The organism is Streptomyces sp. NPDC110618 (assembly GCF_055657065.1).
Genome location: NZ_JBVKBN010000001.1, coordinates 632,599 through 690,269 on the forward strand (window position 1 = coordinate 632,599; position 57,671 = coordinate 690,269).

At 73.0% G+C, this 57,671-nt stretch carries 38 protein-coding genes (1 of these 38 running past the window's edge); 22 read left to right on the forward strand and 16 right to left on the reverse strand.

What is annotated here, in order from left to right; genetic code table 11:
- Positions 1-502 carry the beginning of a beta-glucuronidase AbsR1 gene (gene absR1 / locus ACZ7L7_RS02795; protein ID WP_453609213.1) on the reverse strand. Its footprint begins 584 nt before the window's first position, so the window shows 502 of its 1,086 coding nt (coding positions 1-502); its start codon is at positions 500-502; its stop codon lies off the left edge, out of view.
- 94 nt (positions 503-596) lie between these two features.
- Between absR1 and ACZ7L7_RS02800 the strand changes: the two genes are divergently transcribed.
- Complete coding sequence (locus tag ACZ7L7_RS02800; protein WP_453609210.1) at positions 597-2,345, forward strand: LuxR family transcriptional regulator AbsR2; 1,749 nt, start codon at positions 597-599, stop codon at positions 2,343-2,345.
- A gap of 257 nt (positions 2,346-2,602) precedes the next feature.
- Here ACZ7L7_RS02800 and ACZ7L7_RS02805 read toward each other — a convergent pair whose 3' ends face one another.
- On the reverse strand, positions 2,603-5,209 hold the full coding sequence (locus ACZ7L7_RS02805) for a CHAT domain-containing protein (RefSeq protein WP_285515148.1): 2,607 nt from the start codon (positions 5,207-5,209) through the stop codon (positions 2,603-2,605).
- A 109-nt stretch (positions 5,210-5,318) separates the two neighbouring features.
- On the opposite strand from ACZ7L7_RS02805, the gene ACZ7L7_RS02810 reads away from it, so the two are divergent.
- From ACZ7L7_RS02810 to ACZ7L7_RS02820, 3 genes are read left to right on the forward strand one after another with little or no spacing between them, the layout of a single operon-like run.
- Entirely contained in the window at positions 5,319-6,758 is a 1,440-nt protein-coding gene (locus ACZ7L7_RS02810) for a S8/S53 family peptidase (protein WP_453601781.1), read from the forward strand.
- The gene (locus tag ACZ7L7_RS02815) at positions 6,755-7,393 is read left to right on the forward strand and encodes an RNA polymerase sigma factor (protein ID WP_285515150.1); all 639 of its coding nucleotides are present in this window, start codon (positions 6,755-6,757) and stop codon (positions 7,391-7,393) included. Before ACZ7L7_RS02810 ends, ACZ7L7_RS02815 begins: the two co-directional genes overlap by 4 nt.
- Positions 7,390-7,848 carry a hypothetical protein gene (locus ACZ7L7_RS02820; protein WP_285515151.1) on the forward strand — a complete coding sequence of 153 codons (459 nt, stop codon included), beginning with the start codon at positions 7,390-7,392 and terminating at the stop codon, positions 7,846-7,848. Before ACZ7L7_RS02815 ends, ACZ7L7_RS02820 begins: the two co-directional genes overlap by 4 nt.
- Here ACZ7L7_RS02820 and ACZ7L7_RS02825 read toward each other — a convergent pair.
- The 6 genes from ACZ7L7_RS02825 to ACZ7L7_RS02850 form a co-directional block, all read right to left on the reverse strand.
- Positions 7,826-9,070, reverse strand: coding sequence for a cytochrome P450 (locus ACZ7L7_RS02825; protein WP_453601786.1), 1,245 nt, complete (start codon positions 9,068-9,070; stop codon positions 7,826-7,828). The genes ACZ7L7_RS02820 and ACZ7L7_RS02825 overlap by 23 nt on opposite strands.
- Before the next feature lie 58 nt (positions 9,071-9,128).
- Positions 9,129-9,911, reverse strand: coding sequence for an N-formylglutamate amidohydrolase (locus ACZ7L7_RS02830; RefSeq protein WP_453601789.1), 783 nt, complete (start codon positions 9,909-9,911; stop codon positions 9,129-9,131).
- A gap of 14 nt (positions 9,912-9,925) precedes the next feature.
- Positions 9,926-10,486: a DinB family protein gene (locus ACZ7L7_RS02835; RefSeq protein ID WP_453601792.1), complete on the reverse strand. Its 561-nt coding sequence runs from the start codon at positions 10,484-10,486 to the stop codon at positions 9,926-9,928.
- Positions 10,487-10,526: 40 nt separating this feature from the next.
- Complete coding sequence (locus ACZ7L7_RS02840) at positions 10,527-11,636, reverse strand: hypothetical protein (RefSeq protein WP_472074501.1); 1,110 nt, start codon at positions 11,634-11,636, stop codon at positions 10,527-10,529.
- 41 nt (positions 11,637-11,677) lie between these two features.
- Positions 11,678-12,040: a twin-arginine translocation signal domain-containing protein gene (locus tag ACZ7L7_RS02845; RefSeq protein ID WP_472074503.1), complete on the reverse strand. Its 363-nt coding sequence runs from the start codon at positions 12,038-12,040 to the stop codon at positions 11,678-11,680.
- 178 nt (positions 12,041-12,218) lie between these two features.
- The gene (locus ACZ7L7_RS02850; RefSeq protein WP_285515157.1) at positions 12,219-14,438 is read right to left on the reverse strand and encodes an NADP-dependent isocitrate dehydrogenase; all 2,220 of its coding nucleotides are present in this window, start codon (positions 14,436-14,438) and stop codon (positions 12,219-12,221) included.
- 277 nt (positions 14,439-14,715) lie between these two features.
- Here ACZ7L7_RS02850 and ACZ7L7_RS02855 point away from each other — a divergent pair, with 277 nt between their 5' ends.
- Positions 14,716-16,254 carry a M1 family metallopeptidase gene (locus tag ACZ7L7_RS02855; RefSeq protein WP_472074505.1) on the forward strand — a complete coding sequence of 513 codons (1,539 nt, stop codon included), beginning with the start codon at positions 14,716-14,718 and terminating at the stop codon, positions 16,252-16,254.
- A 10-nt stretch (positions 16,255-16,264) separates the two neighbouring features.
- On the opposite strand, the gene ACZ7L7_RS02860 is transcribed toward ACZ7L7_RS02855, so the two are convergent.
- Positions 16,265-17,365, reverse strand: coding sequence for a mechanosensitive ion channel family protein (locus tag ACZ7L7_RS02860; RefSeq protein ID WP_472074507.1), 1,101 nt, complete (start codon positions 17,363-17,365; stop codon positions 16,265-16,267).
- Positions 17,366-17,673: 308 nt separating this feature from the next.
- On the opposite strand from ACZ7L7_RS02860, the gene ACZ7L7_RS02865 reads away from it, so the two are divergent.
- Positions 17,674-18,150 (forward strand): hypothetical protein, encoded by a 477-nt coding sequence (locus ACZ7L7_RS02865; RefSeq protein WP_285515160.1) that lies wholly within the window; start codon positions 17,674-17,676, stop codon positions 18,148-18,150.
- Between the two features lie 50 nt (positions 18,151-18,200).
- The gene (locus ACZ7L7_RS02870; protein WP_472074509.1) at positions 18,201-22,775 is read left to right on the forward strand and encodes an aKG-HExxH-type peptide beta-hydroxylase; all 4,575 of its coding nucleotides are present in this window, start codon (positions 18,201-18,203) and stop codon (positions 22,773-22,775) included.
- A gap of 50 nt (positions 22,776-22,825) precedes the next feature.
- Here ACZ7L7_RS02870 and ACZ7L7_RS02875 read toward each other — a convergent pair whose 3' ends face one another.
- Positions 22,826-23,587, reverse strand: a complete 762-nt coding sequence (locus ACZ7L7_RS02875; RefSeq protein ID WP_471592528.1) for a crotonase/enoyl-CoA hydratase family protein — start codon at positions 23,585-23,587, stop codon at positions 22,826-22,828.
- A gap of 39 nt (positions 23,588-23,626) precedes the next feature.
- Positions 23,627-24,526, reverse strand: coding sequence for a lysylphosphatidylglycerol synthase transmembrane domain-containing protein (locus tag ACZ7L7_RS02880; RefSeq protein ID WP_472074564.1), 900 nt, complete (start codon positions 24,524-24,526; stop codon positions 23,627-23,629).
- A gap of 105 nt (positions 24,527-24,631) precedes the next feature.
- Between ACZ7L7_RS02880 and ACZ7L7_RS02885 the strand changes: the two genes are divergently transcribed.
- Both ACZ7L7_RS02885 and ACZ7L7_RS02890 read left to right on the forward strand, forming a co-directional pair.
- The gene (locus tag ACZ7L7_RS02885; RefSeq protein ID WP_453601809.1) at positions 24,632-26,539 is read left to right on the forward strand and encodes an ABC transporter ATP-binding protein; all 1,908 of its coding nucleotides are present in this window, start codon (positions 24,632-24,634) and stop codon (positions 26,537-26,539) included.
- A gap of 74 nt (positions 26,540-26,613) precedes the next feature.
- Positions 26,614-30,447, forward strand: a complete 3,834-nt coding sequence (locus ACZ7L7_RS02890) for a glycoside hydrolase family 2 TIM barrel-domain containing protein (protein WP_472074511.1) — start codon at positions 26,614-26,616, stop codon at positions 30,445-30,447.
- Here the strand turns inward: ACZ7L7_RS02890 and ACZ7L7_RS02895 are convergent, their stop codons facing one another.
- On the reverse strand, positions 30,448-31,785 hold the full coding sequence (locus ACZ7L7_RS02895; protein ID WP_453601815.1) for a diacylglycerol/lipid kinase family protein: 1,338 nt from the start codon (positions 31,783-31,785) through the stop codon (positions 30,448-30,450).
- Positions 31,786-31,857: 72 nt separating this feature from the next.
- Entirely contained in the window at positions 31,858-34,311 is a 2,454-nt protein-coding gene (locus ACZ7L7_RS02900; protein ID WP_472074513.1) for a sigma-70 family RNA polymerase sigma factor, read from the reverse strand.
- A gap of 134 nt (positions 34,312-34,445) precedes the next feature.
- Here ACZ7L7_RS02900 and ACZ7L7_RS02905 point away from each other — a divergent pair, with 134 nt between their 5' ends.
- Together ACZ7L7_RS02905 and ACZ7L7_RS02910 are read left to right on the forward strand one after the other, a co-directional pair.
- Positions 34,446-37,448 carry a hypothetical protein gene (locus tag ACZ7L7_RS02905; RefSeq protein ID WP_472074515.1) on the forward strand — a complete coding sequence of 1,001 codons (3,003 nt, stop codon included), beginning with the start codon at positions 34,446-34,448 and terminating at the stop codon, positions 37,446-37,448.
- A gap of 130 nt (positions 37,449-37,578) precedes the next feature.
- Entirely contained in the window at positions 37,579-42,270 is a 4,692-nt protein-coding gene (locus tag ACZ7L7_RS02910; protein ID WP_472074517.1) for a DEAD/DEAH box helicase, read from the forward strand.
- Here the strand turns inward: ACZ7L7_RS02910 and ACZ7L7_RS02915 are convergent.
- Both ACZ7L7_RS02915 and ACZ7L7_RS02920 read right to left on the reverse strand, forming a co-directional pair.
- On the reverse strand, positions 42,225-44,192 hold the full coding sequence (locus ACZ7L7_RS02915; protein ID WP_472074519.1) for an FAD/NAD(P)-binding protein: 1,968 nt from the start codon (positions 44,190-44,192) through the stop codon (positions 42,225-42,227). The two genes, ACZ7L7_RS02910 and ACZ7L7_RS02915, sit on opposite strands and share 46 nt — an antisense overlap.
- A complete protein-coding gene (locus tag ACZ7L7_RS02920; RefSeq protein ID WP_472074521.1) occupies positions 44,189-45,184 on the reverse strand; it encodes an amino acid ABC transporter permease in 996 nt (331 codons plus the stop codon). Before ACZ7L7_RS02920 ends, ACZ7L7_RS02915 begins: the two co-directional genes overlap by 4 nt.
- A gap of 649 nt (positions 45,185-45,833) precedes the next feature.
- Here ACZ7L7_RS02920 and ACZ7L7_RS02925 point away from each other — a divergent pair.
- Genes ACZ7L7_RS02925 through ACZ7L7_RS02940 form a run of 4 tightly spaced genes read left to right on the forward strand, consistent with a single transcriptional unit; the run spans position 45,834 to position 50,611 of the window.
- Complete coding sequence (locus ACZ7L7_RS02925; protein WP_285515172.1) at positions 45,834-46,790, forward strand: ABC transporter substrate-binding protein; 957 nt, start codon at positions 45,834-45,836, stop codon at positions 46,788-46,790.
- Positions 46,791-46,832: 42 nt separating this feature from the next.
- Complete coding sequence (locus ACZ7L7_RS02930) at positions 46,833-48,032, forward strand: LLM class flavin-dependent oxidoreductase (protein ID WP_285515173.1); 1,200 nt, start codon at positions 46,833-46,835, stop codon at positions 48,030-48,032.
- Positions 48,033-48,051: 19 nt separating this feature from the next.
- Entirely contained in the window at positions 48,052-49,470 is a 1,419-nt protein-coding gene (locus ACZ7L7_RS02935; protein ID WP_453601837.1) for an NtaA/DmoA family FMN-dependent monooxygenase, read from the forward strand.
- Positions 49,424-50,611: an ROK family transcriptional regulator gene (locus ACZ7L7_RS02940; RefSeq protein WP_453601840.1), complete on the forward strand. Its 1,188-nt coding sequence runs from the start codon at positions 49,424-49,426 to the stop codon at positions 50,609-50,611. The genes ACZ7L7_RS02935 and ACZ7L7_RS02940 overlap by 47 nt, the downstream gene beginning before the upstream one ends.
- A 294-nt stretch (positions 50,612-50,905) precedes the next feature.
- On the opposite strand, the gene ACZ7L7_RS02945 is transcribed toward ACZ7L7_RS02940, so the two are convergent.
- On the reverse strand, positions 50,906-51,031 hold the full coding sequence (locus tag ACZ7L7_RS02945; protein WP_472074524.1) for a hypothetical protein: 126 nt from the start codon (positions 51,029-51,031) through the stop codon (positions 50,906-50,908).
- Between the two features lie 21 nt (positions 51,032-51,052).
- Here ACZ7L7_RS02945 and ACZ7L7_RS02950 point away from each other — a divergent pair, with 21 nt between their 5' ends.
- The 7 genes from ACZ7L7_RS02950 to ACZ7L7_RS02980 all read left to right on the forward strand — a co-directional run bounded on the left by ACZ7L7_RS02950 (position 51,053) and on the right by ACZ7L7_RS02980 (position 57,660).
- Positions 51,053-52,006 (forward strand): TauD/TfdA dioxygenase family protein, encoded by a 954-nt coding sequence (locus ACZ7L7_RS02950; RefSeq protein ID WP_285515176.1) that lies wholly within the window; start codon positions 51,053-51,055, stop codon positions 52,004-52,006.
- 89 nt (positions 52,007-52,095) lie between these two features.
- Positions 52,096-53,124 (forward strand): ABC transporter substrate-binding protein, encoded by a 1,029-nt coding sequence (locus ACZ7L7_RS02955; RefSeq protein ID WP_352230230.1) that lies wholly within the window; start codon positions 52,096-52,098, stop codon positions 53,122-53,124.
- Position 53,125: 1 nt separating this feature from the next.
- A complete protein-coding gene (locus ACZ7L7_RS02960) occupies positions 53,126-54,208 on the forward strand; it encodes an LLM class flavin-dependent oxidoreductase (RefSeq protein ID WP_285515178.1) in 1,083 nt (360 codons plus the stop codon).
- Complete coding sequence (locus tag ACZ7L7_RS02965; protein ID WP_285515179.1) at positions 54,205-54,708, forward strand: flavin reductase family protein; 504 nt, start codon at positions 54,205-54,207, stop codon at positions 54,706-54,708. The genes ACZ7L7_RS02960 and ACZ7L7_RS02965 overlap by 4 nt, the downstream gene beginning before the upstream one ends.
- Entirely contained in the window at positions 54,705-55,577 is an 873-nt protein-coding gene (locus ACZ7L7_RS02970) for an ABC transporter permease (RefSeq protein ID WP_471592539.1), read from the forward strand. The genes ACZ7L7_RS02965 and ACZ7L7_RS02970 overlap by 4 nt, the downstream gene beginning before the upstream one ends.
- Positions 55,553-56,311 (forward strand): ABC transporter ATP-binding protein, encoded by a 759-nt coding sequence (locus ACZ7L7_RS02975; RefSeq protein ID WP_453601849.1) that lies wholly within the window; start codon positions 55,553-55,555, stop codon positions 56,309-56,311. The genes ACZ7L7_RS02970 and ACZ7L7_RS02975 overlap by 25 nt, the downstream gene beginning before the upstream one ends.
- A complete protein-coding gene (locus ACZ7L7_RS02980; protein WP_285515182.1) occupies positions 56,308-57,660 on the forward strand; it encodes an LLM class flavin-dependent oxidoreductase in 1,353 nt (450 codons plus the stop codon). The genes ACZ7L7_RS02975 and ACZ7L7_RS02980 overlap by 4 nt, the downstream gene beginning before the upstream one ends.
- Positions 57,661-57,671 lie beyond the last annotated feature (11 nt).

A 57,671-nucleotide genomic window follows, 5' to 3' on the forward strand; every position in this document is an offset into this window, starting at 1 on the left:
CGGCGAACGGGCTCTGGTGCTCGTGCAGCATGCCGAGCGCGTGCCCGATCTCGTGCAGGGCGGTGGCCCGCTCCCCGGGCACGGTCAGGTCCCAGCCGAAGTTCATGGTGCGTTCGTTCAGGCCGACCAGGAGCGCGTCCTTGCCCACGGTCGACCACGAACCGTCACCCAGCTGGAACCCGATCCGCAACTCCGCTTCCGAGCGGTCGGAGACCTCCGCGAACGACACCCCGATACCGAGGTCCCGCCACTCCTGGAAGCACTCGCGCACCACGTCCCGCTGCTCCTTCGAGCCGACCCACGACACCCGTCGGGACCCCCCGGTTCCCGGTACGGGAATCACGGACGCGTCGTTGTCGCCGTCGAAGAAGTAGTAGTGCAGGACCGTGTTGTTGACCCACATACGGCGTCCGCCGATGAGCGCGCGCTGCCGCTCGGCGGTCAGCCCCGGTGCCAGAGGAGGGGCCGACTGCTGCGCGAGGGAGCAGTAGCGAGCGGTCATGCGGCAAGGTTGCCGTCGTGGGCGGCCGGGCGCCTGAGTCGGGGGCTACTCAAGTCACCCTGTATCAGGACTGAGTAGCCCGCCTCTATTGGGTGTGACGACATACGAACGGGATGCGAAGACCCTGGAGCTGCCCTGGCCGTTCACCGGACGGGACAGCGAAGTCGAGCTGATCCGCCGGTCACTGGCCGCGGGCAGGCACGGCATCGTGGTGACCGGGGCCGCGGGCAGCGGCAAGACCCGGCTCGCCGCCGAGGCCACCCGCGGCGGCGACTGCGCGCTGGTGGCCGGGACGCCCGAGGCCCGCGCCATCCCCTTCGCCGCCTTCGCGCACCTGCTGCCCGAGGGCGTCACCCTGCACCGGGCGGTCCAACTGCTGTCGTCGGTACGGCAACTGATCGTCGACGACGCCCACCTCCTGGACGACGCCTCCGCCGCCCTGGTCCACCAGCTCGCCGTACAGGGACGCACCCGCCTGCTGGTCGTGGCGACCGACGGCGCGACCACGCCCGGAGCGATCTCCCGGCTCTGGACGGGGGAGCTGCTGCCCCGTCTCGCCCTGGACCCGCTGCCCCCGGAGGAGACGGAGCCGCTGATCGCGGACGGCGGCCTGGAACCGCTCACCGTGAACCGGCTGCACCGCCTGTCCCAGGGCGATCTGCGGCTGCTGCGCGACCTGGTGGGCGCGGTACGCGCGCGCGGACTGCTCACCCGGGTACCGGACTCGGACGCCTGGGCCTGGCGGGGGCCGCTGCCGCTGACGCCGACCGTGCGCGAGCGCACCGCACACGTACTGGACCGGGTCCACCCGGAGGAGCGCGAGACCCTCGAACGCCTCGCCTTCTGCGAACCGTTGGCCGCGCACATGGACGAGTTCGACCTGTGGACCCTGGAACGCCTGGAGGCCGACGGCCTGATCCACATCGACGACGAGGGCGACGTACGCCTCGTCCACCCCCTGCACGGCCCGGCACTGCGGGCGGCGGCGGGGCGGCTGCGGGCCCGCCGCCTGGCCCGTACCCCCGACGACTGCGCGCGGGCCCTCGCGGCTGAGACGGCCGTACTGCGCCGCAGCGTCCAACGGGCCGACGTACGGGCCGTGTCGGCGCCCGTGGGGGAGTGGCTGGTGGACGAGGGCGCGCCGGTACCGGCCGAGTACGCGGCCGTACGCGCGCGGTTCGCCCGCTTCGGGGGACGGCTGCGGGAGGCCGAGGCCTGGGCCAGGGAAGGGCTGCGCACCACGCCCCAGGACGAGGGCTGCCGCCGTGAACTGACCCTGGCGGTGGCGGACGCGGGCGACGGGGAGTGGCCAGCCGTGGCGCGCGGCGACCTGGACGCGGCGCTCGCCGAGGTGGAGCCGTACGACGCGGTCCGCCTCGGCGCCCCGGAGCGGGCCGTGGGACGGCTCGACGGGGTCTTCGCCCAGCACGCCGACGCCCTCGCCCGCGGCGACGGGCCCGCGCTCGACCGCGCCGCCGAGGCGCTGCGGGAACGCGGGCTGCTGCTGTACGCGGCCGAGGCGCACGCCCAGGCGGTCCGGGCCCACCGCGACCCCCGCGCCGCCCGCACCTCACGTACCCGCGCGGTCGCCCTCGCCCGCCGCTGCCAGGGCGCCCGCACACCGGCCCTGTCCGGCCTCGTCCTCGGTGAACTCACCGCCCGGCAACGCCAGATCGTCACCCTCGCCGCGGCGGGCCTGAGCAACCGCGAGATCGCCGAGCGCCTCACCCTGTCCGTACGGACCGTCGGCAACCACCTCTACAGCGCGTACGCCCGCCTCGGCGCGAGCGACCGGGGGGCGCTGTCGTGGATGGTCGAACTGCCGGACGCGCAGCCCGCGTGACGCGGGCGGGGCGGCTACGGGCGGTGTGAGGCCACCCGCGGCGCCGCGCAGCCCACGGGACGCGAGCGACCGGGGGGCGCTGTCGTGGATGGTCGAACTGCCGGACGCGCAGCCCGCGTGACACGAGCGGGGCGGCTACGGGCGGTGTGAGGCCACCCGCGGCGCCGCGCAGCCCGCGTGACGCGAGCGGGGCAGCGCCGTCCCGAAGATGAGCGTCGTCCACGGCGCACAGCCCGCCCGACGCGGGCAGGACACGCTCAGGCCGCGCCGAACGCCGTGAACGCCCACCCCGTCGCCTGGTGGAGGGCGTCCTGCGGCAGGGCCGCCCGGGCGTCGCGCAGGGACTCGGCCAAGGACAGGCCCGCGGACAGGGATGCGTGGAGGGCGAGCATCAGGGGGACCACCGCGGCGTCGTTCACCGGCGCCGTACACGCCACCACGCCCGCCGTGCCCAGCGGCAGAAGGGCCGTGACCAGGCCCAGGAGTTCATCGGCGCCCACCGAGGCGAAGCGGGCCGTGTCGCAGCAGGACAGGATGATGCGGTACGGGCTGCGGTCCAGGTGCTCGAAGTCGTGGACGATCAACGGGCCGTCGGCCATGCGGAGGGAGGAGAACAGCGGACTGTCCGCCCGGAAGGTGCCGTGCGCCGCGATGTGGGCCAGGGCGGCTCCGTCCAGCTCCTTCAGCACGCGCGGGACGCTCGCGTCGTCGCCCTCCAGGAGGGTCGGTGTGCCGTAGCGGTCCGCGAGCCGCGGCACCTCCGCGCCGCCCGTCGCCAGGCCCGGGCCGCGCACCAGCACCTGGCGGCCGCCCGGCGGCGGCTCGGTCTCCCGGGCGTGCAGCCAACTGCTCGCCGAGGGCGACACGCTGACTACCCTCTCCCGCAGCGTCGGCAGCAGGGCCCACGGCACCCGGTGCAGACGGGCCGGCGGGACGATCACGACCGGGCCGGTCCCCAGGTGCTGGGCCGCGGGGCCGAGCAGCAGGTCCTCCAGACGGCGTCCCGCCGCCTCCACCACGGGCAGGCGCGCCTCCGCGCCGGGATGGGCCAGCCGCCGCAGTCCGGCCTGCACATGCTCGGCCTCGACCTCCGCGTCGGCGAGCAGTCCGGCCTCGTAGCGGCGTACCCGGCCACTGCCGCACAGCAGCACCTGCACCCTGCCGTCCACCACGGCCAGTTCCAGCAGCCGTGTCCCGTCGCCGAGCCGCTCCAGCAGGCGGCGCGCGTCGAAGCGGTCGCCGTCCCCGGGCTCCTCGCCGCGCATGTGCAGGGTGCGGGAGCGGATCTCCCGTTCCAGACGGCGCTGTTCGCGATCCAGCGCGAGCACCGGCCGTCCTTCCATCCGGGCCTCCTCCGCGCGGGCCGCTATCTCGCGGAAGGCGGTGAGGCCGCGCTGCAGGGCCGGATCGGCGGGCGGGCGCGTCGGCGGCGCCGACAGCACAGTCGCCCGCCACCGCTCGCTCCACACCAGCAGCCGCCGCGGCCCACCCGAGTCCAGGCTCACCTGCTGGGCCAGCGCCGCGAGTTCGGCGCCCTGTGCGGTCGCCCGCGCCCGCAGCTCCGAGGCGCCCAGCGTCGTACGGTGATCGTCCAGTACGTCCAGGCCGCGCCGGCACGCCTCCAGCACCCCGCGCCCCGACCCCGCCGCCCGCGCCCGCAGGGCCTGCGCCGCCCAGCCCGTCATCCGCGCCAGCGGCGGCCCCGCGTGCCTGCTGCGCGCCGCGATCGACAGGTGCCGTTCGGCGTCGGCCGTCCAGCCCAGCTCCAGCGCGATCCGGCCCGCCAGCAGCGACGCCTCCGGGGCGGCCGGCGCCCCGAACGCGACCAGCCGCTCGGCCACCGACGCGGCGTCCGCGACCAGCCGCCCCGAGGCCCGCCCCGTGGCCAGCCGCGCCTCGATCAGCACCAGCCGGGCGTGCGTCTCCCACCAGCCGCGCCGCTGCCCCGCGAACAGCCGCACCGCCAGCGCCGCACGGGCCAGCGCGGTGTGCGGGTCGCCCGCCAGCCGGGCCGCCCGCGCGGCCACCAGCAACAGCTCCGCCTTGCGCGTGGACTGCCCGCCGATCTCGTCCAGCACCCCGATCGCCGCGTCCGCCTCCGCCAGCGCCTCCGGGGCGAGCCCCGCCGCCATCAGCACCTCACAGCGCCGGATGTCCAGCATGAACGTCGGCGTGCCCAGCTTCGCGTACCGCTCCTCCGCCTCGTCCAGCAGCCGCAGCGCCGCCGGGATGTCCCCCGACCGGAACGCCGCCAGCCCCCGGCTCTCCACCGCGTCCGCCTTGTCGTGCTCCTGGCCGGTGGTCTCCCACAGCGCCTCGGCCGCCGTGAAGTCCGCGTCCGCCCGCTCCACCGCGCCCAGCGCCAGATGCACCGTCGCCCGCAAGGTCAGTGCCCGCGCCGTCCAGATGACGTCCTCCGCCTGCCGCAGCACCGGAATCGCCCGCCGTACGTCCTCCAGCGCCTCCCGGTGATGGCCCAGCACCCACCACACATACGCCCGCCGGTACAGCACCCGCGCCCGCGTGTGCCCGGCCCCGCGCGCGATGCCCCGCTCGAACGCCGCGAGACCCTGCCGGGTACGCCCCGCGTGCACCAGGGCCACCCCCAGCGTGCCCAGGACGTCCGCCTCCCGCTCCGCGGAATCGGCGCGCGCGGCGAAGTCGCGGGCCCGGCGCAGATGGTCCAGCGCGAGCCGCATGTCGCCGAAGTCCCGCTGCCAGATACCGATCACCTGGTGCGCCACGGAGGCGTGCAGCGGCGAGGGATCGGCCCCCAGCACCCGCTCCGCCCCGGCCAGCGCCTCCCCGGGAGCGGCGAACACCTTCGGCAGCAATTCGAGAACCGAGTCGCTTCCCGCTGTCACTCCACGGATGGTAGTGGTGCGAGTTGCCGGCCATACAGGTCTGGCGCTGTATCAATCCGCGGCTCGGCGACTCTGTCTGACGACTGTCGCCTCAGGGGGAGGACACGCCATGGCACCACAGCGATTCCACGAGCAGTTCGAGCAGATCCAACGCTCCATGCCCGACGTCCCGTTGGCGATGGGCCCGGACGACTCCGCCGAGTTCCTCTACGAGAAGGGTGTCGTCCTCGCCCGGGACGGCGAGGAGGCCCGCCTCGTCGAGGACACCGTGCGCGAGCACTTCACCACCTTCACCGGGCTCACCGCCGACCGTGTGCGCCGGGCGAGCCCGGAGACCAACCGCTCCGGCATCACCCGCATCCAGGTCGGAGACCCCGGTCACGGCGACCGCCGCGGCGACCGGGCCGTCGCGGGTGCGCTGCGGGCGCTGCGCGCCGCCGAGGGCCGGGCCGGACGGCGCCTGGTCAGCCGCAACCACGTCGTGTCCATCGCGGTCAACGCCTGCCCCGGCGACGAACCCGTACCGGCGCCCCTCACCCAGCCGCCCAACCCGGCCGCCGCGGAGGGCACTTACGACCCCGACACCGCCGTCGGAGTCCTCGTCGTCGACACCGGACTGATGCGCGACTACCGCTCCTACCCCCTGCTCGCACACACCGACGGCGACCTCCAGATCAAGGAGTGCGACGACGACGGCATCCTCCAGCAGTACGTCGGACACGGCACGTTCATCGCCGGACTCGTCGCCGCCGTCGCCCCCAACACCGGGATCACCGTCCGCAACACCCTCAACGACGCGGGCGCCATCCTGGAGTCGGAGTTCGGCGACAAGCTCTTCGAGGCCGTCGAACGCGGCGGCTGGCCGGACATCCTCAGCCTCTCCGCGGGCACCTCCAACGGCCGCACCGACGGACTCCTCGGCCTCGCCGCCTTCATGGAGGAACTGCGCACCCGGCGCACCCTGTTGGTGGCCGCCGCCGGCAACAACGCCAGCGCCACGCCGTTCTGGCCCGCCGCCTACGCCGACCTGCCCGACTACGCCGACTCCGTGCTCTCGGTCGGCGCGCTGCGCGCGGACGGCGAGTTCGGCGCCTGCTTCTCCAACCACGGCCCCTGGGTGAAGGCGTACGCCCCCGGCGAGCGGCTCACCAGCTCCCTCACCGGCTTCGACGTGCCCGTCCCGTACGTCTACCAGCACTCCACCTACGACGCCTGCCGGTTCGGCTTCGCCTACGTCTGCACCTGCCAGTCCCCGCGCCACACCGGCGTGCTCAGCGAGGAGCGGGCCGCCGCGCCCACCGGCAAGCCGGACCAGGTGATGTTCGAGGGGTTCGCGCACTGGAGCGGCACCTCCTTCGCCACCCCCGTGGTCGCCGGGATGATCGCCTCGCACATGACCGCGCACAAGGAGACCGACCCGCGCGCCGCCCGCACCCAACTCCTCGCCTCCAACACCGAGTACGCCGAAGTGCGCGGGGCGCATGTGCCGGCGCTGCGCCCGCCCACCTGGCGCCCGGTTCCGGTCGTGCCGCTCAGTCCTCCGGCATGAGGCTCGGAACCGTCCCCTCCGCGGCGTACGATGACTTGCCGTACACGAGGGGTGGGGCCGTGGATCGTGCTGAAGTCGGCGCGCTCGTCCAGTCCGCCGTCGACGGGGACGCGGCGGCCTGGAAAGCGCTCGTGGAAGGACTCAGTCCGCTGGTGTGGTCGGTGGTGCGCGCACACCGGCTCTCCGACGCGGACGCCCACGAGGTGTACCAGACGGTCTGGTTCCGGTTCGCCCAGCACCTCGGGCGGATCCGGGAACCCGACAAGGCCGGGTCCTGGCTGGCGAGCACAGCGCGGCACGAGTGCCTGAAGGTGCTGAAGAATTTACGGCGGCTGACGCCGACGGACGACCCGCAACTGCTGGACCGGGTCAGCGAGGACCGCACCCCGGAGGAGTCCCTGCTGGACTCCGAGGACGCCGCCATGCAGAGCGAACGCGTCCGCCGGGTGTGGCAGGAGTTCGAGGAACTCGGCGATCGCTGCCGCCAGTTGCTGCGGGTACTGATGTCCTCGCCGCCGCCGAGCTATCAGGAGGTGTCCGCGGCCCTGGGGATCGCCGTGGGCAGCATCGGCCCCCTGCGCCAGCGCTGTCTGCGCCGGCTCAGGGCCCGACTCGACGCACGGGGAGCGCTGTGAACGACGACACCACGCACGAGGACTACCGGGACACCCTCCTGGAGGAGGAACTGCGCCGGGCCGCCGCCATCCTGGACCCGGTCCCGGCGGAGCTGACCCGCATCGCCGTCGACGCCTACGCCCTGCACGACCTCGACGCCAGGATCGCCGAGCTGACCTTCGACTCGGTGACGGACGCCATCCCGGTACGCGGCGCCACCGACGTGCCCCGCATGCTCACCTTCACCGCGGGTGAGGTCACGGTGGATGTCGAGGTCACCGACGAGGGTCTGCTGGGCCAGGTCCTGCCGCCCCAGCCGGCCGGCATCGAGGTCCTCGGCGGCCCCCAGCAGACCCACTCCCTGACGGCGGACACGATGGGCCGCTTCACCACCGACACCCCTGTCTCCGGCCCGTTCGCGCTACGACTGCGAACCGGCGGCGAGGTGGTCGTCACGGAGTGGACGCGGGCCTGAGCCACCAGGTGCAGGGCAGGGACTGCGGGCCGCGGATCATGGTCTTCCGGCGCCAGGGGACCTCCTCCGGGTCCACCGCGAGCCGCAGTCCCGGCAGGCGGTCGAGCAGGGTGGTCAGGAGCAGTTCCGTCTGGAGGCGGGCCAGGACCGAGCCGGTGCAGTAGTGGGGCCCGTTACCGAAGGCCAGGTGGGGCGGGGCGTCCCGGTCCGGGTCGATGCGGTCGGGGTCCGGGTAGACCTCCGGGTCGCGGTTGGCGGCCAGGTAGGACACGTACACCGGGTCACCGGCGCGGATGCGCACGCCGTGCAGTTCGACGTCCTCCAGGGCGATCCGGGCCAGGCCCACACTGCTGCGGTGCGGGATCCAGCGCAGCAGCTCGTCCACCACGGCGCCCCGGTCCCCGGGGCGCTCCCGCCAGCCCTTCATCAGCTCGGGGTGGGTGAGGAGCAGGTACAGCATCTGGCCGCAGTTGTGGGTGACCGCCTCACCGCCGATCTGCAGCGGGCCGGCGAGGCCGACCGCCTCGGTCTCGCTGATCTCGCCCCGGTACACGGCGGCGCCCAGCAGCGAGTACACGTCGTCGCCCGTGCTGTGGGCGCGGGACCGCACCGTCTCGGTGATCCAGCCGTACAGGCCGTTCTTGGCCCGTTCGGCGTCCTCGGCGCCCGTGGTGGAGATGATCGTGCGGGTCCAGGCGTGCACCTGGTCCTGCTCCGCCGCCGGTACGCCCATCACCTCGCTGACCACGGCCAGCGGAAACGGCTCCAGCACCCGCTCGATGAGATCGGCGGGCGGGCCGTCGCGTACGACGCCTTCCATCAGCTGGTCCAGGATGCGCTGGGCGCGCGGTCGCAGCCGCTTCATCGCGCCCACGGTGAACGCGCCGGCCACCGGCCGCCGCAGCCGGTTGTGGTCGGGCTGGTCGGCGAAGGCGAGGGAGCCGGGGCGCGGCTTGAAGTGCGGCGCCATCCGGGTCACCTGACGCCGGGTGACCTCGGCCCGCCCGAAGCGCGGGTCGTTGGTGATCGCCTTCACGTCCTCGTACCGGGTGGCCAGCCACGCCCAGCCCTCGCCGTACGGCAGCCGGATGCGGGTGAGCGGCCCCTCGCGCATGAGCTCGGCGAGGACCGGGTCGAACTGCGTCCCGGTGAGGTCCTTCGTCGGCCACTCCCGGATCTCCGGCGCGGCCGGGCCGTTGAGCGTGGTGGTTTCCTCAGTCATGCCCACCACCCTCTCCGCAGCCCGGCCCGCTGTCGCCCGGGAGTGCTCCAGGCGGACGTCACCCGGGCAGCGCGTCCACCAGCCGGGCGAGAGCGGTCGCCAGCCGCAGGAGTCCGGGTCCGGCGGGGCCGCCGGGCTCGGTCATGTAGATGTCCCGCCGGATCTCCACCATCAGGGCGCTCACCCGCGGGTCGGCGCCGTAGAACTCCAGTGGCACGTACGTTCCGCTGAACGGGCTGTCCAGGCCGACCTCCCCGCACTCCCCGAACGCCTCCCGGGCCGCCGCGAGCAGGCCCGGCGGGGTGTGGAAGGAGTCGGTGCCCAGACAGACGGCGGGCCGGGGCCCGTCCCCGTGCAGCTCGTAGGGCAACGGATCGCTCGGGTACGAGTGCACATCGACGACCACGGCCCGCCCGGTCGCCGCCAGCCGCCCGGCGACGGTGTCCGTCATCGCCTCGGCGTACGGCCGGAAGTAGCGCGCCAGCAGTGGCTCCGGGTCGGTGTCCTCGGCCCGCAGCGGATCCTTGTGCGTGGTGCGGGTGTAGACGGCGCCCATGCCGACGGCGAGCATCTCCTCCCGCTCGTCCGGGAACCGCTCGGGGTCGACGACCAGCCGGGACAGCCGGTTGGTGAACACCCACGGCCGCAGCCCGCACCGCTCGGCGGCCTCCGCGGCGAGCAGCGCGGTGTGGGAGTCGGTGATGTGGTCCAGCTCCCGGGCGAGCGCCGCGTCGTCCAGCACGATGCCGGGCCGTACGTCGGCGGGGATCTCCCGGGAGGAGTGCGGGACGTGGAGGATCACGGGGGAGTGCTCGTCCCCGGGGGACAGCTCGAAGTTCATGGGCTCCTTGTCTCCTACTGTCCGACCCGGCCGTCGACGCACTCGCGCAGCAGGTCGGCGTGGCCGCAGTGACGGGCGTACTCCTCGACGCGGTGCACCCACAGCTCGCGCACGGAGTTGCCATCCTCGCCCACGCGGGCCGCCGGGTCCGGGTACCGCGCGAACGCCGCGTCGGTCTCGGCCTGTTCACGGGCCAGGTCGGCGAACGCGCCGTCGACCAGCGCCTGTTCCCCCACCGCCCCGTCGAAGTCGGCGTCCCGGGCGCCGTACAGCTTGGGCTCCGGCTCTCCGGGCGTGATCCAGTTGCGCCAGTCCCGCTCCACCTCCGCGAGATGGCGGACGAGGCCGAGCAGGGACATCGTGGACGGCGGCACCGACCGGCGCGCCAACTGCTCCGGGGTCAGGCCCTGGCACTTCATCTCCAGGGTGAGCCGGAAGTCCCGCAGCACGCTGCGCAGGGTCTCCAACTCGCCCTCCGGGCCCGGCCCGTCGTTGTCGCGGGGGTCCTGGTCGGGGTCCGCCCACATGTCCGGGTACACGGTCGCCCGGGTCCACCGCTCGGGTACGTCAGTCATGGGCCTCACCATGGTGAGCGCGGGGGCCCGGTGCAAACGATTAATCGCGCACCTCCCAGCGGTGGAGCGTCTCGGCGCGGTCGTCGTACGTGAGCCAGGTGCCGTCGCCGAGCGCCGTCACACAGCTGTCCACGGGACCGTCGGGGTACGAGACGGACCCGCGTATCTCCAGGGTGGGGGCGTCCAGCAGCCAGTGGCGGGCGCGGTCGGTGTCCTCGTCGGAGCCGAGGGTCGAGGCGATCACGGTGTCGGCGTCGACGAATCCGCAGAAGTAGTCCCAGCAAGGGGTTTCCCCGTCGTCCCCGTCGTCCCCGTCGTCCCCGTCGTCCCCGTCGTCCCTGTCGTCCTCGACCGGCTCCGGTTCGCGCTCGGCGAGCACGGTGCCGTCCAGGGCGTGCAGGCGCAGGTCGGCGCCGTTGTGCTCGACCGTCAGGAACCCCGGATGCTTCGGGTGGACGTCGGTGAGGATGCGGTCCGTGGACCCCTCGTTGTCCCAGCTCGTCAGCTGCTCGCCGTCCCAGCGGGCCCAGTGGACCAGGATGCCGTCCTGCCCCATGCCGACGCACAGGCCCATGTGCGTGCCGTCCGGGTGGGAGAGCTGGTGCGAACCGGAGGCGACGCTCTCCAGCGGCAGCCGCGCCAGCTCCCGCCCGTCCCGGGCGTCCAGGACGACCCAGCACTCCTGCCACGCTCCCGCGTCCGGCTCCCGTACGACATGGGCCCAGACGAGCCTGCCGTCGTCGGACACGCGGCACGAGCCGCTCTCGAACCCGCGGCACACCTGCTGCTCGTCGCCCGAGTGGGGGTGGCCGATCTCCGGGCCCCAGCAGCCGTGCCGGTACTCCCACAGCGTCTCGCCGCCGACGCCCACGGCCCGTACCGCGCGCTGCCCGGAGAACACCGCGAACCGGCCGTCCGGGCTCACGGAGTGCACGCCGTGCTCCCACCCAGGCCAGGGCAGGGGGAACACGGCGAGCGGGGCGGAGTCCCCGGCGAAGACCTCGTACAGGTCGTAGGCCTCCAACTCGTGCCCGTTGCGCAGGAGGGCGCGGGGGCCTGCTCCTCCCCGGTTCTCCAGCCCGAACCCGTTGACCAGGGCGCGCCCTCCCGGCAGCCGGACCGAGTCGCGCAGGTGTGCGTTGATCGACATGGGCCGAATGTACGGGAGGGCACTGACAACGGGGTGCGGGGTCAGTTCAGCGGGGCCGGCTTGGGGGTGCCGTAGAAGGTGATGGGCGGCCAGCCCTTGGACTGGGCCAGCTCGTTGAGAGCCTCGGCCACCTCGGTGGGGCTGACCTCGTGGGCCGCCGGCGCCTCGGTGGTCCGGACCCGGAACTCGATCTCGACCTCCATGGTCGTACCGGAGGGGTCCGCGCCGGGCTTCCAGGTCCGGCCCTTGAAGAACGTCTGGGGGTCGAACTCGGTCGCCTGCGCCCCCTCGTCCTCCGCCTCCGCCGCCTGCGCGGGCGTCGCCCCCGCCGTGCTGCCGAGCACCGCGCCCGCCGCCGTCGTACCGGAGTAACCGAGCAGGGAGCGTCGCGAAATGCTGGACATGGTTCCCCTCCTGTGCGTGCCGCGCGGGTGTCTCCCGGGGCCGCGGCAGTGATCGTAAGCATGATCGAAGGACGCGCAGGGCGGAACCAGATCATCCGGTTCACCTGGGAGAACGCCGGAAGGCCGGCCCCTTTCGGGACCGGCCTTCCGGTTGTGCCTTCCGGTTGTGCCCAAGGTGTCAGCTCAGGGACGCCAGCGCCTCGTTCCAGGTCGCGGACGGGCGCATGACGGCCGAGGCCTTCGCCGGGTCCGGCTGGTAGTAGCCGCCGATGTCGGCCGGGGAGCCCTGGACCGCGAGCAGCTCCTCGACGATCTTCTGCTCGTTGGCCGCGAGGGTCTCGGCGAGCGGCGCGAACGCCTTCGACAGGTCCGCGTCGTCGGTCTGCGCCGCCAGCTCCTGCGCCCAGTACAGGGACAGGTAGAAGTGGCTGCCGCGGTTGTCGATGCCGCCGACGCGACGGGTCGGGGACTTGTCCTCGTTGAGGAAGGTCGCCGTGGCGCGGTCGAGGGTGTCGGCGAGGACCTGGGCGCGGGCGTTGCCGGTGGTCTTCGCGTACTGCTCCAGGGACGGCACCAGCGCGAAGAACTCACCGAGGGAGTCCCAGCGCAGGTAGTTCTCCTTCAGCAGCTGCTGGACGTGCTTCGGGGCGGAGCCGCCGGCGCCCGTCTCGAAGAGGCCGCCGCCCGCCATCAGCGGGACGACCGACAGCATCTTGGCGCTGGTGCCCAGCTCCAGGATCGGGAAGAGGTCGGTCAGGTAGTCGCGCAGCACGTTGCCGGTGACGGAGATGGTGTTCTCGCCGCGGCGGATGCGCTCCACCGACAGCTTGGTGGCCTCGACGGGGGACAGGATGCGGATGTCCAGGCCCTCGGTGTCGTGCTCCGGCAGGTACTGCTTGACCTTGGCGATGAGCTGGGCGTCGTGGGCGCGGTTCTCGTCCAGCCAGAACACGGCCGGGTCGCCGGTGGCGCGGGCGCGGGTGACGGCGAGCTTCACCCAGTCCTTGATCGGCGCGTCCTTGGTCTGGCAGGCGCGGAAGATGTCACCGGCGGCGACGGGCTGCTCCAGGACGGCCACGCCGTTGTTGTCGACGAGGCGGACGGTGCCGGAGACCGGGATCTCGAAGGTCTTGTCGTGGGAGCCGTACTCCTCGGCCTTCTGCGCCATCAGGCCGACGTTCGGGACCGAGCCCATGGTGGACGGGTCGTAGGCGCCGTTGGCCCGGCAGTCGTCGATGACGGCCTGGTAGACACCGGCGTAGGAGGAGTCCGGCAGCACCGCGAGGGTGTCGGCCTCCTGGCCGTCCGGGCCCCACATGTGGCCGGAGGTGCGGATCATGGCCGGCATCGAGGCGTCGACGATCACGTCGGACGGCACGTGCAGGTTGGTGATGCCCTTGTCGGAGTCGACCATCGCCAGGGCCGGGCCCTCGGCCAGCTCGGCGTCGAAGGACGCCTTGATCTCGGCGCCCTCGGGCAGGGCGTCCAGGCCCTTGAAGATGACGCCCAGACCGTCGTTCGGGGACAGGCCGGCGCCGGCCAGGACCTCGCCGTACTTGGCGAAGGTCTTCGGGAAGAAGGCGCGTACGACGTGGCCGAAGATGATCGGGTCGGAGACCTTCATCATGGTGGCCTTCAGGTGCACCGAGAACAGCACGCCCTGGGCCTTGGCCTCGGCGATCTGCGCGGTCAGGAACTCGCGCAGCGCGGCGACGCGCATCACGGAGGCGTCGACGACCTCACCTTCGAGGACCGGGACCGACTCGCGCAGCACGGTGGTGGAGCCGTCGTCGCCCTGGAGCTCGATGCGGAGCGAACCGGCCTCGGAGATCACGGTGGACTTCTCGGTGGTGCAGAAGTCGTCGGTGCCCATCGTCGCCACGTTCGTCTTGGACTCGGGGGTCCAGGCGCCCATGCGGTGCGGGTGGGTCTTGGCGTAGTTCTTGACCGAGGCGGGGGCGCGGCGGTCGGAGTTGCCCTCGCGCAGGACCGGGTTCACGGCGGAGCCCTTGACCTTGTCGTAGCGGGCCTGGATCTCCCGCTCCTCGTCGGTCTTCGGGTCGTCCGGGTAGTTCGGCAGCGCGTAGCCCTGGGCCTGCAGCTCGGCGATGGCGGCCTTGAGCTGCGGGATGGACGCCGAGATGTTCGGCAGCTTGACGATGTTGGCGGCGGGCGTCTTGGCCAGCTCACCCAGCTCGGCGAGGGCGTCCGGGATGCGCTGGTCCTCGGTCAGGTACTCCGGGAACACCGCGATGATGCGGCCGGCCAGCGAGATGTCCCGCGTCTCCACGGCGACACCCGCCTGCGAGGCGTACGCCTGGACCACCGGCAGGAAGGAATACGTCGCCAGGGCCGGGGCCTCGTCAGTGTGCGTATAGATGATGGTCGAGTCAGTCACCGGGTGCTCCGCTCCACGTCTGCAACATTGCTCGACATCAAGATATCTCGTGATCGCCCCCGACTCGACAGGGGTCCGCACCGCGGGGGGCGGGCGGCGGGCGCGAAGGGCGAGATCCGGACGCGCGGGGCGGACGGGCGGCGGGTTCCGGATCCGCGGGAGACGGGTTCCGGTCGGAAGTGCAACCTCCGGTGGTGATTCGGTGGTCATGCAGGTGGATCACTCATCCGAGGTGAGGCCGGACCTGACCACCCGGCCGTTCGAGCGAAAGCAGACCATGAGAAACCGCACCAGAGTGACAGCCCCGGCCGCCCTGATCGGCACCGCCGCCGTCCTGGCGGTGGCCCCCACCGCCCACGCCGCCAAGGGGAAGGGCGGCACCCCGGGCCCCGAGACCCTCGGCGACCCCGTCTACCCCGCCCTCGGCAACGACGGCTACCGCGTGTCGTCGTACCACCTCGATTTCGCCTACGACGACACGACGAAGCTGGTCGACGCCACCGCGACCCTGCGCATCCGCACGACCCAGGCGCTCAGCCGGTTCTCCCTGGACGCCCTCGGCCTGGACGTGCGCTCCGTCCGGGTCGGCGGGCGGCGCGCCGCCTTCGAGCAGGTGGCGGAGAAGCTGCGGATCACCCCGGCCGGGACCCTGCCGGCGAAGGCCCGGGTCACGGTCTGCGTGGAGTACGCCGCCGACCCGCGCCGCAGCCTCGCGCACACCGGCTGGGTCGCCACCCCGGACGGGTTCGCGGTGGCCTGCCAGCCCGACTCCGCGCACACGGTCTTCCCCTGCAACGACCACCCGGTGGACAAGGCCGACTTCACCTTCCGGCTCACCGTCCCGTCCGGTCTGCGCGGCGTGGCGACCGGGACGCTCGTGCGCACCGAGGAGCTCGCCGGTGGCCGTACCGCGTACACCTACCGCTCCCGCTCGCCGCTCGCCACCGAGCTGGTGCAGATCACCGTCGGCGACTACGTCGTCAAGGACCGGCAGGGCCCGCACGGACTGCCGCTCAGGGACGTGGTGCCCACCGCGCGGGCCGCCGCGCTGGAACCCGCGCTCGCACTCACCCCGGCGCTGGTCGAGTGGGTCGAACAGCGCCTGGGGGCCTACCCGTTCGAGACGTACGGTCTGCTGCCGTGCAACTCCGACGAACCGGAGCCGTTCGGCTTCACCGGCCTGGAGACCCAGACGCTGACCATCTACCGGCCGAACTACCTCCTCCAGCAGGAGTCGAAGATCGGCTCGCACATGATGCACGAGCTGGTCCACTCCTACTTCGGCAACAGCGTCTCCCCGGCGAGCTGGGCCGACCTGTGGCTGAACGAGGGCCACGCCGACTTCTACGGGCTGCTGTACCGCTACGAGCGCGGCTGGCCCGACTCGCTCGGCATGACCACGCTGGAGGCGCGGATGAAGCACACGTACGCGCTTGGCGACCAGTGGCGCAAGTCCTCCGGGCCGGTGGCGGCGCCGAACGCCGTCAACCTCTTCGACAGCCAGCGCTACCTCGGTGGCGTCCTGGTCCTGTACGCGCTGCGGCAGCAGGTCGGCGAGGAGGCGTTCACCGCCCTGGAGCGGGCCTTCCTGGAGCGGTACCGCGATTCCACCGCCTCGACGGGGGACTACATAAACGTCGCCTCCGAAGTGTCCGGCCAGGACCTCTCCGGCTTCCTGCGCGAGTGGCTGTACGGGACGAAGACGCCCCGGATGCCCGGCCACCCGGACTGGACGGTCACCCCGGTGAGCCCGTCGGCGTCGGCCGCCCCGCGCAACCGGCGGAGCGGCCACCACGACAACTCGGCGACGCTCTGAGACGTCGGTGTCAGTCGAGCCGGGCGGGGGAGACGACCTCGCCCGGCTCGTCCTCGGCGACGCGCTGCTGCGGAATGGAGAGCGAGCCCTGCTGGATCGCCACCGTCCGGGTGGGCGCCGGGATCCGGATGCCCTCCTGGCGGTAGCGGCGGTGCAGCCGCTTGATGAACTCGTGCTTGATCCGGTACTGGTCGCTGAACTCGCCGACGCCGAGGATCACCGTGAAGCCGATCCGGGAGTCGCCGAAGGTGTGGAAGCGGATGATCGGCTCGTGGCCCGGCAGCGCGCCCTCGACCTCGCTCATCACCTCCCGGATGACCTCGTTGGTCACCCGCTCGACCTGGTCCAGGTCGCTGTCGTAGGCGACGCCGACCTGGAGCAGGATCGTCAACTCCTGCTCGGGGCGCATGAAGTTGGTCATGTTCGTCTTCGCGAGCTGCCCGTTGGGGATCACGACCAGGTTGTTGGACAGGTTGCGCACCGTCGTCTGGCGCCAGTTGATGTCCTCGACGTAGCCCTCCTCGCCACTGCTCAGCCGGATGTAGTCACCGGGCTGGACGGTCTTGGAGGCGAGGATGTGGATGCCCGCGAAGAGGTTGGCGAGCGTGTCCTGGAGCGCCAGCGCGACCGCCAGACCACCGACACCGAGGGCGGTGAGCAGCGGCGCGATGGAGATACCCAGGGTCTGCAGCACCACCAGGAACCCGATCGCGAGGACCAGGATCCGGGTGATGTTGACGAAGATCGTGGCCGACCCCGCGACCCCGGGCCGGGACTGCGTCACCGAGCGCATCACCCCGGCGATGCCCCGTGCCGAGGCCAACGTCACCAGGAAGATCAGCAGCACCGTCAGCGACTGGTTCACATGGTGCTGAACCGTCCTCGTCAGCGGCAGCGCGGCACCCGCGGCGGCGGCACCGCCCAGCACGGCCGACCACGGCAGCACGCTGCGCAGCACGTCCACGATCAGATCGTCGCCGCTCCAGCGGGTGTTCTCGGCGTGCTTGCCGAGCCAGCGCAGCAGCAACCGGAGCAGAAACGCGGCCAGCAGACCCGCGGCCACCGCGATCCCGGCGACGACCCAGTCGTCCATGGTGAGATCCCGATTCACCGGTCACCTCCGGGAGCGGAAGCGGCGGCGAAATACCCCGCTGTCGACCGGATGTGAAGATTCGTCACGTTTTCCCCTGCTCGAATTCCCGACTGTACCGTCGCCCACCGACGGGCACGACGGCTCATCCTGCCGTACTCCGCACAGTAGTTCGTGCCGGGCGGGCGGCCGTGCGGAAGCGGATGGGGGGCGCATGGCCGCAGAGGCCGTGCCCCTTTGCGCGCCCCGCGCGTTGCGTGACACGGCTGCCGTGAACGGCCGTGCGCCGGTACGGTTTTGGCAACGTACGCGGCGCGGGGGAGGACCTGATGCTGGGCGAGGCATTGCTGGCGTTGGCATCGGCCGGTGGCGGTGCGGTGGTCGCGGCGGCCGGGACGGATGCCTGGCAGGGGTTTCGGCGGGCCGTCGCGCACTGGCTCGGCCGAGGCGACGCGCGGATCGAGGAGCGCGAGATGGAGCGCCTCAACGAGACCGCCGCCGCCCTCCTGGCGGGCGAGGAAGTCGAACTCGAACGAGTCCGCCACCTTCAGCAGGGCATCTGGCAGGCCCGGTTCACCCTGGCCCTGGAGAGCATGACCGAGGCCGAACGGGAGCTCGCCGCACGTGAGTTGTCCTCCCTGCTCGCGGTGCACGCGCCGCCGGGCACGGCGCCCTCGGCCCCTGGCGGGGTGGCCGCCGGGCATGACGTGCACTTCACGGCGGAGGACGGGTCCGTCGCCGCCGGGGTGATCAACGGCGGGGTGCAGATGGGCCCCCCGTCCCCGCCCGGTCCGGCCCAGGGCTGAACGGACCGGCTGAGCCAAGCCCACTCCCGGCCGTCGACGGTCCGGACAGCGTGACCGCGTACGCGGTCGGGGGCGGTGTCTCCGCCGGTGTCATGCGCGACGTCCATGTGACGTATGTCGGCGCGCAGCCCGGTTACGCGCCCTCGGGGTCCGCGGCGGCCCCGCCCCCCGCCGAGTCACTGGCCGTGCCCCAGCGCAGGGTCCCCCAGGGGCGGCTACGAGGCCGTAACGCACTGGTGGACACCCTCACCGGTGCGCTGACGCGGCGTTCCCGGGGCGACGCCGAAGTCCCCGGGGTGTGGCTGCTGGCGGGGATGGGCGGAACGGGCAAGACGAGCGTCGCCCTGGAAATGGCGCACCGGCTCGGCGGCGCCTACCGGCATGTGTGGTGGGTCTCGGGCGCCGACCGCGACGGCTGCCGGGCCGGCCTGCGCGCGGTGGCCTTCGCCGCGGGCGCGACCCCCGGCGACTTCGTCGAGGGCGCCGATCCCTCGTACGTGCTGTGGCAGCGGCTCAACGCCTGGGGCAGGCCCTGGCTGCTGATCCTGGACAACGTCGACGACCCCGCCCTGCTGGCCGCCGACGAGACCCATCCCGCCAGTGGGAGGGGCTGGTTGCGACCACCCGAGCGGACGGTCGGTACGGTGCTGGTCACCAGCCGTGAGACCCGGGCCGCGCGGTGGGGCGACTGGGTGCACATGGTGGGCGTCGAGCCGCTGTCCGGTGAGGACGGTGCCCGCGTCCTGCTCGACCTGGCGCCGGGAGCCGGGACGGAGACCGAGGCACGGCGACTCGCGGAGCACCTGGGCGGGCTGCCGCTCGCGCTCGACCTGGCGGGCTCCTATCTGGCCCGCGCGTGCGAAGACCTCTGGCCCGAGGAGTCGATGCCCGACACCTTCGACACCTACCGCGACAGCCTCGACGGGCAGTTGGCCGACGTGGCGTTCGACCCGGACGCCGACCTCGGCGCGACCGAACGGACCCGCCGCGCGCTCCTGACCACATGGGAACTCTCCCTGGACGCGCTGCACCGGCAGGGCAACGTCTTCGCCCGGCCGCTGCTGCGCCTGCTGTCCGCGTTCGGCCCGGCCGCCGTGCCGTACCGCGACCTCCTCGACGTGGAACTCCTGGCCCGTGACCCGATGTTCGACGGGCTCACCGCGCGGCGGCTGCGCGAAGCACTGGAGGGCCTGGACGGACTGAGGCTGATCGCGATCGAGCACACCGGCACCGCTGACCGGAGCCTTACCCGCCGACTCACCATCCACCCGATGGTCCGGGCCGCCAGCCGCGCCCACGAGGACTTCCGGGAGCGCGCCCGGCCGCTGCTCGAACTGGTCACCGCGCTCCTGGAACGGGCCATGCGCCCGCTGTGGGACAACCGCCCGCCGCACTGGGCGCGCTGGCGTGCCCTTGCCCCGCACGGTCCGGCAGCACATGTCCTGCTGACCGTGTTCGAGGGCAGCCTCGAACCGCCCCCGGACCTGGTCGCGGCGGCCACCGAGCCCGCCGTCCGCACCGCCCGGTACCAGCGCAACGCGGGCCTGCACCGGGAGGCCGTGGCAGAGCTGGCGGCGGTCACCCTGACCCGGGCCCGCCTGCTCGGCGAGGAGCACCGCGCCACTCTCGCCGCCCGGCTGGACCTGGCCTGGGCGCTGCGGGACACCGGCGACCTGGCCGAATCGGACGAGCTGTACCGGCTCCTGATCGACCGGGCCGAACGCGCGCTGTCCGAGGACGATCCGCTGCGCTCGTCGTTCCACACCGGCCGGGCGCGCACTCTCCTGGCGCTGGGGCGGTACGCCCTCGCGGAGGACGAGCTGAGGCTGGCGCTCGCCCTGCGGCTGCGCACCCCGGCCGGAGGCAAGCGGGGCATCCTGCGCATCCGCTCCGACCTCGCACGGATCGCCCACCACCAGGGGCGGTTCGAGGAGGCGGTCAACGAACTGCGGGACGTGCGCCGACTCACCCGCGCGCTGGGCCAGGAGGCGGCCTCCGACACCCTGGCCGCAGGGCTCGCTCTCACCAGGGTCCTGCGCGACGCGGGACGGACCCGGGAAGCCGGGGTCGTGGCCGACGAAGTTGTCCAGGAACACCTGGACGTCCTGGGCGCCGAGCACCCCGACGTGCTGATCGCCCGGCACGAACGGGCCCGCGTCCTGCGCGATCACGAAGGGGACCCGCACCTGCTGGAACGAGCCCGCGAGGAGTTGACGGAGGTCTGGCGCAGCGCGGAGCGGCAACTGGGCGAGGACCATCCGGACACCATCGCCGCCCGGCACGAACTGGCCACGGTATGGCACCTTCTGGGCCGCCCCGACCTGGCCGTCGAGCACTTCGCGGCCGCCTGTGGGACGGGGCGCCGCAGGCTCGGCGAGCACCACCCCACCGTCGTCGTCTGCGCGGGCAACCTCGCCCTCGTCCGCGCCGAACTCGCCGACGGCGGTGCGCGCCCGCCCGGCGTCACCGGCCCCGCGCCGCCCGCGGACGCCCCGGCCGCGGACGTCCTGGATCTGACCGGACTCACGCTGGAGGAGGCACTGCTGTCGCGGCGGTACGCCCCCGAGGCGCGGTCCCCGGCCGTGGTCCGCGCCCTGGACCGGTTCGTCCGGTCGGACCGGACCGTCTCCGACTTCGGGTCCGCCGGGGGAGGCGGCGGTGTCTCCTCGGGGGCGCCGTCGTGGTCCTCCCGCGGGAAGTCCACGCCGGTACCCAAGAGCACGTACCGGCCCTCTACCGAGCCCGCGGCCGTGCCCAGGCCCGCCGCGCTGAACGGCGATGCCGTCCGTGCCCTGGCCACAGGGGACGAGGACCGCGTCCTGATCGAGCGGCTGCGGGCCCAGGAGGGCGGAATCCGGCTGCTGGCGCTCCGTGACCTGCTGGAGCTCGCCGAGTCCGTCATGGCGGACCGGATGGACCGGCTCCCCTCCGTCCCCGGGGTCCGGGAGCTCTTGCTCCGGGCCGCGCGTGAGGACCCCGAAGCCGTCTCGACCGTGCTGCTGCACCCGTCGGTGAGCCGCTGGACGAGCCGGACCCTGCGTGCGCTGTACGCCCCGGCCGAGGCGCTGTCCGACGCCCTTCTCGACGAGTTGGCGCACCTCCACGGCGTGGCGGCGGCAGCGGCCTGCCGGGCCGGGGTGTCGTTCGCCCTCTCGCTCCCGGTGCGCGACGGATTCGCGCTGCTGCCCACGGTCGGAGCCTTCGACCTGCGGGAGACGCGACTGCGCACCGTGCGGGTCGAGGTCAGGGACAGCGGGCTCACGCTGGTCCGACGCGGAGGCGACAACGTGCACGTCACGCGGCCGAGCGCCGCGACGCACCGGCTGTGGCGCCCGGCGCACCGGGTGAGCACCGCGGTCGGCTCCGACAGCTTCGACTTCGTCCTCGACGACATCGACCAGCACCGCGACGCGGACGGCCCCCGCCACTCGCTGCCGCTGGATGCCTCCGAGGCGCTGTCGTGGGCAATGACGGCACGCGCGGCGGGCGCCCTGCTGGCCCAGGTCGACAGTCGGCGCGCCGGGGCTCTGGCGGCGGCGCTCACCGCGGTGACCCCACGGCCGGCGGCACCGGGCGGCGTGGTGAACTCCTCGTCGTCCGGCGACGCGTTCGGCGGGATCGTCGCCAGCGCTCCGCCCGACAGCACGGAACTCGCGGCCACCCTGATCCACGAGTTCCAGCACATGAAGCTGCACGCGCTGCTCAACGCCGTCGCACTGCACGAGGAGAACGAACCGCCGGGCGACGAGCTGTTCTACGCGCCCTGGCGGGACGACCCGCGCCCCCTGCCCGGCCTCCTCCACGGGGTCTTCGCCTTCTTCGGCGTGGTCGACTTCTGGCGGCGGCTCACCCTGATCGAGCGGGGCACGCGCCTGCGGCGCGCCCAGTTCCAGCTCGTGTACTGGCGTGCCCAGGCCCTGGACGCCTACCGGACGCTGTGCCTGTCGCCGCGGCTGACCGACACCGGCCGGTACTTCGCCGCGCTGATGGACGGCACCACGGTGACCTGGAACGACCACGAGGACATCCCGGAGGACATCCTCACGCTCGCCTTGGAGGGGGTCGTGGCCCACCGTGTCCGCTGGCGCCTTCGGCACCTCGTCCCCGACCCGTCCACGGTCCAGGCCCTGGCCGACGCATGGTCCTCCGGCGCCTCCAAGGCCCCACCCGTCAGCGGCTCCGCCGCACTTCGACCCGACCCCTCGGCCCACCCCTCCAACGCCTACCCGGTGTTGCTCTGCAAAGCCGCCACGGCCACGTCGGAACTGCGCCGGGTTCCGGTAGCCGCCGACTTCCTCGACCTCAGCGGGGCCGAGATCGACCGCGCCGATCTGGCCCGGCTGGAGGGCTCGACGGACCAGGCGTGCGAACTGGCCGTCGCCCAGGTCGCGACGCGGCCCGGGAAGCCCGAGCCCTGGGTCCGTCTCGCGCTCGCCCTGCGCAGAACCGGGGCGGTGGCCGCTGACGCGCTCACCCACTGCCCCGAACTGGTCCGCGCCGTGCATCTGTGCGTCGCCGAGGTGACCGGCGAGCGGCTGGACCCCGTAGCCCTGGCCGTCTGGATCGGCGTCCCGGGAGAGCCGGACGGGTATCCCCGGCCTCCGGCCGTCCGGGGACTCCTGTGAAAGCGCTGGTCACAGCCGCTCGTTGATGGCTGCGACCAGCCGGCCAGGGCTCACCCCTCGAACGACCCGTGCCGCCCCGCCCCCGCCGCGAACCGGGCCGCTCCCTCCAGGCTCTCCGCCAACACCGCCGAACCGTGCCGGAGTTCGGAGCGCAGGGCCTCCTCCTCACCCAGGCCCTCCTGGTCGAGTACGGAGGCGCGGTCGGCGCGCAGGCAGGGCTGGGGGAAGGCGGCGATCGTGGCGGCCAGGGCCTCCGCCTCCGCGCGGGCCCGCCCCGTGGGGACCACCCGGTTCGCGAGGCCGATCTCGTAGGCCTCCCGGGCCGGGACCGGGCGGCCGGTGAGGATCAGGTCCATCGCGCGGCCGGTGCCGATCAGGCGGGGCAGGCGTACCGTGCCGCCGTCGATCAGGGGGACGCCCCAGCGGCGGCAGAAGACGCCGAGGACGGCGTCCTCCTCGACCACCCGCAGGTCGCACCACAGGGCCAGTTCCAGGCCGCCCGCCACGGCGTGGCCGGCCACCGCCGCGATCACCGGCTTCGACAGCCGCATCCGGGTCGGGCCCATCGGGCCGTCGCCGTCCTCGGTGACCCGGTTGGCGCGGTCGGTGCCCAGCGCCTTCAGGTCCGCGCCCGCGCAGAACGTGCCGCCCTCGCCCCACAGCACCGCCACCCGGGCCGCCTCGTCCGCCTCGAAGTCCCGGAAGGCGTCCGCCAGTTCGGCGGCGGTCGGCCCGTCGACGGCGTTGCGGGACTCGGGGCGGGACAGGACCACCGTGGTGACGGCTCCCTGACGTTCGACGCGCACCGGCATGGTGGGTTCCCCTCTCGTTGACGACCAGGGGAGTGTTCCTCAGATCACCTTCCTCCGCACCAGCACCCCCAGCGTCAGGGCCCCGGGCAGCAGCGGCAGCCAGATCGTGATGAGCCGGTACGCCAGCACCACCGCCGTCGCCACCGGCGCCGCACCGCCCGCCGCCACCAGCGCCACGATCAGCGCCGCCTCGACCGAGCCGAGTCCCCCGGGGGCGGGGATCGGGGCGGCCGCGGCCGTGGCGGCGAAGTAGGCCACCGCCACGTGCAGGGGCGGGACGCCCAGGCCCAGCGCCTGCCCCACCGCGACCAGCCCGGCCACCTGGCAGGCCGCGAAGCCGAACGAACCGCCCCACAGGGCGAGCACCCGCGACGGGCGGCCGTGCACCGCGCGGGCCTCGCCGAGCGCCGTCCGCAGGAAGGAGGCCACGGTGGTGCGTACCCGGCGGACCAGGGCCAGGCCGCCCACCGCCAGCGGGAGCACCAGCGCCGCGGTCAGCACGAGCGGGCCCACCGCCCCCTCGGGCAGCAGGCCGCCCAGGCGCAGGGCGTCGGGGAAGGCGAGCAGCAGCGCGCCCAGCAGCACGCCCCGGGCCACCGCCCCGGCCAGCATGTAGAGCGCCAGGGCCGCCGAGGAACGGGACAGCGGCAGGCCGCGCACCGTCATGAACCGTAGGTTCACCGCGCTCGCGCCGACCCCCGTCGGCAGCAGATGGTTGGCGGCGCTCGCCGCGAACTGCGTGGCCAGCAGCCGGCCGAAGGGCAGCCGTTCCGGCACGGCACCCTGCCGGCTGACAGCGGCGGCCACCCAGGTCGCGCAGGTCGCGGCACCCGCGGCCAGCAGCCAGGGCCACTGGGCGGTGGCCAGATGCGCGAACCCCTCGGCCAGCACGGCACGGTGCCGCACCGCCACCACCGCGACCAGCAGCAGCGGCAGCAGGCACAGGATCTGACGGACCGGCAGACGCGAGGCCCGCCACTTCCTGCGAGTGATCCCTTGCGGAGCATTGACCTCAAGGGAGCTTGAGGTCCTAGGTTCTCTCGCATGAGCATGGAGACCACAGCCTGGACACAGCTGCATTCCGTCATGAACGCCGAGCAGGAGCGTCGACCGTTCGCGCGTGAAACGCTTCGGCGGATCGACGCGTTCGCCCGCCCGCACCGGGCGCGGATCGCGCAGTTCGTGGGGCTCGGGGTGATCACCGCGCTGCTCGCCGTGGCCACACCCGTGCTGGCGGGCAAGGTGGTCGACGCGATCGTGTCGGGGGACGACGACGGCAGGGTCGTACGGCTGGCCCTGCTCATCGCGCTGATCGCGGTACTTGAGGCGGTGCTCGGCATCCTCGCCCGGCGGCTTTCGGCGTCGCTCGGGGAGGGCCTCATCCTGGATCTGCGGACTGCCGTGTTCGATCATGTGCAGCGCATGCCGGTCGGGTTCTTCACACGCACTCGTACGGGGGCGCTGGTCTCCCGTCTCAACAACGACGTGATCGGAGCCCAACGGGCTTTCAGCAACACCCTGTCCGGAGTCGTCAGCAACCTGGTCACTCTGCTGCTCACCCTTGTCGTGATGCTCACACTTTCCTGGCAGATCACCCTACTTGCACTGGCGCTGCTCCCGGTGTTCGTCGTCCCGGCCCGCCGCATGGGCCGCCGGATGGCCCGGATGACGAGAGAGGCGGCCACCCTCAACGCCGCCATGGGCACCCGGATGACCGAACGCTTCTCCGCCCCCGGCGCCACCCTCGTCAAGCTCTTCGGGCGGCCCGAGCAGGAGTCCGAGGAGTTCGCCGCCCGCGCCCGCCGCGTCGCCGAGATCGGGGTGCGCACCGCCACCGCCCAGTCGGCGTTCATCACCGCCCTCACCCTGGTCTCCGCCCTCGCGCTCGCCCTGGTCTACGGACTCGGCGGCTGGTTCGCCCTGAACGGCAGCCTCGAACCGGGCGCCGTCGTCGCCCTCGCCCTGCTGCTCACCCGCCTGTACGCGCCGCTCACCTCGCTCGCCGGGGCGCGCGTGGAGGTGATGAGCGCCCTCGTCAGCTTCGAGCGCGTCTTCGAGGTCCTCGACCTCGAACCCCTCATCCAGGACCGGCCCGACGCCAAGGCCGTCCCCGAGGGCCCGGTCGCCGTGGAGTTCGACGACGTCCGCTTCGCCTACCCGTCCGCCGACAAGGTCTCCCTCGCCTCCCTTGAGGAGGTCGCCGCCCTCGACACCCGCGGCGGCTCCGAGGTCCTGCACGGCGTGTCCTTCCGCGCCGAACCGGGGCGGACGGTCGCGCTCGTCGGCTCCTCCGGCGCCGGCAAGTCCACGATCGCGAGCCTGCTGCCCCGGCTGTACGACGTGGACTCCGGCGCCGTACGGATCGGCGGCCTCGACGTCCGCGAGGTGAGCGCCCGGTCCCTGCGCGAGACCCTCGGCATGGTCACCCAGGACGGCCACCTCTTCCACGACACGGTCCGCGCCAACCTTCTCCTGGCCCGGCCCGAGGCGGACGACGAGGACCTGTGGGACGCGCTGCGCCGGGCCCGCCTCGACGCTCTCGTACGCTCCCTGCCCGACGGCCTGGACACGGTGGTCGGCGAGCGCGGCTACCGGCTCTCCGGCGGTGAGCGCCAGCGCATGACCATCGCCCGGCTGCTGCTGGCCCGCCAGCGGGTGGTCATCCTCGACGAGGCCACCGCCCACCTCGACAACACCTCCGAGGCCGCCGTCCAGGAAGCCCTCGCCGAGGCCCTGGACGGCAGGACCGCCGTCGTCATCGCGCACCGGCTGTCGACGGTACGGGCGGCCGACCTGATCCTGGTCGTCGAGGACGGCCGGATCGTGGAACGCGGCACCCACGACGAACTCCTCGCCGCCGAGGGCCGCTACGCCGAGCTGTACCGGACCCAATTCTCGGACTCTCCGGTGGGGGAGCGACCCGCCGACGTCGCGGAGATCGCCGTGGGGTAGCCGTCCGCGACCTAGGGTGACCCTCGTTCCCGGCAGTCACCCGCTGTCACCAGCGGTTGAGGAAGGCCACGTCCATGCCGTACGCGACCGTCAGCCGCCGCCGTCTGCTGGAGGGCGGAGCAGCCCTCCTCGGCGCCCTCGCCCTCCCAGCCGCACGCGCACGGGCGGCGGGCGAGACGGAGTGGAACGGCTCCGTCGACGTCTTCCGCATCGGCACCGAACCCCCGCACTGCACGCTCATGCCGTACGCCGACACCGCCCAGGCCCTGACCGCCGACCGCACCGCCTCCCCGTACCGGCTGAGCCTCGACGGCACCTGGAGGTTCGCGTACGCGGAGCGTCCCGCCGACCGGGACCCGGACTTCCACCGCACCGGCCTCGACGACAGCGGCTGGGACACCCTGCCGGTGCCCTCGGTGTGGCAACTGCACGGCTACGACCGCCCGATCTACCTCAACATCACCTACCCCTACTGGGGCGCCAACGGCCACGGCGAGGAGCCCCAGCCACCGGCCGTGCCCACCCACTACAACCCGGTCGGCCAGTACCGCCGCACCTTCACCGTCCCCCGCGACTGGTCCGGACGCCGGGTCTTCCTGCACTTCGAGGGCGTGAAGTCGGCGCACTACGTGTGGATCAACGGCCAACTCGTCGGCTACGACGAGGATTCCTACACCCCGTCCGAGTACGACATCACCGAGCATCTGGAGCCCGGCACCAACCTGATCGCCGTCGAGGTCTACCGCTACTCCGACGGGGACTGGCTGGAGGACCAGGACATGATCCGGCTGAGCGGCATCTTCCGCTCGGTGTACCTGTACTCCACCCCCACCGTCCACCTGCGCGACTTCACCCTCGACACCCCGCTCGGCGACGACTTCACCACCGCCGAACTCGCGGTCACCGCGAGCGTGCGCGCGTACCAGGGCGGCGCCCCCGGCGCGTACACCGTCGAGACGCAGCTGTACGACGCCGACGGCCACCCCGTCTGGTCCCGGCCGCTGCAACAGACCGCGCAGGTCGGCGCGCCCGGCACCGACACCACCGTACGGGCGGCGAAAGCCGTGCCCGCGCCTCGACTGTGGTCCGCGGAACGGCCGTACCTCTACACCGCCGTCCTCAGCCTGCGCGACCCGGCCGGACAGGTGACCGAGACCCTGTCCCACCGGGTCGGCCTGCGTGAATTCGCCCTGCGGGACGGGCTGATGCGCATCAACGGGCAGCCGGTCTCCCTGCGCGGCGTCAACCGCCACGAGGTGCACCCCGACCGCGGCACCGCCCTCACCCGGGCCGACCTGGTCCGCGACATCGAGCTGATCAAACGCCTGAACATCAACTCGGTCCGCACCTCGCACTACCCCAACAACCCGCTCTGGTACGAACTCGCCGACGAGTACGGCCTCTACCTCGTCGACGAGACCAACCTGGAGACCCACGGCATCCACAAGAACTACCCCGGCGACCACCCCGACTGGACCAAGGCCTGCGTCGCCCGCGCGCAGAACATGGTGCACCGCGACAAGAACCACGCCTCGGTCGTCATCTGGTCCCTGGGCAACGAGGCGGGCGGCGGCAGCACCTTCCGCGCCATGCACGACTGGATCGCCGCCCACGACCCCACCCGGGTCGTCCAGTACGAGGGCGACGACCGGCCCGGCGTCAGCGACATCCGCTCCAAGATGTACGACACCCCGGCCAAGGTCGAGGAGCGCGCCAAGGACACCGGCGACAAGCGGCCGTACGTGATGATCGAGTACGCGCACGCCATGGGGAACTCCAACGGCAACCTGAAGGAGTACTGGGACGTCGTCCGCCGCCACGACGTGCTCCAGGGCGGCTGGATCTGGGACTTCGCCGACCAGTCCCTGACCTGGCCCACCCCCGTGCGGCGGCTGTTCACCGAGACCGGGCCGCTCGGCCTGCGCGGCGAGATCCAGGCGGCACACGGCACGTTCGACCGCGACAAAGGGCTGTACGGCGGGACGGTGTTCGCGCGGGACGCGCGTCTGGACCTCACCGGGTCGCTGACCCTGGAAGCCTGGATCACTCCGGGATACGCGGGCTACCAGCAGCCGATCATCACCAAGGGGGACACACAGTACGCGCTGAAACAGTCCGGCAAGCGCCTGGAGTTCTTCATCCACTCCGGCGGAGAGTGGGTCAGCGTCAACTGGCAGCTTCCGGAGACGGGTTGGCGGGGCCGGGAGCATCACGTCGCCGGGGTCTTCGACGCGGACGCGGGCTCGCTCGTCCTCTACGTCGACGGGGCGGCCAAGGCGACCCGGGCCACCAACCGCAGGCCCGGCGCCACTTGCGCGCCGCTCGCCCTGGGCACCGACGCCGACCACGCCAACCGGGAGTTCGCGGGCACCATCCGGCGCGCCCGCGTCTACGCCCGCGCGCTGAGCGCCACCGAACTCGCCTCCGACCGGCGCACCCCGGGCGACGCGGGCGTGCGCTTCTGGTTCGACGCGGCCACCGTCGCCGTCACCGAGAAGCAGCCGGCGCGGAAGACCTTCTACGCCTACGGCGGCGACTGGGGCGACAACCCCAACGACGGGAACTTCGTCGCGGACGGCATCGTCACCGCAGACCGGGGTCACACCGGCAAGGCCGCCGAGGTCAAGCGCGTCTACCAGGCCGTCGACGCACGGCTCGGCGAGGACGGCACGGTGACCCTCACCAACGAGTACCTGTTCACCAACCTCCGCGAATTCGACGGGAGTTGGACGCTGCTCGTGGACGGGGAGCCGGTGCGGCAGGGCGCGATCGGCCGCGCCGAGTCGGACGTACCGCCGCTGTCGAGCCGGAGGATCCCCCTCCCGGCCGACCGGCCCGCCGACGACCCCACGCGCGAGTACTTCCTCCAACTCTCCTTCACCACACGGCAGTCGACGAAGTGGGCCGATGCGGGCTTCGAAGTGGCGCGGTGCCAACTGCCCCTGAGCGCGAGCGTTCCCGCCCCCGTCCCGATCCGCCTGGGCACTGTCCCCGCCCTGGCCCATGTCGACGGCGAGCGGGCCGTCACCGTCACCGGCCGGGACTTCTCCGTCTCCGTCGACAAGACGCGCGGAGTGCTCGACTCCTACGAGGCCGCCGGCGCACGTCTGATCGACTCCGGGCCCGTGCCCAACTTCTGGCGGGCACCCACCGACACCGACAAGGGCAACCGCCAGCACATCCGCAACGAGACCTGGCGCGACGCGGGCACCCGGCGCCAGGTCACCGGAGTCCGGGTGCGCTCGCTGGACGATCGCGCGGTCGAGATCACGGTGACCGGCACCCTGCCGACCACCGTGCGGTCCACGTACACCACCGTGTACACCGTCTTCGGCAACGGCGAGATCAAGGTCGAGAACACCCTGCACCCGGGCGCCGCCTCCCTGCCGTACATCCCGGAGGTCGGCACCGTCCTCTTCCTCCCCGGGCGCCTGGACCGACTGCACTACTACGGCCGGGGCCCCGAGGAGAACCACTGGGACCGCAACAACGGCACCGACGTGGGCCGGTACTCGGGCACCGTCGACGAACAGTGGACCCCGTACATCCGCCCGCAGGAGAACGGCAACAAGACCGATGTGCGCTGGGCCGCGCTCACCGACGCCGACGGGGTCGGACTCCTGGTCACCGGGGAACCCCTGCTGGAGATCAACGCGTCCCGCTTCACCCCGGAGGACCTCTCGGTCGGGGTGCGCCACGACTACCAGCTCACCCCGCGCGAGGAGATCGTGCTGCGGGTCAACCACCGTCAGATGGGCGTCGGCGGCGACAACAGCTGGGGCGCCCACACCCACGACGCGTACAAGCTCCCGGCCGACCGCGACTACGCGTACGCGTACCGGTTGCGCCCGCTGACCGACCTGGCCGAGGCGCCCAAGGCCTGGCGGCGGCCCACGTCAACCGACTGATCAGCCCCGGTAGTGGGGGCGCGCCGTGCGCCCGACGGTCGCCGCGAGCTTCCGGAGCCGGCGCCAGTCCAGGGACGGGTCGCGGCGGGCGAGCCCGGGGCGGTGGCGCGGCACCCGGACCCGCAGGACGCCCGGCTCGATACGGCAGCGAACCGGCGACGGCAGGACAAGGCCCTCGCCATCCAGACCCACCTCGACCTCCGGTCCGTCCGACTCCACCACGACCTCGCGTGCGGTGAGCACGGTCAGCGCGGCCGGGGCCGGGTCGATCACCAGCGCGGCGGCCTCGGCCGCGTTCTCCACCCGGACGCCGAGCATGCCGAGCATCCCGGTGTCGAGCCGGTCGCGGCGGCCGAACCCGAAGGGATCGCCGGTCCGGTAGGGGTTGTTGCTCACCAGCACGGCCTGCGGGGCGTCGAGGGTCGTGTCGCCCGCGCGGGCGGTCAGCCGCGGCCCCTGCTTCCCGGTCAGCAGGTCGGGCAGCAGCTCCAGGCTGGTGCCGATCTTGTCCGCGCGGTACGACGGGCTCTGCACGATCGCCGCGTACGCGCCGAAGGAGGCGTTGTTCACGAACGGCCGGTCGTTGGCGAACCCGAGGTCGACACGGAGCTCCACGCCGTCGGTCAGCGCGTCGAGGCAGGTGGTGGGGTCGTCGCGGTCCAGGCCGAGGTCGAGGGCGAAGTGGTTGCGGGTACCGGCGGTGACGACCAGGAACGGGAGGTCGTGCTCGGCGGCGACGGCCGCGACCAGCGCCTGGGTGCCGTCGCCGCCCGCGACGCCGAGCAGGTCGGCGCCCTCGGCCACGGCGTCACGGGCCAGCTCGGTGACGTCCTGCTGCTTGTCGGGGTCGAGAACCACCACCCGGGCGCCGAGCCGCTCGGCCCGCTCCTTCAGCCCGAACCGGCCGACCTTGCCGCCGCCGGAGCGCGGGTTCATGATCAGGAACGGTCGCGCGGGCGGCGGGCACCGACGCTCCCGCACCCGGTGCGTCCCGGTGCCGCGCAGGGCGTACCGGCCCGACCAGACGGCGAGCGCCCACAGCGCGGCCGACACGGGCAGCGCCCAGAACAGGGTCACGGCGAACAGGGCGACCACACACGCCGGAACGGTCAGCACGACCAGGGCCGCGACCCCTCGCAGGGGGCCCCTCAGGGTCAGCGTCCACCAGACGGCGGCCACCGTCACGACCACGCCGACGGCACCGCCCACGAGCATCAGCACACCGCCGACACCGCCGTAGGCCAACGGCACGAGCAACGCGAGCCCGGCCGCCGCCAGCGACCCCCTGGCGGCCCATCGCTGCACACGGTAGCTGCGCCCGCTCACGTCGTCGATCACTTGGCCATCGTAGGGGTGTTCGTGCCGGGTGGCAGGGGGCCGACGGACATGAAGTGCGCCGAGGTCACGGCGTCATCCGGCCGCGTCGCGGTTCCGGCGGCCGGGGAGGCGGCGGAGCGCCGCGGCGATCGTGCGGCCCTTGAGCAGGACGCGGTACGAGTCCTCCTCCAGCACGACGGTGACGATCTCGCCGGCGTACTGCGCGCCCACGTGGACCTTCTGCTGGTCCACCCGGATATGACCGCTGCGGGCGACCGTGCGGAATACTTGGACCTCGCGGGCGGCGGCCCGGAGCCGGACCAGTCCGGCAGGGCGGGGCGCGGGCGGGGGAACGGCCGCCGACGCGTCGGTGCGGCCCGGGCGGAGGCGCGACGCCGTCGTGATGGTGCGGTCCTCGTACAGCACCCGGTACGAGTCCTCCTCCAGCACGACGGTGACGATCTCGCCGGCGTACTGCGCGCCCACGTCGACCTTCTGCTGGTCCACCCGGACATGACCGCCGGTGTCGACCCTGCGGAACACATGGACCTTGCCGTCGAGGCGTGGGTCCGGGTGCGGTGCCCGTACGACGGGACGCGGCACGGGCGCCGGCACGGGCGCGGGGACGTGGGCCGGGTCCCGGCGCGGGACGCCCGCGACGGGGCGGCCCTCGAACAGCACCCGCAACCAGTCCTCCTCCAGCAGCACCGTCACCCGCTCGCCGACGTAGCGCATGCCCACGTCGATCGACTGCCCGTCCACCTGGACGCGGCCGTTGTGGTGGACCTTCCGGGTCACGCACAGCTCGTCGGCGAGGTCGGGGAGTTCGTCGGTGGGCCGGGCGGTGGACGCGGCGGTGGGCGCTGCGGGGGACGGGGTGGTGGACGGGGTTGTGGACGGGGTTGTGGACGCGGCGGGGGACCGGGTGGGGGCGGGCTGGGGCGGGGCGGACTCCCGTGGCGGACGGGTCCGGTGCAGGGTGCGCTCGCGCAGCTTCGACATCGCCATGGACTCGATCTGGCGGATGCGTTCCCTGGTGACGCCGACGACCTGGCCGATCGCTTCCAACGTCAGCTCGGGGCCGCCGTCGAGGCCGTAGCGCAGCGTCATCACCTGGTGCTCGCGCTCGCTGAGGCAGTCGAGGATCCGGCGCACCTGCTCCGGGGACAGGTCCCTGTAGTACGTGTCGGGCTCGGGCCGGTGCGGGCCGTCCTCGCTGCGGTCGGCCTCCTCGTGCAGCGCGTCCTCGCCGATCGCCTCGACCAGATCCTCGAACGGGACCGTCCGGCGCACCCGTGCCAGCAGCTTGCGCGCCTCCTCGACCGTCGTACCCGCGCGGGCGGCGACCGCGGGCAGGTCCTCGTGGGGCGAGCCGAGCCGCAGCTCGGTGGCGGCCCGGTCCAGTGCGGCCAAGGCGTCATGGGCGTGCACGGGAATCCGCACCGTGCGGCTCTGGTCGGCCAGCGCGCGGTGCATCGCCTGCCGGATCCACTGCGCCGCGTACGTCGAGAACCTGAACCCCATTTCGTGGTCGAACTTCTCGATCGCGTGCAGCAGTCCGAGGTTGCCCTCCTGGATCAGATCCATCAGGTCGAGACCGCGCCCGCGGTAGCGATGGGCGAGGCTCATCACCAGCCGCAGGTTCGCCCGGGCGAACTCGGTGTGGGCCCGCTCGCCGAGCCGGACGAGCTGTTCCAGCTCGCCGCGCAGCTCGGGGGTGATCCTCGCGCTGGGTTCCGCCAGTTCGGCGCGCGCCAGCAGGCCCGCCTCGATGGCCTTGGCCAGCTCCTTCTCCTTCTGGTGGGAGAGGAGAGGGTACTTGCCGATGGCCTTGCCCCAGGCCTTGACCGGGTCGGCGACAGCCCGCGGGGCGGGAGTTTCCTCAGGGAGGTCGGACGCCGGGTTCCCTCGCCGGGGGGCGTCAGGGGCCGGGCTCGGGTGCTGGGGCGCGGGGCGCTTCGGCCGGCGAGCCGTGGGGTGCGGCTCGGGCGCCGGGGTTGGCTGCGGAACCGTTCTTGCTTCCGGCTCGGGCTCGGGGGCCGGGTCCGGCTTTGACTCGGGTTCCGGTTCCGGTTCCGGTTCTGGGGCCGGCTCGTGCCCCGGTTCCGGGTTCGATTCCGGTTCCGGTTCCAGGTCCGTGTCCGGACGCAGCGTGCGGATCGTCAGGGCCGTCAGGTCCAGGCGGGCGTCCGGGGGCAGCTCGAAGGCGAAGCGCGGGCCCGGCTGGGACGGGATGGCGGGGAGCGGGTCGGCGACGGGGGCCGCCTCCGGGACGCCGGGGGGCTCTTCCCGTACGACCGGTGCCGCGTCCACCGCGGCGGCTGCCTCGGGCGTCTCGTTCGGTACGTCGAACATGGCCCGCACGGCGGCGGGGAGGGCGACGCCCTCGCGGGCCACCTGCGCCAGTGCCTCGGCGAGCACGGAGCGGTCCGTGCCGACCACCAACTGCCGTACTGCCACTGACGTCAGGGTCCGCTGCGGTCCCGCCGCCGCCATCAGACGCGCGTACAGCGCGGCCGGCGATCCGGCATCGACCTCCGTCGTCATGACCTGCCCCCCGAGTCCCGAACAGCGGTGCCACCTGCGGATTCCCTGTGGAACCAGCGTGAAGGAATGGTAGAACGGTAAACATCAGCCGGTCCGTGCGGCAAGGAGGGGCGGGCCGGGCGGGGAGGGGAAACATGCTGGTGGATCCGGTGCGGCTGCTCGACGACTGCGAGCGGGCGTGGCGTGAGGCGGGGGAGCCGTCGACCGGTGCCGGGCCGGAGTCCGTGGCGCGGCGGACCGCTCTGGTGCTGGAGGCGCTGGTGGCCCACGTGCTGCTCGCCGCCCGCTCGGACGTGCCCCAGGACACCGTCTTCGCGCGCTGGCCGGCCTGCACGGTGCACGCCGTGGCCCTCGGCGGGTCCGTCGATCTCGCGCATGGGCTGTCCGAGGCGCGGGCGCGGATCGTCGCCGCCCGTCCCGATCTGGACGGTCCCACCACGGACCTGTCGGCCGTCGGCGCCCGCTGGATCGCGGCGGCCGAGGCGTCGGCCCGCGCCCTGGGCTGGAGCTGGCGCCCGCCGGCCACCCCGGTCACCCGCGACCCCGCGCCCCGGACGGCCATCGCCCCGCCCGAACTCCGCCTCGGCCCCGGCGCGGGCAGTGTGCTGCTGACCCTGCCCGGCGGCCCGGACGCGAACTGGAGCCTGGCCGCCGACGGCGAATCCGTCACCGCCGCCCCGCCGCACTGGGTGCTGCCCGGCCCCGTCCGCCGTGTCGAGGCCACCGACCCGGCCGGGACCACCCACGCCGCGACCGTCGTCGACCCGCACACCGTCCTGCTGGCCTTCGCCGCCGACGGCCACCGCGTCCCGCCGGACGAGCCCCTGCCCGCCGCCGAACTCCACCTGCTGCACGTGGGCGCCCTGGAGACCGAGGGCGGCCGGGCGGCGGCCGTCGAACTGCCCACGCCGTACGGCTGGAGCGGCTGGACCCTGAGCAGGGTGTCCCTGTCCGGAGTGACACGTGTCCGTGCCGCCGGGGCGGCGCCGGGCCGGTGGCTGGACGTGGCCGTGGGACGGTCCTTCGGCTGGGAGGGCGGCGCGACGCTGCCCTGGATCACCGGTGACGACGGAGCCCCGGTGTGGCAGCGGCGGCCCGCGCTCCGGCTCCGACGAAGGCCGGGTGAGCAGGAGGCGACCGACTGGCAGGTCGAGGTGCGCCGTGTCGGCCGACCCGAGGAACTGGCCCGCCTCACCGGGGCGCCCGGGGCCCTGGTCGACCCCTGGCAGTACATACCCGGCCCGCTGGTGGGGCCGTACGAGATCCTTGTCCGCCGCCCCGGGCGGCAGCGGGGCACGCGCAGGCTCACCGCCTTCCTCGCCGAGGGCGTCGAGGCCATGCCCTCCGCCGAGTGGCGGCTGCTCGCCCCGAACGGCGGACTCGCCACCGCCAGGCTTGACCTGCGGGCCGAACGGCCGGTGACCGTCTCGGAGAGCGTGGTGCGGTTCGCCGCGCACGAGATCTCCCGGGACCTCGTCCTGCGGGACGGAATCGACGCGTTCCGGGTGCGGGCGTCCATCCCGCACTCCGAAGTGCGCCTGGAACTCGACGGGCGGCCCCTCACCTGGTCCGTGCGGCCGCTCGACATCGATGCCACCGACCTCGCCCGGGACAGCGCCCTGACCGTGCGCCTGCCCGAGCAGGCGGTGGCGGTCACCCCGGAACTGGCCCTCGTCGTCGAGGGCGCCACCCTGCACACCTTGCGGCCCGAACGCCGTACCCGGACCCGCAAGGGCGACCTGCGCTACACCCTGGCCCCGCTGACGGACACCGTCCGCGACTGCGCCAAGGCCGAACTGCGGCTGCTGGTCGCCGGGCAGAGCGTGCACGTCGCCACCGTCCGCACCCAGCCCATCGCGGAGTCCGTCGTCCCGGACGGCACCGGACTGCTCCTGCGCGGACTGCGCCACCCCGGCGAACTCAGCGCCGGCGTCCACTCGGTCCTCGCGCCCTGGCGCACCCCGCTGTCCGTACCGGTCGGCGACGACGGCCGTATCCCGCTGCCCGCCGCCTGGCGGTCGGCCGGGCCCCTGGTCGTCACCCTGCGCGCGGGAACACCCCCGGCCGGATCCGCGCCTGCCTGGCCCCGTCTGCGCGACCGGGACACCCTGGTGCTGCGGCGCTCCCCGTGGACCTCCGGGGCCGTCGAGGACACCGCCGCCGCCCGGACCACGTGGTACCTGGCGGGTCACGGCACACTGCCCCGGGGCGCCGCCGCCGTTCCCTACCAGTGGATCGTCGCCGCCCGCGGACGGGACCTGCGGTCCTGCGGCGCGAAGGACACCGCACCCGCCGAATGCCTGGCCGCATTGGGCGAGGCGGGCGCCGACGCCCTGCTCGGCGCGGCCGAGAGCGCCCTGCGCTCCGGGGAACTGGCCGCCGCCCTCGTGGGCAGCGGGCTGGCCGCCCTGCGTGTCCGCGAGGTGGCCGACCCCGTCGCCGTACGGCCCGTCTGGCGGCGCGCGCCGATGTGCGCGCTGCTCCTCACCGCGCCGCTGCTGCCGTACCTTTCCGGCGATCCGGCGTACGACGTCGACGAGTTGTACCCGGAGGAGACCGAACTGCTCGGCGAGGTCGGGCAGTTCCTCGGCGAGACCGGTACGGCGCTGCTCACCGGGCACGACGACCCGAGCCGCACCGTCGGCCGGTTCGACGCCCACGCCCGCGCGCTGCACGAACTCCCCGAGATCCAGCAGCGGGCCGTGTGGCGCACCGCCCGGGTCGTACCGCGCGGCCTGCTCGACACCGACACCCGCGCCGAGGCCGCCTGGCAGGCGTTCGGAGACCGGCGCACCCTTCAGTACTTCGTGGAGCGCGAGGAGTTCGGGGAGTGGCTGGACGCGGTCGAGCTCTTCCTCGACGACGGACATCCCGCCCTGGCGGGGGCGTTCGCCGACCGCGGGCCCGGCCCGCTGTACGGGCGGGAGGAGAGCTGGATGCGGGTGCCGCAGTTCTCCCTCGGGTGCGCGCTGATCGCCCGGCTCGCCGCGGCGGGCGACGCGCGGGCCGCCAAACTGGAGCGCGGACTGCGGCCGTTGTGGACCTCCGTCGCCGCCCACGCCCCCGACCTCACGGCCGTGGACCTCGCGCTCGCGGAATGCCTGGTCACCGCCGAGGCCGTACGAGCCGCGCACTGAGCCGCAGTCGTCTCCGAGGCCGTACGAGCCGCGCACGGAGCCTCCGTTACTGCGGAGGCCGTACGGGCCACCGGCTGAGCCGCCGACTTCCCTTCCCGTCAGACAGCGATCCCGCCCAGGAGCCAGTCCGTTGCACAGCCTCGACCCGCTCGCCACGTCCCTGCTGATCAGCGACACCTACCGCCGCTATCTGCGCTCCCTGCTGCCGCTGCGCGAACCACGCCTGGCCGAGGCGCTCGCCCACGCCGTCGACACCAGCCCGCTGCTCACCAAGGGCCCCCTGCTGGAGGCCACCCCCGCCTACGCGCAGGGCGCCACCCTTGCGGAACTGATCGCGGAGGGCGTACTGGACCCGGCGTTCCGGGCGCTGACCGGTCCCGCGCTGCCCGCCGACCGGCCGCTGTACCGGCACCAGGAGCAGGCCCTGCGCAAGGCAGTTGCGGGACGGAACCTGGTCGTGGCCACCGGAACCGGCTCCGGCAAGACGGAGAGCTTCCTGCTGCCCGTCCTCAACACCCTGGCCGCCGAGCACGCCCGCGGCACGCTCGGCCCCGGCGTCCGGGCCCTGCTGCTCTACCCGATGAACGCGCTCGCCAACGACCAGATGAAGCGTCTGCGCCGCCTGCTCGCCGCCGCCCCGCACATCACCTTCGGCCGCTACACCGGCGACACCCACGACGACCCGCGCCGCGCCGCCGACACCTTCGAGCAGCTCAACCCCGGTGAGCCGCGGCTGCCCAACGAACTGCTCAGCCGCCGCGAGATGCGGGCCACGCCCCCGCACATCCTGCTCACCAACTACGCCATGCTGGAGTACCTGCTGCTGCGGCCCCAGGACATGGACCTCTTCGAAGGAGACCACGCGGGCGGCTGGCGGTACATCGTCGTCGACGAGGCGCACGTCTACGACGGGGCGCGCGGCGCCGAACTGGCCATGCTGCTGCGCCGGTTGAAGGACAGGGTCGGCCAGGGGCGGGCCGTACAGGCGATCGCCACCAGTGCCACCGTCGGCGCCGAGGAGAACCCGGCCGCCGTCACCGCCTTCGCGCAGGCCCTCTTCGACGTGCCCTTCCACTGGGACGCCGACGACCCCGCCGAGCAGGACCTGGTCACCGCGACCCGGGTGGCCGCCCCCGAGGGCCCGCACTGGGGGCCGCTGCCGACCGACCGGTACCTGCGGCTGGCCACCGAGGTTGACCCCGGCCCCGGGATCACGGCGGCGGCACGCGAGCACGGGCTGCCCGCTAACGTCACCCCGGCTGCGGCCCTCGCCACCGAGGCCGGAACCGCCGCGCTGCGCCGGGCACTCGCCGAAGGGCCCCGGCCCGTCCACGAGATCGCCGAGTCCGTCTTCCCCGGCGACCCGGCGGGACCGGACGCCGTCGCCGCGCTCATCCAGCTCGCCAGCCGGGTCACCGACACCGACGGCGCGCCCGTGCTCTCCGCCCGCTACCACGTGTTCGCGCGCGCCACCGAGGGCGCCTTCACCTGCCTCGACCCGGCCGGACCCCATCTGGACCTGGCCCGCCACGAGAGCTGCGCCACCTGCGCGCGGCCCTCCTTCGAACTGGGGGCCTGCCGCCGCTGCGGTGCCGTCCACCTGCACGGCACCCTCGACGGCGCGGGCGGACGCCCACGGCTCGCGCACCGCAAGTCCCCCGACAAGCCGCACACTTGGCTGCTCCTGGACGGCGGCGACTCCGGCGCGGGCGTCGACGAGGACGACGAGACCCTCGGCGAGAGCGCCAAGGGAGGACTCAGCGAACGCAGACTGTGCACCCGGTGCGCCGCCGTGCACCCCGCCGGAACTCCCGTCTGCACCGCCGACGGCTGCCAGGGCTCCGAACTGCGCCGCGTCCACCAGCTCGACACCCGCGACGGCACCCCCGCGTCCTGCCTGTCCTGCGGCGCCCGCGGCCACGGCATGATCCGGCTCTTCGAGACCGGCAACGAGGCCGCCGCCTCGGTCCTCGGCACCGCCCTCTACCAGGCGCTGCCCCCGGCCACCGAGGGCCCGGCCGCCGCACTGCCCGGCAAGGGCCGCAAGCTCCTCTTCTTCAGCGACAGCCGACAGGCCGCGGCCTACTTCGCGCCCTACCTGGAGGACTCCTACACCCGCATCCAGCACCGGCGGCTGATGACCCAGGCCGCGCTGAAGGGCTGCCCCGACCCCGAGGAGCCGCTGCACATCGACGACCTCGTGGCCCACACCGTCCGCGCCGCCGACCGCGCCGGGGTCTTCCGCCGCAACGACTCCCGCCAGGCCAAGCAGCGCGAGGTCGCCCTGTGGGTCATGCAGGAGGTCCTCAGCATCGACGACCGCCAGTCACTGGAGGGCCTCGGCCTGCTCCGCGTCGACCTCGACCGCGAACCCTCCTGGCAGCCGCCCGCCGCCCTGACCTCGCTCGGCCTGACCGAGGACGAGGCCTGGCGGCTGCTGCAGGAACTGCTGCGCACCGTCCGCAACCAGGGCGCCCTCACCATGCCCGAGGACGTCGACGCCGGTGACGAGGCGTTCGCACCGCGCCGGGGGCCGGTCTGGGTCCGCTCGCAGGGCTCCGACGCCGACCGGAAGGTCATCAGCTGGCTGCCCAGCGCCGCGAGCGTGTCCAACCGCCGCGCCGACTACCTGGAGCGGGTCCTCGACGCCCTCGGCCACCGCGGCGACCGCCGGGCCACCGCCCTGGAGACCCTGCGCCGCCTGTGGACCGACCTGACCACCGGTCACCTCGCCGAGTGGCTGGCGGGCGAGAACCAGCCCGGCATCGGCGCCGTGCGCCGCCTCGACCACGCCTGGCTGCGGCTGCGGCCCGTCACCGCCGACACCGAGCCGGTGCACGTCTGCGACCGCTGCCGCCGCGTCGTCGCCGTGTCCGTGCGCGGTGTGTGCCCCACCCTGCGCTGCACCGGCCGTCTTGAGGAGTGCAAGCCGAGCACCGAGTCCGACAGCCACCTGCGCCGTCTCTACCTCACCTTCGACCCCGTACCGCTGAAGGCGCAGGAGCACACCGCGCAGTGGACCGGCGAGAAGGCCGCGGAGGTCCAGGGCGAGTTCGTGCGCGGGCAGGTCAACGCCCTGTCCTGCTCCACCACGTTCGAACTCGGCGTCGACGTCGGCGAACTACAGGCGGTCGTGCTGCGCAACATGCCGCCCTCCACCGCCAACTACGTGCAGCGCGCCGGGCGCGCGGGCCGCCGCGCCGACTCCGCCGCCCTCGTCCTCACCTACGCCCAGCGCCGCCCCCACGACCTGGCCCGGTTCGCCGAACCCCAGCGGATGATCGCCGGGGAGGTCCGGGCCCCGATCGTCCCGGTCGACAACGTACGGATCGACCGCCGCCACGCCCACTCCATAGCCCTCGCCGCCTTCTTCCGCGCCATGAAGGAGGAGCGGGGCCGCATCTGGCGTACGGCGGGGGAGTTCTTCCTGCCCGACGACACCACCGGGGAGATCGCCGCGCACACCGTGCGGGACTGGCTCACCCCGGTCCCCGGGAGCGTCACCGCCTCCGTGCGCCGGGTGCTGCCGCAGAGCGTCCAGGACGAGATCGGAGTGGAGTCGGACGCCTGGGTCGGTGAACTCGACCGGCTGCTGCGGGCCGCGCAGCAGATTCTCGAACAGGACGTCACCGCCTACACCGAACGCCGCGAACTGGCCGCCGCCGCCCGCAAGTACCGGCTGGCGGAGATGTACCAGAAGGTCATCCACACCCTCACCAAGCGCGACCTGCTCGGCGTCCTCGCCAACCGCAACGTCCTGCCCAAGTACGGCTTCCCCGTCGACACCGTCGAACTGCGACTGCCGCAGGACGGCGGCGCCGTCGCCGGCCAGCTGGAACTCACCCGGGACCTCAGCGCCGCCGTCCACGAGTACGCGCCGGGTGCCGAGATCGTGGCCGGTGGCCGGCTGTGGTCCTCGGCGGGCGTCTACCGGCTGCCCGACCGGGAACTGGTCAGCCGCTACTACACGGTGTGCGGCGCCTGCGGCCGGTACGCGGAGGCCACCGAGCCGGTCGACCCCACCTGCTCCGCCTGCGGCACGGTCTCCACGGCGGCGCCCCGGCGCTACGTCGAGCCGGTCTACGGCTTCGTCGCCGCCCGCGGACCCCAGCGCCGCCCGGGACAGACCCCGCCGCGCCGGTCCTGGTACGGCGACGTCCACATGTCCACCGACACCGCCGATCTGACGGACGGGGTGACCGTGTTCCCCTCCGGGCACACCACGGCCTGGTCGGCGGGGGCGCGCGGCGAGATGGTCGTCGTCTCGGAGGGACCCGCCGGGGCGGGCTACGAGATCTGCGACTGGTGCGGCTGGGGCCGCCCCCACGCCCGCGCCACGGGCCGCCGCACGGGCCATCCGCACCTGCTCAAGGACACCCAGTGCACCGGCCCGCTGCGCGTGGTCTCCCTCGCCCACCGCTACCAGACCGACTTCCTCCAGATCCACCTCGACCCGCTCACCGCCCTGTCGGCACCCCCGGAGCAGCTCCGCTCCGGCCTCTACGCCCTGCTTGAGGGCGCCGCCACCCACCTGGAGATCAGCCGCGACGACATCGACGGCACGGTCCACACGGGTGCCGACGGAATGCCGTCCCTGCTGCTCTTCGACACCACTCCGGGCGGCGCGGGCAATGTGATCCGCGTCGGCGACCGGCTGGTCGAAGTGGTCGACGCGGCGCTCTCCCGGGTCGGTGGCTGTGAGTGCGGGCCGGAGAGCAGTTGCTACGCCTGTCTGCGGACCTTCCGCAACGAGCGGTTCCATGAGCTGCTGAGCCGTCAGGAGGCGGTGGCGCTGCTGGGGGCGCTGGCGGGTGAGGGGTGATGTGCGTTCAGGGTGCGCAGGAGGGCGCGGGCAACCTCGTCGTTCTGGCGGAACGCCGGGGCGTTCGTGCGCGGGCGGGAGAAGGCGGCGATCGACCGGCTGTTGGTGGGGGCGCCCAGGGCGATCCGGCGCGGGTGGGGGCCGCCCACGGACGGGTCGAGGAGGTGGGCGTCCGCCGGTGAGACCGCCAGCAGGCCGGAGCGGTGGGTGCGGGTGGCGTCGGTGATGACCTCCTCGGTGAGGGCGCCCTCCTGGTGCAGGGCGCGCAGGAGGGGGTCCTCGGTGCGATCCAGGGAGGGGCCGGGCAGGTAGGCCTCGACCAGGGCGGTGGCGTGGACCGTGTGGCCGGGAACGGTGGGGCTGGTCGCGGTGAAGGTGCCGGTGCCCTCGTCGGTGCCGATGCGGACGCCCGCTCCGAGGAAGCGAACCACCCCGGCCCGGGACAGCGCCAGCAACTGCCGCAGCCGGAAGCCGGGCGGCCCCGAGGCGAGGAAGCTGAAGAAACCGTGCCACCAGCCGTCGAGGTCGTCCGCCACCGAACGGGCGGTGAGCCGACCGGAGTTGACCAGACCGGGCAGGTGCCCGTAGACGGAGAGCAGGGCGAGGAACGCCCCGAGGTCGGCACTGAACTCCGGGTCCTCGCGGCGGCTCACGTCCTCGGTGATGTGGCCGCGCAGATGCTCCTGGAAGGCGTCCGGGGTGGCGAAGGCCAGGCCGTCCAGCGGGCGGTCCAGCGCCTCGAAGTCGAGCCGGTCCGCCGGGTCGGGGACGGCACCGGTGACCAGCGCGGTCATTCCGTCCGAGTACCAGTCGAGCCGGTCGTACGCGGCCCGGAACTGCGGCCACGGCAGCGCCGTGCGCCCGGGGTGGGCGTGGAACAGCTCGTGGTAGTGGCCGTAGCCGATCTCCTTGGCCATCAGCGGCCACACATCGCGCCGCAGGTCCAGCGGGCGCTCCTCGGCGAGCAGCCGGTCGATCGCCTCGGGGCCGAAGTGGCGCGGCAGGTCGGGCCGGGGCCCCTGGAGACGGTAGCGGGTCTTGGAGTGGTACGGCACTCCGCGCCGCGAACCGACGTACAGGACCGGCTCGTTGCCGGACGGCAGATAGGTGAGGCTGCCGTCGTCCGCGGTCTTGAAGGTGCCGCCGCGGCCCTCGGTGAGCAGGGACATCAGGTCGATGAAAGCGAGCCCGAAGCCGCGCAGGATGACGTGCTCGCCGGGCGCGAGAGGGGAGAGGTCGGCGTCGGCGGAGAACTCCGGTGGCAGGTGGAAGCGGCCGTGCCGGCGGGCGAAGGCGGCGTGGTCGCGGTGCTCGGCGGTGGGTACGGCACCGAGATGCCCCTGGGCGAGGACCACCAGATCGGCGGTGAGCGGATCGGCCCGGTCGGACAAGTGCACGTGCTGCGGTCCGTCCGGGGCACCGGTGACCGCGGTGGCGACCGCGGGGTGCCACTCGACCGTGATGGAGTCCGGCAGCTCGGTCAGGGCTCTGCGGAACACCCAGTCCAGGTAGGCGCTCTGGGCGCGCCGGGTGGGGAAGTCGGCCCCGTCCAGCGTGCGCAGTTCGGCGAGCACCTCGGGGTCGGCGGGTTCGGCGTACGGGGCGTGGCGCGGGCCCCGGCCGGAGAACTGGGCCGCCCACTCGGCGAGGGAGGGGCCGGGCCGTACCGGGCCCTCGACGGTGGAGGACTCGTCGGTGAACATGGTGACGTCCTCCGCCATGGAGTTCATCCGCAGCAGCCCGGACTGCTCGTCCCGCCAGATACGCCCCGGACCCGGCGGGTGCGGGTCCACCAGGTGGATGCGCAACTGCCGTGCCCCGTCCCACAGTTCGGGCGCGTTGGCCGCGATGCGCTCCAGCAGGCCGGTGGCGCGCGGTCCCGCGCCCACGACCACCAGCACGGCCTCGGACGCGGCGCTCACCGGCCACCGCCGATCGACGGCCGGGCGTCGGCGGCACTCGCCGCGCTCAACCGCAGCCGCAGGAGAGCCAGTTGGCCGCGCAGCCGTTGCAGCGGGGTGGGCGGCAGGGCGCGGGAGTCGCCGCGCGCGTAGTACCGCTCGACGTAGAACTGGCCCACGCTGAGCACGGTCGTGACCGCGATGTACCACAGGGTGGCCACCATCAGCAGCGGGATGATCTGGTACGTCTGGTTGTAGATCAGCTGCACCGAGTACAGCAGATCGTGCACCGCCAGCACACTGACGATGCTGGTGCCCTTGAGCGTGCCGATCAGCATGTTCCCGGCCGTCGGCACGATGGAGCGCATCGCCTGCGGCACCACGATCCGGCGCAGGGTGCGGCGTCTGCTCAGCCCGAGCGCCTGCGCGGCCTCGGTCTGTCCGGCGTCCACGGAGAGGATGCCGCCGCGCACCACCTCGGCGGCGTAGGCACTCTCGTGCAGGGTCAGACCGATGACGGCCGTGAGGGTGGGGCCGAGCAGGTTCACCGTCTCGACGGTGAGGAACTGCGGGCCGAACGGGATGCCGAGGCCGAGCGTCGGGTACAGGGCGCCGATGTTGAACCAGAACAGCAGCTGCACCAGCAGGGGAGTGGACCGGAAGATCCACACGTAGCCCCAACTCAGCGTGCGCAGCACCGGGTTGGCGGACAGACGCATGACCGCGAGCAGGGTGCCGAGCAGGAAACCGAGCACCATCACCACGGCCGTCAGCCACAGCGACAGCAGCAGCCCGTCCAGGACGGCGGCCGTGGTGAAGTACCGGCCCACCACGCCCCATTGGAACGCCTGGTTGCGGACGACGGAGTTGACCACCATCGCGAACAGCAGCAGCGCGACGGCGGCGGCCAGCCAGCGGCCGGTGTGCCGGCGCGGCACGATCCGAGGGGCGTCGGCCGCGGTCTTCTCGGGGGGTTCGGTGACCGGTTCGGTGACAGTGACAAGCGTGACCATCGAGGGGCTCTCCGGGGGAGGGAATCGCAGGCGTGGATGACCGTCCGGCGGCACAGCACGGCAGAGAAGCCTTTGCGCGTACGCACCGCCGGACCCGGCGTCGTCACATCGCCGCGTCCCTCAACGCGGCCGGAGAGGGCTGCCGCGCCGTGCGGAAGCCCGTTCCGCCGTCGATGGTATGTGCCCATGGCATTCATCTGTCAACAGCGCCCCGACACCGGCATCTCGGCAGTCAACGGCCCCCGGCCGCACACCGGTCGGGACGGTCCGCCATCCGGGCGCCGCTTGACGGACAGCGCGATGTCCTGCTCAATTGACGCCATGAACCCCCAGCCACGCCTGGTCTCGCGCGACCACATCGACTTCGGTCGGGTGTGGTCGGCCGCGTGTTGCGCCTGACGCGGCAGCGGGCCGTCTGACCGGCCCTTCCCTCCCTCGGTGACCCCGTCGCGGGCCGAGTTCTTCTCCCTTTCACGCGCGCTGCCGCAGCCTTCGCTCCGCCCGACGCCCGACGTCGTCACGCCCGCACTGACCTGTTCCGCCCCGACGGTTCCTCCGCGCATGCCCGCGGCGAGGCGACCGCGCCATGCCCGGGTGCCGTTCCGCCGCACCCTCACGTCCAGCCGCGCACCCGAAAGGCCCTCCACCTGTGAAGCTTCCCGGTACCAGAACCCGTGTCCGTGCCGTCGCGGCGCTCGCGCTGCTGCCGCTCCTGGCGCTGACGGCCTGCGGCTCGGGCGACTCCGGCGGTACGGCCCCGGCGGGCGCCCAGGCGTCCCCCGCGCCCAGCGACGACCCGGTGGCCGCCGTACGCAGGGTGGACGCGATCGCCGCCCTGCTCCCCGACGACGTCCGCGAGGCGGGCAAGCTGCGCGTCGGCAGCTCCATCGGCTTCCCGCCCGGCGCGTACTACCCCAACGGCTCCGACAAGGCCCCCGCGGGCCAGGACATCGACCTCGCCGACGCGGTCGCCCAGGTGCTCGGCATCGAACTGGAGCGGCAGGACGCCTCCTTCGAGACGATCCTGCCCGCCCTCGGCAGCGGCAAGTACGACTTTGGCACCGGCAACTTCGGCGTCACGAGCGAACGCCTCAAGACCATCGACTTCGTCACCTACATCAACGACGGCCAGGGCTTCGCGGTGAAGAAGGGCAACACCGAGCTCGGCAACAAGGTCACCGAACTCACCCAGCTGTGCGGGCTGACCATCGGCACCGGCGCCGGAACCACCTTCGAGGCCACGCTCACCGCGCGGAAGGGCGAGTGCGCCGAGGCCGGCAAGAAGCCGTACGACGTGAAGGTGTACGCGGAGAACGCGGCCACCCTCAGCGCACTCCAGCAGGGCCGGATCGACGTCATCATGTCGACCATCAACGGACTGCGCTACCAGGCATCCCAGCCCGCCTCGCAGACCACCTTCCTCGGTGAGTTCCACCGCCTCGACGTCGGCTTCGCCTTCAAGAAGGGCTCCCCGCTGACCGAGGCGTTCCAGGCCGCCGTCAACGAGCTGATCGAGAACGGCACGTACGACCGCATTCTCAAGAAGTGGGGCACCACCGACTCCGCGATCGAGACCTCGCGGATCAACCCGCCCGAACACGCCTGAGGCGCCCGCACTCCCGTCACTCCCAGGAAGGCACCCACTTTCGTGTCCTCGACTCCCCTCACCCCCCTGCACCTCGCGGTCGCCCTCGACGGCACCGGCTGGCACCCCGCCTCCTGGCGCGAACCGGTCTCCCGGCCCAAGGACCTGTTCACCGCCGCCTACTGGGCCGACCTCGTCACCGAGGCCGAACGCGGACTGCTCGACTTCGTCACCATCGAGGACGGACTCGGCCCGCAGTCCTCGCACTTCCTCGACCCCGACGACCGCACCGACGAGGTACGCGGCCGCCTCGACGCCGTCCTCATCGCCTCCCGCGTCGCCCCGCTCACCCGGAACATCGGGCTGGTGCCGACCGTGGTCGCCACCCACACCGAGCCCTTCCACATCTCCAAGGCCATCGCCACCCTCGACTACGTCAGCACCGGCCGCGCCGGACTGCGCGTGCAGATCACCGCCCGCCCCAACGAGGCCGCCCACTTCGGCCGCCGCACCATCCCGCGCATCAAGGCCTACGACACCCCGGCCGACCGGGAGACCATCGCCGGTCTCTTCGACGAGGCCGCCGACTACGTGGAGGTGGTGCGGCGGCTGTGGGACAGCTGGGAGGACGACGCCGAGATCCGCGACGCCGCCACCGGCCGCTTCATCGACCGGGACAAGCTCCACTACATCGACTTCGAGGGCAAGCACTTCAGCGTCCGCGGTCCGTCCATCACGCCCCGGCCGCCGCAGGGCCAGCCGGTCGTCAGCGCCCTCGCCCACGACACCATCCCCTACCGGCTCGTCGCCCGCGCCGCCGACATCGGCTATGTCACCCCGCACGACGCCGACGAGGCCCGCGCCATCATCGCCCGCGTCCGCACCGAGCAGAACAAGGCCGGACGGGTCGCCGAACCCCTCCACGTCTTCGCCGACCTGCTCGTCTACCTCGACGACGACCCGGAGGCGGCGGCCGCACGCCGGGACCGGCTCGACACCCTCGCGGGACGGCCGTACCTCAGCGATGCCTTGACCTTCACCGGCAGTGCCCCCCAACTCGCCGATCTCATCGAGGAGTTCCAGTCCGCAGGGATCAGCGGCCTCCGGCTGCGGCCCGCCGTCGTCGGCCACGACCTGCCCGCCATCACCCGCTCCCTGGTCCCCGAACTCCAGCGCCGGGGCGCCTTCCGCCGGTCCTACGAGGCCGACACCCTGCGCGGCCTGCTCGGCCTGGCCCGCCCCGCCAACCGCTACGCCGCCTGAGCCGGAAGGGACCACCCCGATGTCCAAGCCCCTGAAGCAGATCCACCTCGCCGCGCACTTCCCCGGCGTCAACAACACCACCGTATGGAGCGACCCGGCGGCGGGCAGCCACATCGAGTTCAGCTCCTTCGCCCACTTCGCCCGCACCGCCGAACGCGCCAAATTCGACTTCCTTTTCCTCGCCGAAGGGCTCCGGCTGCGCGAACAGGGCGGCAAGATCTACGACCTGGACGTCGTCGGCCGCCCTGACACCTTCACCGTCCTCGCCGCGCTCGCCGCCGTCACCGAGCACCTGGGTCTGACCGGCACCATCAACTCCACCTTCAACGAGCCCTACGAGGTCGCGCGGCAGTTCGCCAGCCTCGACCACCTCTCCGGAGGCCGTGCCGCCTGGAACGTGGTCACCTCCTGGGACGCCTTCACCGGCGAGAACTTCCGGCGCGGCGGCTTCCTGCCGCAGGAGGAGCGGTACTCGCGGGCCAAGGAGTTCCTGGAGACGGCCCACGAACTCTTCGACTCCTGGCACGGTGACGAGATCGTCGCCGACCAGGAGACCGGCGTCTTCCTGCGGGACGCCAAGGCCGGCGCCTTCGTCCACACCGGGCAGCACTTCGACATCCACGGCCGGTTCAACGTGCCGCGCTCCCCGCAGGGCCGCCCCGTCATCTTCCAGGCCGGCGACTCCGAGGAGGGCCGCGAGTTCGCCGCCTCCGACGCCGACGCCATTTTCAGCAGGCACGCCACCCTCGAAGCGGGCCGCGCCTTCTACACCGACGTCAAGAGCCGCCTCGCCAAGTACGGCCGCACCCCCGGCCAGTTGCTGATCCTGCCCGCCGCCACCTTCACCCTCGCCGACACCGACGCCGAGGCGGAGGAACTGGCCAAGGAGGTGCGCCGCCAGCAGGTCAGCGGAGCAACCGCCCTCAGGCACCTGGAGTTCGTGTGGAACCGGGACCTGTCCGGCTACGACCCGGACGGGCCGCTGCCCGACATCGACCCCGACGTCAGCGGCGACCACATCTCCCAGGGCCGCGCCCAGGTCCGGATGTACCGGGACCCGATCGCCACCGCCCGCGAGTGGCGGGAACTGGCCGCCGCCAACAACTGGTCCATCCGCGACCTGGTCATCGAGACCGGCAACCGGCAGAACTTCATCGGCTCGGCCGAGACGATCGCCCGCACCATCAACGAGTTCGTGCAGACCGACGCGAGCGACGGCTTCATCCTCGTCCCGCACCTCACCCCCACCGGCCTCGACACCTTCGCCGACCAGGTCGTCCCGCTCCTCCAGGAACGGGGCGTGTTCCGCACCGAGTACGAGGGGCCGACGCTGCGCCACCACCTCGGCCTGGCCCACCCCGACGGCAGCACCCCCGGACCGAGGACCACCGATGCGACCAGCGCTCATCGCGACACCGGGCGGAAGGACCGCCACTGAACCGTCCGACGGTGCCACCGCCGTCCTGCGGGCCGTCCTGCGCGGCGGCCCGCTGGCGCGCACCGCGATCATCAGGGAGACCGGACTCAGCGCCGCCGCCGTGTCCCGGCACGCCGCCGAACTGCTCGCCATGGGACTGGTCTGGGAACCGCCCGAGCCGTCCCGGCGGCCCCGGCCGGGGCGCCCGCGCATCCCGCTGGACATCGAGACCTCCCACCATGTCGCGGCGGGCGTGCACATCGCGGTGCCCCGGCTGACCTTCTCCCTCACCGACCTGCGCGGCCGGGTCATCGCGCAGGAACGCGTGCCCAGGCCGCCCCAGCACGGGGCCGTCCTGCACGACGTGGCGGCCCGGCTGCCCGGGTTCCTGCGGCGGCACGCCCACGGGCGCTCCGTGCTCGGACTCGGCGTGGTCACGGGCGGCTGGGTCGACCCCGACGCCGGTGTTCTCGTGGAGAACTCCGCGCTCGGCTGGCGCGACATCCCGCTGCGGCGGACGCTGCAGCGGGTGGTCGGGCTGCCCGTCCACGTGGAGGGGCACGCGCGGGCGCTGGCCCAGGCGGAGCTGCTGTTCGGCGCGGTGCCCGGGGACGACCTGGTGCACCTGTTCGTCGGCAACGCGGTGGACGCCGCCATCGCGACCGGCGGCATCGTCCTCCAGGGCCGCCGCCACGGCGCCGGAGGCATCGCCCACCTGCCCGTGCCGGGCTCCCACGAGCCCTGTACGTGCGGTCGGAGCGGCTGTCTCCAGGCCACCGTCTCCGACCGGGCCGTCGCCCAACGCGCCGTCGCCGCCGGGATCATCGACCGGCCCGACTTCCAACTCCTCGTCCGCGTCGCCCAGGACGGCGACTCCCGCGCGCTGGAGCTGTGCCGCACCCGGCTCAGGCTCATCGCGCACGCGGCCCGGCCCCTGCTGGACCTCATCAGCCCGGACTCCCTCGTACTCACCGAGTCCGCCACCATCCATCTCCCGTACCTGTTGGTGGAGTTGACGCGCGAGCTGGCGGGCGACGGTGAGCAGGTGCGGACCGGGTCCTTCGGCATCCACACGCTCGCGGTGGCCGCGACCGCTCCGGTGCTGTCCGCCGTGTACCGGGACCCGCTGGGGCTGCGTACCGCGGGGAGCGCCGCCCGCTAGCCGGGGTTTCTTCCGCGCCGCCACAAAACATTGTCCGCGCCGGGCCACCGCGCCAGACTTCTCCCATGGACGCACAGCAGAAGGCCACGATCCGGGAAGCCGCAGGCCGGCACCCCGTGAACGTCTTCCGTGCGCACCACTTCGCCGGACTGGGCTGTCGTACCCACTGACCGGCTCCCCGCCGACGCGCCTGCGCGCGTCCGCCCCGCGACGGTGACCACCGCGCGCCTCCTCACCTGAACGCACACCTGCGCGCCCTCGCACGACAGGTCACTCCGTCACGCCCTCGCGCCCTCACACCCTCGCGGGCCGAATTCCTGTGTCCGCCAGACCCGTGCCCGCCACGCCCATGTCCGCCACGCCCATGTCTGCCACGCCCATGTCCGCCACGCCCATGTCTGCCACACCTGTCTCAGCCATGCCCGAAAGGACTCCGCAACCATGAGCAAGCTCTCCGTCCGCCGCGTCGCCGGCCACATCGGTGCCGACATCGACGACGTCGACCTCTCCCAGCCGCTGTCCACCGAGACCGTCGAGGAGATCAAGCAAGCCCTGCACCGCCACAAGGTGGTCTTCTTCCGCGGGCAGCGCCTCGACCACGCCTCCCAGATCGCCTTCGCCCGCCACTTCGGCGACCTGACCTACGCCCACCCGCACGACGACGCCCCGCCGGAGGACCACCCGGAGATCTTCACCATCGACCCGCGCCGCTTCGAGGAGCGGTACGGCAAGACCTTCCGGGACGAGTACCGCAAGCGCCAGTACAGCTACTTCGACGGCTGGCACACCGACGTCACCGCCGCCGTGAACCCGCCCGCCGCCTCCATCCTGCGCGCCGAGACCGTCCCCGAGTTCGGTGGCGACACCCAGTGGACCAACCTCGTCGCCGCCTATGAGGGGCTGTCCGCGCCGGTGCGCGCCTTCGTGGACACCCTGCGCGCCGAGCACCGCTACGGCGGCAGCCGTCCGGTCGGTGAGGACAGCGCGTACGCCCGCCGCGTCAACGACAACCTGCTCGTCTCCGTGCACCCCGTGGTGCGGGTGCACCCCGAGACGGGGGAGCGGGCCCTGTTCGTCAACCCCGGTTTCACCAGCCACATCGTCGGCGTCAGTGCCGCCGAGAGCCGGCGCATCCTGGATCTGCTGTACGCCGAGATCACCCGGCCCGAGTACACGGTGCGCTTCCGCTGGGAGCCCGGACACGTGGCGTTCTGGGACAACCGGGCCACCGCCCACCTCGCCCCGCGCGACCTGGAGCACCTGGACGTCGAGCGCCGGCTGCACCGGGTCACGCTCATCGGGGACGTGCCCGTGGGCCCCGACGGACGCGAGTCCGAGCTGGTCGCCGGACGCGCCTTCACCGCCGACCACCGCGTCGCCGTCGCCGCCGGCTGACGACCACGTCGTCTCGCTGCCCCCTGACCACCGCCGCGCACACGCAAAGGTTCCCCGACACCGCCATGTCCCCATACCAGTCAAGACCCTTGAACCGCCGAGGCTTCCTCGCCCTGGGCAGCGGCGCGCTGCTGACCCTCGCGGGCTGTGCCTCGTCCGACGACACGGACGCCACGACGGTCGGCGCGCTGCCGACCGCGGCACCCGACAAGAGCACCACCCTGCGCCTCGGAGTGGCCACGACCGAGGCCCAGTTGAAGGCCGAACCCTCGCTCGGCCCGGTCCCGTTCCGCACCGAGTGGGTCCGGCTCAACGGCGGCCCGGAGACCATCCAGGGCTTCCGCGCCGGCGCGGTCGACCTGGCGAGCAACGCCGGGATGCCGCCGATCCAGGCACATGACATCGGCGTCGAGGCCAGGATCGTCGCCATCTCCCACAACACGGCCGTCAACTACATCCCGACCACCCGGCCGGGCAGCGACATCAGGACGGCGAAGGACGTCGTCGGCAAGAAGATCGGCTTCTCGCAGGGCCAGGCGCAGGGCGTCACGATCCTGAAGTGGCTGAAGGACAACGGCATCTCCCACAAGGACGTGGAACTGGTCCCGCTCCCGAGCGCCCAGTTCCTCACCGCCCTCCAGGGCAAGCAGGTCGACCTCGCCCCGCTGACCGAGCCGTCCCTGACGAAGTACCTGGAGCAGTACGAGAAGGACGGCGCCCGGGCCCTGCCCACCGACGTCCAGGACCTGCTCAGCCTGCTGTGGGCGCCGACCTCCGTCCTCGCCGACGACAAGAAGGCGGCGGCGGTCCGGGCGTTCATCCCGATCTGGGTCAAGGGCAACAACTGGTCCTGGGAGAACCCGGAGGAATGGATCGAGTCCTACTACGTCAAGGACCAGGGCGTCTCCAAGGAGGACGGCGAGCGGATCGTCAAGGCCCGCAGCAAGCCGCTGTACCCGACGAACTGGGACTCCTCCATCGCCTGGGAGCAGTCCATCGCCGATCTCATGTCCGGCGCCGGCTTCGTCAAGGAGTTCGACGTGAGCGTGCTCTTCGACCGGCGTTTCGAGCACATCGCCGCCGAGGCCGCCGCCGCCGAGTACCGCGGGCAGGCCTGACATGGGCGAATACCTCTGGTACATCCCGAACACCGTCGAGCCCGGTCACCGCGGTGACGACACCGTCGACGGCTGGGGCACCCTCGACCACTCCACCGAACTGGCCCGCGCGGTGGAGGACCACGGCTGGGCCGGGGCCCTGCTCGGCACCGGCTGGGGGCGGCCCGACACCTTCACCGTCGCCGCCTCCCTCGCCGCCCGTACGACGACCTTCAAACCGCTGATCGCGATCCGGCCCGGCTACTGGCACCCAGCGAACTTCGCGTCCGCCTCGGCCACCCTGGACCGGCTCAGCCGGGGCCGGGTCCTGGTCAACATCGTCAGCGGACTCGACGACGCCGCCTCCTACGGCGACGGCGAGTTCGACCAGTCCCGCCGCTACGACCGCACCCTGGAATTCCTCCGACTGGTCCGCCGCCTGTGGACCGAGGAGGAGGTCACCTTCCACGGCCAGCACTACCAGGTCGAGAACTCCCGCGTCCGGCCCCGCCCTTGGGGAGCCGAGCAGGGACACCACCCGCGCCTGTACTTCGGCGGCGCCAGCACGGCCGCCGAACGGGTCGCGGCACGCGAGGCCGACGTCCAGCTGTTCTGGGGCGAGCCCCTGGACGGCGTCGCCGAGCGCATCGACCGGCTGAGGGCACTGTCCGACTCCCTCGGCCGCACGCACCGCCCGCTGGAGTTCGGGCTGCGCGTCACGACCCTCGTCCGGGAGACCTCGGAGGAGGCGTGGCGGGCGGCCGAGGAGAAGGTCGCCCGTATGGCACAGGCGGACCCGCGGGTCCAGGAGGCGTTCCGGCGCCGTACCGCCGTCGGCCAGCAGCGTCTGCTCGACCTGGCGGACCGCGGCGACGTCCTCGACAGCTGCCTGTACACCGCGCCGGGCCGTTACGGAGGCGGCGGCGCCGGTACGACCTGGCTGGTCGGCTCCGCCCAGGAGGTCGCCGACGCCCTCGACAAGTACCGGGCGCTCGGCGTCACCCACTTCGTGCTGTCGGACACCCCGTACCAGCGGGAGATCGCCCGCGTCGGCGACAGCCTTCTGCCCCTGCTCGGAGCAACCCCGACGGAGGTCCCGGTATGACCGCGCTCCTGCACGACACCACCTCGCTGCGCGCCGTTTACGGCGCCTTCCCCACCGGAGTCGCGGCCGTCGCCGCGCTCGTCGACGGGGCCCCGGTCGGCCTCGCCGCCAGCTCCTTCACGACCGTCTCCCTGACGCCGCCCCTGGTCTCGGTGTGCATGGCGCACACCTCCAGCACCTGGCCGGTGCTGCGGCGCGCCGAACGCCTCGGCGTCAGCGTGCTCGCCGCGGACCAGGGGCCGCTGTGCCGGCGGCTCGCCGGTCCGAGCGAGGAGCGCTTCACCGCCACCGAGTGGACCACCACCCCGGAGGGCGCGGTCCTGCTGCCCAGCGCAGCGGCCTGGTTCGAGTGTTCCGTCGACAACGAGGTTCGCGCCGGGGACCACGACATCGTCGTGCTCCGCGTCCACGACCTGCGTCTGGACCGGGACGTGGACCCACTGGTCTTCCACTCCAGCGCGTTCCGCTCGCTCACCCCCCGACCCCAGGAGCCCCGATGACCTTCGACCTCTCCGCCCGCAGCGGCGCGGGCACGACGGCCACCGCCACCAAGGAACCGCCCCCGAGGACGGACACCCTGGTCCCGGCGCTCCAACGGCGCCTCGGGCGCGGCAGGTCGATCCCCTTCGGCCGGCTCCTCGGCCCGCTGCTCCTCATCGCGCTGTGGTGGCTCGCCTCCGCGGCCGGCTGGCTGGACCCGCGCAAGCTGTCGTCCCCCGGCTCGGTCCTCACCTCCGCCCAGGAGCTGTGGAGCAGCGGACGCCTCCAGGACAGCGTGCAGACCTCCCTGACCCGCGCCTTCCTCGGCCTGCTCATCGGCGTCGCGGCGGGCGTCGTCCTGGCCCTCGCCTCCGGGCTGTCCCGCACCGGCGACGCCTTCGTGGACGGCACCCTCCAGGTCAAACGGTCCATTCCCAACCTCGCCCTGCTGCCGCTGCTCATCCTCTGGCTCGGCATCGGCGAGACCATGAAGGTCGTCGTCATCGCGCTCGGCGTCCTGGTCAGCATCTACATCAACACCCACGCCGCGCTCGTCTCCATCGACGCGCGCTACGTGGAACTCGCCGAGGCCCAGCGCCTGTCCCGCTGGCAGTTCCTGCGCAGGGTCGTCCTGCCCGCCGCCCTGCCCGGCTTCTTCACCGGCCTGCGGCTCGCCGTCACCGCGGCCTGGCTCGGCCTGATCGTCGTCGAGCAGATCAACGCCACCTCCGGCATCGGCTACATGATGTTCCAGGCCCAGCAGTACGCCCAGTCCGGCATCATCCTCGTCGGCCTCGTGCTCTACGGCACCTTCGGATTCGCCTCCGACGCCCTCGTCCGCCTGGTGGAGGGGAGGGTGCTGTCGTGGCGCCGTACGATCACCGCCTGAGCGGCGCCCCGGCCGCCGCCGTCCGGATCAGCGGGCTCACCCGCTCCTTCGGGGACCGGACCGTACTCGACCGAGTCGATCTGACCATCGGGCGGGGCGAGTTCACGGCTCTGCTCGGCCGCAGCGGATCCGGCAAGAGCACGCTGCTGCGCGCGGTCGCCGGACTCGACCACAGCACCGTCGGCACGGGCGAGATCCTGGTCCCGGAACGGGTCTCGCTGGTCTTCCAGGACGCCCGGCTGCTGCCGTGGCTGCGGATCCTCGACAATGTCGTCCTCGGCCTGCCCGGCAAGGACGCCCGGGAACGCGGGCGCGTCGCCCTGGACGAAGTCCGCCTGGGCAACCGCGAGTCGGCCTGGCCGCACGAACTGTCCGGCGGCGAACAGCAGCGGGCCGCGCTCGCCCGCTCCCTGGTCAGCGAACCGGAACTGCTGCTCGCCGACGAGCCGTTCGGCGCCCTCGACGCGCTGACCCGCATCCGCATGCACCGGCTGCTGCGCCGTCTGTACGAGACGCACCGGCCCGCCGTGCTGCTGGTGACCCACGACGTGGACGAGGCGGTGACCCTGGCCGACCGCGTCCTCGTCCTCGACAACGGCGACTTCGCCCAGGACCTGCGCATCGACCTGCCCGCCGAACGCGACCCCGGCGACCCCCGCTTCCAGCACTACCGGACCACCCTGCTGGGCGCCCTGGGAGCCCTGACCGACCACCGCACGAAGGAACCGACATGAGCAAGCGCCCCGGACAACTCCACCTCAACGCCTTCCTGATGGGCGTCGGCCACCACGAGGCCGCCTGGCGGCTGCCGGAGTCCGACCCGTTCGCCTCCTGGGACGTCGAGCACTACCGCAACCTCGCCCGTATCGCCGAACGGGGCAGGCTGGACTCGCTGTTCCTCGCCGACAGTCCGGGCCTCATGGGCGACCCCGGGCGCAGGCCGGGCGGACGGCTGGAGCCGACGGTGCTGCTGACGGCGCTCGCCGGGGTCACCGAGCGGATCGGCCTGATCGCCACCGCCTCCACCTCCTACAACGAGCCCTACAACCTCGCCCGCCGCTTCGCCTCCCTCGACCATGTGTCCGGCGGACGGGCCGGCTGGAACATCGTCACGACCGCGGGCGCGGACGCGGCCCGCAACTTCGGCCTGGACGACACGCCCCTGCACAGGGAGCGGTACGAACGCGCCGACGAATTCCTTGAGGTGTCCACCAAGCTCTGGGACAGCTGGACCGACGACGCGATCGTCGCCGACAAGGCCGCCGGCGTCCACGCCGACTCCGCGAAGGTCCGCAGGATCGAGCACACCGGGCGGTTCTTCCGGGTGGCGGGCCCGCTGAACGTGCCGCGCTCACCGCAGGGCCATCCGCTGCTGGTGCAGGCCGGTTCCTCGCACAACGGCAGGGCGTTCGCGGCCCGTTGGGCGGAGGCGGTGTTCACCGCGCAGCAGACGCTCGCGGAGGCGCGGGAGTTCTACGCCGACCTGAAGAAGCGGGCCGCCGCCCTGGGCCGGGACCCGAACGGCGTCAAGATCCTGCCCGGCATCGTGCCGGTCATCGGCGAGACCGAGGCCGAGGCGGAGGAGCTGGACCGTGAACTCGACCGGCTGATCAGCCCCGAGTTCGCCAAGCGGCAGCTCGCCCAGACCTTCCGGCTCGACCCGGACGCCCTCGACCTGGACGCCCCGCTGCCCGAGAACCTGCCCTCCGAGGACGAGATCGAGGGTGCCAAGAGCCGGTACACCCTCATCGTGGACCTCGCCCGCCGGGAGAAGTTGACGGTACGGCAGCTCATTGGCCGCCTCGGCGGCGGGCGCGGGCACCGGACGTTCACCGGAACGCCCGTGCAGGTCGCCGACGCGATCGAGGAGTGGTTCGACAACGGCGCCGCCGACGGCTTCAACATCATGCCGCCGGTCCTGCCCTCCGGCCTTGAGGTCTTCGTGGACAAGGTCGTGCCGATCCTCCAGGAACGCGGTCGCTTCCGCACCGACTACACCGGCACCACCCTGCGCGACCACTACGGCCTGCCCCGCCCCGCCGACACCCTCACCACGGCACTGACCGAGCGGCAGTCCGCATGACCCGCCGTGCC

Coding starts and splice junctions, on each gene's coding strand:
- ACZ7L7_RS02810 (WP_453601781.1), top strand. CDS start 5,319: ATGGCACCACAGCGATTCCACGAGCAGTTCGAGCAGATCCAACGCTCC.
- ACZ7L7_RS02815 (WP_285515150.1), top strand. CDS start 6,755: ATGAGGCTCGGAACCGTCCCCTCCGCGGCGTACGATGACTTGCCGTAC.
- ACZ7L7_RS02825 (WP_453601786.1), bottom strand. CDS start 9,070: ATGACTGAGGAAACCACCACGCTCAACGGCCCGGCCGCGCCGGAGATC.
- ACZ7L7_RS02830 (WP_453601789.1), bottom strand. CDS start 9,911: ATGAACTTCGAGCTGTCCCCCGGGGACGAGCACTCCCCCGTGATCCTC.
- ACZ7L7_RS02835 (WP_453601792.1), bottom strand. CDS start 10,486: ATGACTGACGTACCCGAGCGGTGGACCCGGGCGACCGTGTACCCGGAC.
- ACZ7L7_RS02840 (WP_472074501.1), bottom strand. CDS start 11,636: ATGTCGATCAACGCACACCTGCGCGACTCGGTCCGGCTGCCGGGAGGG.
- ACZ7L7_RS02845 (WP_472074503.1), bottom strand. CDS start 12,040: ATGTCCAGCATTTCGCGACGCTCCCTGCTCGGTTACTCCGGTACGACG.
- ACZ7L7_RS02855 (WP_472074505.1), top strand. CDS start 14,716: ATGAGAAACCGCACCAGAGTGACAGCCCCGGCCGCCCTGATCGGCACC.
- ACZ7L7_RS02865 (WP_285515160.1), top strand. CDS start 17,674: ATGCTGGGCGAGGCATTGCTGGCGTTGGCATCGGCCGGTGGCGGTGCG.
- ACZ7L7_RS02875 (WP_471592528.1), bottom strand. CDS start 23,587: ATGCCGGTGCGCGTCGAACGTCAGGGAGCCGTCACCACGGTGGTCCTG.
- ACZ7L7_RS02885 (WP_453601809.1), top strand. CDS start 24,632: ATGAGCATGGAGACCACAGCCTGGACACAGCTGCATTCCGTCATGAAC.
- ACZ7L7_RS02890 (WP_472074511.1), top strand. CDS start 26,614: ATGCCGTACGCGACCGTCAGCCGCCGCCGTCTGCTGGAGGGCGGAGCA.
- ACZ7L7_RS02900 (WP_472074513.1), bottom strand. CDS start 34,311: ATGACGACGGAGGTCGATGCCGGATCGCCGGCCGCGCTGTACGCGCGT.
- ACZ7L7_RS02905 (WP_472074515.1), top strand. CDS start 34,446: ATGCTGGTGGATCCGGTGCGGCTGCTCGACGACTGCGAGCGGGCGTGG.
- ACZ7L7_RS02920 (WP_472074521.1), bottom strand. CDS start 45,184: ATGGTCACGCTTGTCACTGTCACCGAACCGGTCACCGAACCCCCCGAG.
- ACZ7L7_RS02935 (WP_453601837.1), top strand. CDS start 48,052: ATGTCCAAGCCCCTGAAGCAGATCCACCTCGCCGCGCACTTCCCCGGC.
- ACZ7L7_RS02940 (WP_453601840.1), top strand. CDS start 49,424: ATGCGACCAGCGCTCATCGCGACACCGGGCGGAAGGACCGCCACTGAA.
- ACZ7L7_RS02945 (WP_472074524.1), bottom strand. CDS start 51,031: ATGGCTGAGACAGGTGTGGCAGACATGGGCGTGGCGGACATGGGCGTG.
- ACZ7L7_RS02950 (WP_285515176.1), top strand. CDS start 51,053: ATGAGCAAGCTCTCCGTCCGCCGCGTCGCCGGCCACATCGGTGCCGAC.
- ACZ7L7_RS02960 (WP_285515178.1), top strand. CDS start 53,126: ATGGGCGAATACCTCTGGTACATCCCGAACACCGTCGAGCCCGGTCAC.
- ACZ7L7_RS02965 (WP_285515179.1), top strand. CDS start 54,205: ATGACCGCGCTCCTGCACGACACCACCTCGCTGCGCGCCGTTTACGGC.
- ACZ7L7_RS02970 (WP_471592539.1), top strand. CDS start 54,705: ATGACCTTCGACCTCTCCGCCCGCAGCGGCGCGGGCACGACGGCCACC.
- ACZ7L7_RS02980 (WP_285515182.1), top strand. CDS start 56,308: ATGAGCAAGCGCCCCGGACAACTCCACCTCAACGCCTTCCTGATGGGC.